Below are 57671 nucleotides of genomic sequence, written 5' to 3'. Positions count from 1 at the left end.
CTGCCTTCGGTGGATCTGGACTACCGCGCGACATGCCGGCATGCAGCGACGATGCTGATGCAGAAAGGGCACAGGCGCATTGCCCTGCTGCTGCCGGACTCAGCGCATGGCGGAGATGTGGACAGCGCCCAGGGTTTCCGCGAAGCTTTTGCCACAAGCGATGCCGTGCCTTGCGTGGTGCAGCACCATGAAACCGTGGAACAGGTGATCGAGAGTCTGAATGAGGCGCTGAAACGGAAACAGGCACCGACGGCTTTTCTCGTGGCGCGTTCGATTCACACGCTGACGGTGGTGACGCATCTACTGCGACTCGGCCACAAGCTGCCGCGTGATTTCGCCATTGTGTCACGGGATGATGATGCGTTTCTGGATCATGTGGTGCCGAAGGTGACGCGTTATTCGGCTGATGCGGCGAAGTTTGCGAAGAGGCTTGCCAAGCTGGTGCTGGAGCTGGCGCAGACGGGGCATACGAGCACGAAGCCGGTGCGTTTGATGCCGGATCTGCGACGTGGGGAGACGGTGTGAACGAAGGCGCTACGCGCCGAAGGCTTCGATGAAGCAGACTTCGAGGGCGAGGCCTTCGTTGACGTTGGTGTGGAGATGGCTTTCGAGCTGCCGTAGAACGCGGATGCGTTTGGCGACATCACCCGGCTCCCACTTGGCGGCGAGGGCGGCGGTGGCCTCTTGGAATTTCGGCAGGTCGAGATGCTCGGCTCCGGCCTGCTGGCGGGCGACATCGCCCATCCATGAGAGGAGGAGTTCCATGAGCGAGGTACGCTGCTGGAGGTAGTCGGCCTCGATCTGGGCTTCGACTTGTTCTTCACGCTGCTTCAGCCAGGCACCGTCGGTGGTCTTGGCGTAGTGGTCCTGTTCGCGTTCGAAGTCGGCTTCCTGCTCCTTCTTGATGGCGTCGTGCAGGGATTCGAGGATTTCTTCGAAGTCCTTTTTCAATGAGAGAGCGGTGGAGATGCTGCCGCTTTCCTTTTTGGACATCTGCTTGAGCACGTAGAGCAGCTTGCCTTCATGCTCCGTAAAGATGCGCGCGCCATCGGGAGGCATCAGCGCGACTTCAAGTACGCGGGACTGGATGGTGGGCAGGAGCTGCTGGGGCTGAGTAGAGAGCAGCAGCAGGAGCGTGTTTGGCGGTGGTTCTTCGAGTGTTTTGAGAAAAGCATTCTGCGCCTGGGCGTTCATGCGCTCGGCATCGACGATGACCGCGAGCTTCCAGCCGTTGGGCGCGGCGGTGCGGTGGATCATTTTTTCCAGGAAGCGGATGGTGCCGGGATCGTCGCCATCATCACCGATGGTGATGCGGCGTGATTTGCTCTGCGGACGGAGGACGATGGCCCCCTGCCCTTCCCAGGCTTCGAGCGTGCCCATTTTGGTGCCGACGATGAGATCGAGCATTTTGGCGGCGAAGACTTCATGCTGCGCCTCCTTGGGTCCGGTGATCAGGTAGGCGTGGCCCAAGCGGCCGTTGTCACGGGCGCGGGCGATGAGCTCAAGGGCATGGTCGCTCTTAAACGGCATGGGATAGGGCGGTGATGGTCTGCCAGATGTTTTCGTGCACGACTTCAGGCGTGGCTGAAGCGTCGATGATTTTCACGCGCGCCGGTTCTGCCTGGGCGACTTCGAGGTAACCCTGCCGGACTTTTTCAAAAAACGACTGCGGCTGGCTTTCCATGCGGTCCAGTTCGCGTCCGCTCTGATGAATGCGCTGCCAGGCGGTGGCGCTGTCCATGTCGAGGACGAGCGTGAGCTGCGGCAAGGTGCCGCCGATGGCGAAGTGATTGATGGCGCGCACGCTTTCCAGTGGAAGGCCACGGGCGATGCCCTGATAGACGGTGGTGGAATCGAGGAAGCGGTCGAGGATGACGAAGGTGCCAGCTTCCAGCAGAGGGCGGATTTTTTCGCGGACGAGCTGGGCACGACTGGCGGCGAAGAGGAGAAGCTCGGTCTCCGGGGTCATCGAGGCTCCCTCTTTGGCATGCTGAAGGAGATGGCGGATGCTTTCGCCAAGCTCGGTGCCGCCGGGTTCACGCAGCACGACGACGCTGCGCCCGGCTGCTTCGAGGCGGGTGCGTAGAAGAGCGATCTGCGTGGATTTGCCGCAGCCTTCTGAGCCTTCGAAAGAGAGAAGGAAGCCAGCGCTCATGACATCACTCCCACTCAATGCTGGCGGGCGGCTTGGTGCTGATGTCGTAGAGTACGCGGTTCACACCTTTGACGCTGTTGAGGATCTTGTTGGAGGCGTTGCGCAGCACGGAATAAGGCAGCTCGACCCAGTCGGCGGTCATGGCGTCTTCGCTGATGACGGCGCGGAGGGAAATGGCCTGCTCATAGCTGCGTTCGTCACCTTTGACTCCGACGGTTTTGACGGGAAGCAGGGCGGCATAGGCCTGCCAGGTACGCTCGTACCAGCCGCTGCGGCGGAGTTCGGCGATGAAGATGGAATCTGCATGCTGAGTGGTGGCCACGCGCTCCGGGGTGATTTCACCAGGGATACGAACGGCGAGGCCTGGGCCCGGGAACGGATGACGCCACAGGGCCTGATGCGGAATGCCAAGGCTGGCACCGAGGGCGCGGACTTCGTCTTTGAAGAGTTCGGCCAGAGGTTCGAGCACCTTGCCCTGCGCCTTGAGTTCCATGATGCGGTCAACGCGGTTGTGGTGCGTCTTGATCTTGCTGGCGATGGAACCACTGGTGGCGCTTTCGATGACGTCAGGATACAGCGTACCTTGGGCGAGGAGTTCGACGTTGTCGGCGACCTTCCAGAATTCTTCAACAAAGAGCGTACCGATGATGCGACGTTTCTGCTCAGGATCGGTCACGCCTTTGAGTGCGCCGAGGAAGATGGCGCTGGCGTCGATCTGCTCGATGGGGACGCCGACTTCTTCAAAGAGCTGCTTCACTTCCGCGCCTTCATTGAGACGCATCATGCCGGTGTCGATGAAGATGCAGCGGACTTTGACGCCTGCCTTGGCGAGGAGGACTGCGAGCACGGTGCTGTCCACACCGCCGGAGACGCCGCAGATCACTTCGCGGCTGCCGACTTCGGCTTTGATGCGCTCCAGCATCTGAGCTTTGAATTCCTGGATGTCGAACTTGGCGAGAACCGCGCCGCTGCGTGTGAGGAAGTTTTTGAGGATGGCGGTGCCTTCGTGTGAATGCGTGACCTCCGGGTGAAACTGAATGCCCCAGCAGCGGTCGGACCACTTTAGCGCCACGGGGACGGCGTCTTCATTGGTGGCGATGATCTGGGCCGTGCTGGCGAGGTTTGCACAGGTGTCGCTGTGGCTCATCCAGACCTGGGACTCGTGGGAGATGCCGTTGAAGAGGTCTGTGTGATCGGTGACGACGAGCTTGGCGGGGCCGTATTCACGGGTGACGCCGGGTTTGACGGTGCCGCCGTGCTTGATGTTGAGGAGCTGCATGCCGTAGCACACGCCGAGGACGGGAACGCCGAAGGACATGAGCTTGGCATAATCGACATCAGGCGCATCAGCGTCAGAGGTGCTGCGCGGACCGCCGGAAAGGATGATGGCACCGGGACTCTTGAGATTGGCGAGTTCAGCCGGGGGATAAAGGTGCGAGACAAAGCCCAGCTCGCGCACACGGCGAACGATGAGCTGAGAATACTGGGAGCCGTAATCGAGAACGGCGACTTCTTGGGCGGTCATGAGAAAGGGGGAACGAAAATGCGGAATGCGGAATGACGAATGCCTGAGAAATCAATGTGGCTCGTAGTTCACGGGCTCTTCGGTGATGACGACATCGTGAGGATGGCTTTCCTTGAGACCACCGGCTGTGATACGGACGAAACGGGCCTTGGCACGCAGTTCGTCGAGGGTATTGGCACCGACATAGCCCATGCCTGAGCGGAGACCGCCGATGAGCTGGAAGACGACATCTGCCAGCGGGCCTTTGTAGGGCACGCGGGCCTCAACGCCTTCGGGGACGAGCTTGCCGGAGGAGTTCTGGCCGTAGCGGTCGCCTGCGCCTTTGCGCATGGCTTTGAGACTGCCCATGCCGCGGTATTCCTTGAAGGTGCGGCCCTGCCACTTGACCATGTTGCCGGGGCTTTCTGCGGTGCCGGCCAGCAAGGAGCCGAGCATGACGAAGTCTGCACCTGCGGCGAGGGCTTTGACGATGTCTCCGGAGTAACGAATGCCGCCATCGGCAATGACTGTGACGCCAGCTGCACGGCAGACTTCAGCGACTTCCTGTACGGCGGTGAACTGGGGCATGCCCACGCCTGAGATGATGCGGGTGGTGCAGATGGAGCCGGGGCCGACGCCGACTTTGACAGCGGAAGCGCCGGCTTTGACGAGATCACGCGCGCCTTCGGCGGTGACGACGTTGCCAGCGACGATGGGCATGCTGGAGCCGAGGGCTTCCCGCAGGCGGGCGATGACCTGCATGACGCGGGTGGTGTGGCCCGTGGCGGCATCAATGAAAACGGCGTCTGCACCGGCAGCCTGCATAGCGAGGCCACGATCCACGCAATCCTCACCCACGCCGACGGCGGCGCCCACGCGGAGCTGGCCGTTGGCGTCTTTGGCGGCGTTGGTAAACATCTGGCGCTTCACGATGTCCTGCTTGGTGATCAGGCCGGCGAGCTTGCCGTTGGAGTCGACCAGCGGGAGCTTTTCGATGCGGTGTGTGTAGAGGATTTTCAGTGCATCCTCAAAGCTGGTCTGGGGGGTGCCGATAGAGAGCTTCTCACGCGGCGTCATGATGGCCGAGACAGGGGTGTTTTCGTCTTCGATGTACCACATGTCACGGCTGGTGACCATGCCGGCCAGTTTGCCCTGCGCGTCCACGACTGGGAAGCCGCTGACTCCTTTTTCGTGCATCAGACGCTGCACTTCGCCCAGACGTGTCTCAGGGGAGACGGTGTGCGGCTGCTGGATGACGGTGTTTTCCGAGCGCTTCACCCGCGCCACGTGCTCCGCCTGCTGATCGATGGGGCAGTTCCGGTGAATGACGCCGAGACCGCCCTCACGTGCGAGGGCTATGGCGAGTTCGGACTCCGTGACGGTATCCATGGCCGACGAGAGAATCGGCACATTGAGACCGATGGCGGCCAGTTTAGTGGAAACATTGACATCTCCAGGCAGAACCTGGCTCAGTCCGGGAAGGACAAGGACGTCATCGAAACTTAAAGCAAGAGAAGGCAGTTCACCCATACGCCATTCAAGCGACGATCAGGCGGCTGTCATGCGGAAAATTGGGCAGTTTGAAAGGGACCGGCACTTCCCTGCAGCAGGGACTAGAATCCGGGGCGATAGTTGCGCGCCTTGCCCGTGTAGGGATCGATCTGAATGGTATAAAAGTTTTTGGACAGATTTCCTGCGGTGACGTCCGCGCCGCTGTCATACGTGATGGTGAAAAAGCTAAGCGGCAGGGTGCCGTAATCGAGCTGCGAAAAACCGCCCTGCTGAGCGTTGACTCTTCGGCAGGAACCATCCGGCATGAAGCGAATGGCATTGTATTTGGCACCGGCCACGCCGGAATAGCCCGGACCACTTCCAGCATTTGGCTTGATGTCATCGAGGGACTGACCGTCCTCCCCGTTCAGGAGAGGGGACAAATCCAGACCCGCCGCGATGATGATACCGTCAGACAGTTTGTACAAGGTACCGACTGGCACCACTGACTCCGAGACCTGTGCATTCGCACCCACGCCTTGTGACAATGTCACAATTTTAAACATCTGATAAGACCGGAACAACTGCACGGTGGAGCCGGGGGAATCCTGGTCGGGGTGTTTAAAAAACCTCAGTTCAACGGGAACATTCTGTGCGTAAGCCAGCTGCTTGGCCTCAGTGATGGCCCCCATGATGGAATCCCCCGTGGTTGCCAGCCGAGTGGCCTGCATGGTGCGCATCAAAGCGGGAGTGGCTGAAGCCATGATCATCGCGATGATGGCGATCACGACAAGCATCTCGATCAAGCTGAAGGCCCGCCTGGCCTGCCGCTCAAAGTATGGGGAGTGAGTCATAGAAAAAATGGGCCGGGTTAAAGAGCAAAGAAGACTGCCATCAGAAGCTCCAGCGGGACTGCTTGAGAGCGATGGTGGTGCTGAAAATTCGATAATTGAGTTTCTTATCAAGCAGGAGCTGAACCAGCGTGCCTGTCTTGCCTTGGTCCCCATCCAGCTCTTCGACCAAGCTCGCGGCACTTTGGAGCTTGCCAGCAATGGCAGTCAGCAGCTCCGTCCTCATCTGGCTGTTTTCTTCGCGTGCAAGAAACTCTCCCGACCGTTCATCCAAGGCGATCATGCTGACCTTGAGCAGCGGTGGGAGCAGGTGCTGAGTTCCCTGCGGGCTGGCATTGATTGGCGAGGATCCAGGATTCACTTTCAAGGTTGAATCATAAATGAACTGAGGGGCGATGGCATAAGGAGACACAGTCGTGTTGCCGGTGACCTCAATCTGCGGAGAAATCACCAGAGCAATGATGTTCTCGGCAATTGGCCGCGTGAATGCACGCGTTTGGGCGGTCTCTTGCGTGCCTTGCACCTCAGTGTCCAGCACATCCGCATACCATTCCTTGGAGTGGGAGGTGATCGGCCGCAGATTGGTGTCATAAATCCGGTTCTTTTCCGCAGTGGGACTGTATTCCATCAAGCGAAGCCGGCTGCGCACCGGGACAGCATTGTTGAGCTGATCAAGAAACGCCGGGCGAAATGACGCATCCGTCCCCCATTCCACAAAATATCCCCGGCCACAAAGAAGATTGACCATGTTTTCGGTGTTCACGATCTGGTTATTGCCACCTTGGGCAGCAGTCGCCACCAGACTTGCGATTCCCAATGGAGCCTGGAAAAAAACAGCGTGTCCAGGATAGTTCTGTGCGTTGCCGGCAGCGGCGGGAATCACCGCGCTGGTGGGGCCACAGATAAACTGAAGCTCCGACTGCCTGAAGTAGTCTTTGGCGAGGGTGATCTTCTGACCTGCGGCATCCGTGCCTACTGTGTCAAATTCGTTGTCCCAGTAGTTGTTCAGCGTGGCCTGGGAGATTGAGCGAGAGAGCGTGTCGAATGCCTGGCGTGCTTCACGAAACTGCGAGACGCGGGAATTGGCACGCACCCAGGTGCGCTGCACGATGCCGATGACCTGGGAGACGACGAGCATCAAGATCACCAGAAAGGTCACTGAAACGAGCAGTTCAATGAGTGTAAAGGCACGCCCCGCAGCCGACCGGGGGCAGCGATGGGATGGCGGACGCGATGAGAAGGCGGAGAGCTTCATGGCAGGGAGAAATCAGCGAGTTTTGGCGATCAACTGATTGAAGGTGACATAAGGTGATGTGGTGTCGCTGCCGGGAGGCGCGAACACAAAAGCAGGCGAACTGGTCGCAGCGATTCTGATCACCATGCGCCTCATGTAAGGCTGAGTCATCTCGGTTTTGGGCAGCGCCACCACCTGCTGCGGATCAACCTCGACAACGTAGGCGAGATCCGTGGCATCCTGCGCGACCTCACGCCCCTGATCATTGTAGTACTTTCTCACTATCTTATTCGGCAGCAAATCAAAGGAGGCATTTTCCATGTCATGCGTGAGCTGCTCCAAAATGTTGCTGTCATTAATCATCAGCGATGTCTTGCGGGCCATGTCGAGCCCCTGGGGCAGGAGCCCCAGCAGCGTGATGATGGCGAGAGCCGCAATGGCCACAGCGAGCGTGACCTCGACCAGCGAGAAACCAGCCTGTGAGCGGGATTTAATGAGATGTTTCATATGCAAAGAGAGGTAGGCCCCAGGGGATCAACTGGCAGAACATCATGGGCTGAAACGCTTGCTTTCCAGCGTGCGGAACTTGTAGAAAGTGTCCAAGGGCTTTTCACCCAGGGGGTTGGAAGCAGCACCGTAATCAGGCAGAGGATTGGCCACGTCGGTAGGGTCAATGTAACGCTCAATCAGTGAGGACCCACGGTATTCGCCGAGAACGGCGTCTTTGGCAGGGTCCATGGTATCCGCAGCCGTGGAACGCGCCTTGGTGATGACCTGCGCCCGCATGTGAACACGGAAGGTGTTGCTGCGCGTGGTGACACGGGCGTAAATGTTGGAATAGGGGCGCTCACGCGTGTTGTCTCCTGTTCCTGGATGGTTCTGCCAGAACTGCTCCATCACAGACTGCAAGTTGGTGCCGCTGGTAGTTGCATTGATGTTGGAAATACTGCCGAGGGTCTCCCCACCGGAGGAGGGCCCCTTGCTGACATCAGGAATCAGGTGCATTTCGCAGATCTGGCTGGGGCTGCGGAAGAGGCCCCGATAGCGGTTGAGAGCATGATTGGAGCCAGTGGCCGAGTGTTGGAACTTCTGGTCAAACTGGTACAAGGTTTTAGTAACATCAATGGGGCGGTGCCAATACTTGGTGTTCTGGCCTTCATCCCAGAAGCGATCCCCCGAACTGCTCCACATGGAAGTGGTCGCGGCCGTCTGGAAGGTTTTCGCGTTATTGGTGTCCGTCAGCGGGATGGCGGTTATGAATTCGCCCTTCATCACTGCATGGAGGCCGGTGGCGCGGGTAATGTTGGTGAAGGGGACGATCTGGTAATTGAGATTGATGCGGCCAGCGATGGAAAGCGGCTCGCTGATGGCGTAGGGCTCCACCACCGGCATGAAGAAGAGATCCAGCAGGTAGTGGTCGCGCGGATTGTTGTCGCCGGGATGGGTACTCTTGCCGTAATTGGCATTAGAACTCGCGTAAGGCCGGAAGAGCAGCGTCTGCCAGGGCTTGCCCTCATTGTAGCTGACTCCGGTCACCGCGCTGGAACTGACGCTGCCGCCGGACCAAACCCCGGTCGGGAGAGAGCCGAACATCACTGGTGAGCTTACCATTCTGTTTGGCGTCATGTAAATGCCGGTGCGCCAGTCATCACTGTTATTCCAAGCCTCATAAAAGTAGCCCGAACGATATAACTTTTTAACATTATAACGGGTAGTCTCACCGGCATAGAAGTTTCCTTCATCAGGCTTGTTAACATACGGGCCATCACGGGCGTCGCCGATGCCATTGTCAAAGTCACCGTAGCTGTTCGCGGTGGCGGCCCAGCCATCATCAGGCGGAAGGTCTGGAACGCGTGCATCGGAATACGGAGCGCCGGCGACAAGCTGCTGATCCTTGGTCATGCCGAGATCGGGATACTTGAGCATATTGGCATCCCCCGGCAGCAGACAGCCGGATTCAGAGGTCGCCCAGTGTGAAGTAAAGCTGTGAATGTTGCGAGGCTGCAACAGCGGAGCTATTGCCTCCATCTTCTGCCAGAGCGGATGCCTCATCCACATGGTGCTAGGTACTTCATAACGGGCGGCGGCCAGACGATAGTCCCCAACGGCCGGTACGAATGTGCGGATCACATCTGAACCCGACCACAGATTGCCATTGGCGTCATAAACCTCCGGACGCGAATTCACCGTTGCTCCACCTTGAAAGTTAGCAGAGGATTCTGGCGGAATCAGGGGGAGGCCGTTGGCACCAGAGCTTGTGTCATAGATAGCAGTGCCATTGTTCATGGCGGAAAGGAACCTGCTATCGTTGTCCAGCCTTCCAGTCTGCAACTGGCCAGAAGGACCATCCAGATCAGTGTTATCGACGGGACCCGGAGCGAGGTACAAATTACGAGTTGAAGCCGGCAGACCGGCAGGTCCTTTGTAATTTGGGTTGACCGTTCCGCTCATGCGATTGAGGCACCCCATGCGGTTGAAGCACCACCAATGCGGGGCCTGTATGGAACGACGGTATCCTTCGCGGCCATAAATATCGATATAGAAATAGTGAGAGATTTCCGCCCTGCTTAGGGGCTCGGTGACCGGCTTATTGTTCATGAACCGCTCATTGGACGAATAAACGAGAGCAGGAACCGGCAGCGTGGCATCATCAACGGCCACACTGATGCTCTGCACTTCTTCTTTGCTGTTCCCCACACGCTTGTGCATGTCGTAAATTTTGATCACCAAACTGCGCTGACCAAATGTCAGCAGCATGGGCTCATTGCGTTTGACGGTGATGAACTGGCTGACCAAACCCCAGTTGTTCAACCCGTCGTGGAAATTGTTGCTAGAACCAGGATTGGCAATGTAGGCGCTCGGATCATTCCCACGTGCAGATTTTCCGCTGACGTAAGGATTGGTGTCATTACCCATTAAGCCGGTCCCCCAACCAGGAGCTGCTCTGCCCCCGGAAATAATGGTGGGCCCCGCATGGCCGCCCAGAGGGTAGGAACCCGATGAACTGCCGGATTCGTAGACATTTCCATTGGATTTGATCACAACGTCCTGTGCCGATGGAAACAAAGGCTCGCCGTTAAGCTTGATGGAACGCAAGAATTGTCCATCCAAGGTAATGGCCCACTCGGGGAACATTTTTGTCCAGCCGGACATGGGGCAGAAAAACTCCAGTGTGAGCATCGCCTGCACCCGTTTTTCGTTGGGGAACAATGGCGTGTTCGGCAACAGGGTCATGTTCCAATTGGCCGGTTGATAGCCCGGGTGGAATCTAGGATGTTTGGTTAAATCTGCAGGATTTGAGGGATCACAGCCATAATATCTGCCGCCACCATACCTATTTACAAGCAATGGTTCTTTACCATCGAGCGGTGGGAAATTGGAATACCAGCGCTTGTAATCCAGATAAGGGTTGCCATTGGTGGGTGCCGGCGGCGGGTAAATGCCATCTGGGTCATTTAGGCTAGATTGATAAGGGCTAGCCCCGGGGTTCGATTGGGGGGCTTGGACGGTCTCTTTTCTGGGAAGCCCCTTGGGTGCATTGCCCCCGCCACTCCTCACGCCGTTGCAGACCACTGCGTAGGGATCGTCGTCAGCCACGTAGCCGTCCGCCGTGCAAATGAACTGAAATCCGATTTCAGAAATGGTGAACATCCGCCCCATGCCTTGTACCGTCTGCCCACCGCTGCGCTGCCAACGCGCCGGAGAAACCTGGCCATGTCCGGGAAAGACCTTGCTGTTGCTCGAAAGGTAGGTGCTGCCAAGCTGGTTCTGCCCGCTGTTCAAACTGCCAGTCGCCGTGGGGGTGACCCGTTGCTCTGTGAAGGTCAGACGATCAGCGGCGATGGATGACCGAGTATTGTACAGTGACTGATTTTGGGCCGTCGAGAGAGGCGCGTTACTAGCCGAGTTGGCGACGCTGCTATTGTAAGGGGTGAAACCATCATTCCCGCGTGCCAGCACGCCATCATAGAGATTGGTGCAGCGGATGTAGTCAAAGAACATGACGGCGAGCTGTGCCACATTGTCCGTGCCGTACTTGTCACCAAAATTATTGCTTCCTCCGAGCGAGGAGGTCTGCGGGAACTGCAGGGTTGCCATCTCTGCATAGAGGTAGTCGAGCAGCTTGCTGTTGCGCCCCAGAGACGTCGAGGTCCCATTGTCCGGCGATGATCCTGTCACATCATAGGTGGGGTGGTGCGGATCGGCACGACGGAAGAAGTAGCTGTTGGCGATGGCGGAGCCGGCGGTGGTGCCGCGCTGAGTCGAACACAGGGCGATGATGTTGTCAAAGCTGGTGCGGCGATTTGGACCCAGTGATTCATCCGGGACAGGCCACATGGCAACACGTGGCAGGCCATGAATGCTAAACTCCGGAGAGCGGCTGCTGGAGGTGAGAAAAAAACGGGACCTCTCCAAAGTGCCTTGATCAAAAATGTAGCGTCCGTTGCTGCCCGGAAGCTGGATGCTGGCAGCCATGCGGCCGTTGGTGGGATTGTAGTTATAGGCGGAATCGGAAGTTCCATCGGCAAACAGCATTTCATCCACACTGGCAAACAAGCGTTCTTTTCGTGAGGCGGTGAGGTCAATGAGGCTGCCGATATCGTTCTCGCCATTGCTGTCCGAAAAGGCATCTTTCACAAACGGCCTGGTGCCCGAGGTGGACCCACCCATGGCAATCTTGGGGATCAAACGATAAATAGCATCCTTGATGTTTACAATGTCGGTCACTTTGGCGTTGGGGCTGTACACGTCCAAGTCGACACCGGGTGCGAGGACGGCGCTTAAAGCCACCGTGGCAGGATGCCCGGGATAGCGCTGGTACTCGCCCGAGGCTGGCGGAAAGTTAGCCCATTTTGAGTCACGTTGGTGAAAGAAATAAGGAGGTGCAAAAAAGGTGGGCTCGGACGCCGTGTTGATATTGACTTTGCAAGATTCGTCGTCGGTCCAAAAAGCAACGCGTCCAACGATAGGATTGCTGGCGCTGGGGATCGTCGCGCCATCTGCACTGATGAACTTGTTGCTGGCGTCAAGCGCACCGGTAGTGCCGTCCCGCAGGACATAAATCCACTCGACCGGCATGGGCAGGCGCAGTTTGTTGGGTTCATTGCCAACATCCGCAGGCAGCACCACTTCATTGTAGGTCACCGCTCCACCAGCCCCGGTGATGGAGGGCGTGGACTTGGAGTAGGTAAAGCCTTCCACGGCAGCCATCGTCTGCCCATTGTCGGGGTTGGTTCCGTTGTAAGCAGCGCGGGGATCAATGATCGGGAAATAGAGTGCCATGGTTCCCGTGGTAAGGCCGGGGCGGACGATCGGATCGTTCAAATCCACATAGCGCGCGGCGTTTTGTGTGGCGTTCCAGTCTTGTGGGATTTGATGGTCGCTGCTGAAAATGTCCGCCTCATTAGAACTGGTGATGACCATCTGCGAGCTGGAATAGAGCTTGTGGGCACGCACAAAATCACCATTGGCCTGATAGACACGCGCCATGCCAGGCTGGGTGGCATGGATGGTGCGGCTGAAGGAGCCCGTGGCGGAATTCTGGGCATTTTGCAGCTGCGCCTCGGTGAATACGACAGCGAGATCCGCAAGCTGCTTGGCACTACGAGAGGCCACATAGCTCTGGCTGGCTTTGTATTCGGTGCGAGTGACTGAAAATATAGCGACCACAAGCATGGACATCAAAGCCACGGTGGTGACCACCATGACTAAAGCCATGGCCTTCCTGCGTCTGTTCCAATTTGCGACTAGTGTTGCAGCATTCATGATTAGCTCCTGGTAAATTACTGATTTATGAGGCGATAATAATAAATCCGGGCCAAACTGACAAGGTATTTATCATGTAAACACAAAGGCGCTCACAGGTCGTTTGCCCGCAGGCCGAGCGCAGGTCGGCTCAAACAGCCTGTCTGCGGCGGCGGCGCCAGCCCAGGGCCAGAACTCCGAGAAGCAGCAGCAGCAAGCGGCCGGGCTCTGGCACAGCAACCACGATGATACCGGAGGTATATAAGTTGCTGATGTCCCAGAACCGACCGCCACTAAGTGTGGGGAGGTCAATGAAATCGGTCGAAGTATTGCCGGTGAGATTAGCGAACTTGCCGGTGGGGGTGAGACCACCCCAGTCGATGAGTTTCCAGCTATCCCCCACGTTGAAACTGGTCGAATCGAGGGCACTGCCTGCGCCGATGCCCACGTTCAACGTCGCCCCAGTGATTGTTATCTCGGAGGAACCGACATTGCTGAATACGAGCCGATCAGCTTCGGTCGTGGTGTTTGAGGCTTCGTTGAAGAAAAGTTTCAACTGCAGAGTGGAGCCGCTGGCCAAATTGGCGAAGCCTGAGTCCATGGCCACGGTGAACTGGCTGGCGGTGGTGTGACCCACGGCACCTACCATGAGCGTTGCACCGCTGTCAATAGTGAGGCCAAAGCCAGCGTCAGGAGCAATGCGCCCAGTGCCACCAAGCTGTGCACCAGCATTGACTGTTACATTCCCGAAACCAGTGCCGGAGCCTGTGGTGTTGTTGACCAGCAAGGTTCCTTCATAGACCGTGGTGTCGCCGTGATAGGTGTTGCTGCCTGTGAATGTGGCCACGCCTGCCCCTATTTTCCCAATGTAGAGGTAGTCTTCAGCAGCGGCACCTGTGCTTTCACTGATCACGCCGGAGAAAACCATGCCTGTCCCCACATCCGGCGCGGTTTGCGAGTCGAGCTGAAGCTCCATTAACTCCTGAACGCCGTTCAGCCGATTTTGCAGAGTCACCGCACCGGAGAATGTCACGGCATTGGAGGAGGAGATGGTGGTGAATGACGAAGGAGAAGGATTGCTATTGAGGTCGATGTTCTGCGTGATGTTGGTAAGCGCAGCATTATTAACCTGGAGGGTGACGCTCGGATCGCTCTGATCCTGCACCCACACCACAGCGGCGTTGGTTCCGGTGCCACTGCTGTTGCTGACATTGGTCACCGAGGGGGATGCCATGAAGAACGTCTGACCGACAGCGGTTCCGTTGTTGACGGTCACCTGGGTGCCATAAACCATGTTGGTGGAGCTGTTGAAGGCCTCGAGAGCACCATCGGTGGCAGTGCTGTTATTGGTCCCGCTCACGCGCGCCAGATTCATGGTCAGATCGTCGTTGATCTGCGTGATGACATAGATGCCGTTGCGCTCAGGATGATCGACTTCGTCCTTCACGAGGATCGTTGTTTTGCCCACGTCGGCGGCGCCAAAGGTGACGCCATCAATGACGCGGCTGACATTGACGAAGGCCCCAGTGCCTGCGTTCAGAATTCCTGCAGTATAAACTCCGCCAGCCGTGGCCACAAACGCACCACCAAGTCCGCTGAGGTTGGGAGCCGTGCGGGCCGTGCTGGTCTCCACACCCAGCAACGAGGCACCGTTCGTGGCGTAAGACACATGCATGGTCATTTTAGTGCCGAAGACACCACCCAGGCTGGAGGTGGAGTCACCCAATTCGAGGGTGGATGTCTGCCCCAAGGCAGTCACACTCGAAAGCACCAGCGTCCCTGCCCGCACCACGGTACCACCGGTGATGGTGTTCCCTGGGCCGCCTGTCTGCGAGCCATAGGTGTTGGCACCGGCAAGCTCGACCGTGCCCCCCAGAACTGTGATGCCGCCGAGACCCGTGATGGCACCATTGTAAGTGACCGTGGAATTGGCGCTGGAAACCAGAAGGACATTGTTTCCTGCGGTGCGATCCACCTCAATGGCGCCGTTGACCGTGGTGGCAGCCGCCGTGGTGTTTAGAATGGAGACGCCACCGCTGTTCACATTGCCAAACTTCAGGGAATTGGACAAGGTGGTGCCGTTGAAGACGAGCATCAGGGCTTCGTTGTTCGAGCGAGTGTCTGTGGTGGTGCCGATCTCGACCAGCCCGTTCACATCGCCCAAAGAACCATTTTGCTGGGCGATCAAGGTCCCTTCGGCCAGCGAGGTGCCGCCGGCGTAAGTGTTGACTGCCGACAGAGTCAGCACGCCGTGACCACCCTTGACCAGGCGTCCGTCACTGCCCGAAATCACACCACTGATGATGGCGTCAGGAATCAACGTCCCAGTGGATGGCGAAGAGTAGACAGCCCCGCGACCGCTGGTGACTTCCACCAAGTGCGATTTGCGGCCCAGATCAATGCCATTGGCAAAAATCACGGTCTTGTCAGCGTCCTGGGCACCCAGAAGGAGCGAGTCATTGTCCAGAACAAATCCGTTCAGGCCCCAGGTCAGAGTCGCGCCGCTGCCGCCGATGTTGACGGTGCGGTCGGAGGTGTAGGCTGCAAAGCCGCCACTGCTGGTCCAGTCCACATGCGTGCTGCCGGTGCCGAGGCTGCGGGTGAAGTCACCTGAGTTAAGACCGATGATGCCACCGTCCAGACGGAGATGGCTGTTCGCCGGAAGCGCCGAGGCCGAATCAAGGCGCAGAACGCCACCCTGCACGTAAGTGGTGCCTGTGTAGGTGTTGGTCCCGGAGAGTGCGGTGGTACCGTTGCCACTCAGGACCAGGTTGACCAGAAGACCGGCGGTGGAGTTGTTCGCAATCGACGAACTGATGGTCAACGCCCTCAGCGGATTCCAGTTGTAGATGATGAGATCGGCCGTGGTGCCGTCAGTGTTGGCCAGGCCGCTGGTGAGGACACCGCCCACAATCGAGTTCTGGTGGGTGCCAGAGTGAGTTGTCTGAAGGATGGCTCCATTGGCAAGGGTAAGGGTGTCTGTAATCGTGACGGTGCTGGAATTGAGCGCCAGAGGAATGGAGGCCAGATAGTCGGAATAGAGGTTCACAATTCCACTATCGGTAGCCGCCGCACTCAGAGTGATGGAGCTGTCGCCGGAATTAATGGACAGGACCGTTGTGCCGGCTGGAATTCCGGGACCGGTGATTGTCATTCCCACTCTCAGACGAGAATCGCTGATGTTGGAGACAACGGCGCTGCCAGCAGTCGTGCTGCCGGTGATGGTGTCAAAGGCATACAAGGTCACGGCGGTTCCCTGCAGGCTCGGTGCCTGGCTCAGAGTGATTTTATTGTTGGCCGCGTCGATGGCGGTGATGTAAGTGCCCGGCACAATCCCGTTGCCCCGAATCAACTGTCCGACCTGCAGGCGGTCCACTCCCGGCACATTGGTGACATCGGTGCTGCTCGTGCTCAGATTGCCTGCAGATGAAATGCTGTTGTTGTAGAACAGGATTGTGCTCACGGAAGCGCCTGACGCCGTGCTGCCGGAGAAAGATTCCTCAATCAGCGCACCATCATGCACGTTGTTGAAGACTGCCCAGTTGGCGGGATTTTGGATGAAAGAATGAGACCCCTTGATGTCGGAACCGGTCATGATGTTCGTCGCCGAATCAATGATGGCAAAATTGTTCACGCCCGGGTTGTTGGGATCATTGATGCTGAAGAGCGCGCGAGGCATGATGACACCCACGTCGACCAGAGCCTGCCCGCCAAGAGTGATGCGCGCCACAGAGGATCCGCCGTCTGCCACAAAGAGCACATTGCCACCCTTTTGATAAGTAACGGGTGTTGGATTATTGAGATCCTGCAGGTTGAGGAAGGTTGCTGACCCCGTGGTGCCCGTCACACGAATGACGGAAGCACCTTCGGCAATGGTCAACGCACCGATGAAGTTCTGCGTGGTGTTGCGACCGGTGATGCTCTGAACATTCAGTGTACCACCACCCATGGTCAGGGAGCCCACATCATTGCGAATATACTGGTCATTGAATCCGGGGGAGAGCTTCAGGGTTCCGTCATTCACCACCAATGCGTCGAGGCCGTAGCCACCGAACGAGGTGCCCAGCAGGGCCAGGGTGCCTGCACCAGTCTTGACCAGGCTGTAATCATCCTGGTTACCGGGGGTTGTGAAATTACCGCCCAAGGTCAGCACAGTGTAGGCATTGCCGACATCCCAAACTGCGGACTGATTGATGGTGAATCCACGGTCCGAACTGGCGCTGGTGCCATTGAATTGAAGCGTGCCGCCGTTGAAGACCAAATTGGCCAAAGTATTGCGGGAGGCGCCCAGGCTCGAAGCAGGGCCTGCAAACACGAGTGTGTTGGAACCGGTGGCAATCGCCGCCACGGAGATGTAGATCGTGGTGCCGTCGATGATTTTGGTCACGGTGGCCCCCAATGGAATGCCAGGTCCCGAGACCAGCTCTCCGACGCTCAAATTGGCGGTGGTCGGCACGGTGACCATTGCGCTGCCATTCGTCGTGGTGGCAAGCAGTGTCGCGCCAATGCTGGTGCTGGCCCCAAAGGTGAGGTTGTTCTGGCCGGTGGTCGTCACGGGATTGGAAATCTCGATCGTGTTTTGATCCAGAATCCGCACGATGGTCGAGTTCGCCGGGATGCCGTTGCCGGAAATGGTCTGGCCGACGGTCATGCCCAAGGTGCTGCCCACGGTAATTTGCGTGCCACTTTGAGTGTTGCCGGTGCGCGCGCCAGTATACAGATTCGCGGGCCCGAAGTTTAGCGACGAAGCGGTCGCAGTGGGGATATAGGCAACGCCCACCGATCCGGAAATGACGCCAATGGTGATCTGGGTGCTGTTGACAATGGAGAGGATGACCACCTGACCACCGGCGTTGGAAATGCCAGTGCCAGCCACCGTCTGACCGACGGCGAGACCTGCAGTGCCACCGGCAACAGTGACGGTGTTGTTGCTGGTGTTGGTGGCGGCTGCAATGGTGCCGGTCTGTGCGGTGATGCCGCTGTTGTTGAAGGTCAGGCTGGTGCCCGTGGTGCTGATGAGCGCGCCGTTTGACAAGGTGACCGTGGTGGGGTTGTTGATGGCGGCGATGGTGACGCCGGCAGGAAGGGCCCCACCTGTGACGACGGTGCCAATGGTCAGGCCAGTCGCATCCACCGTGAGTGTGCGGCCGGTGGAAGAAAGGTTGGTGATCAGCTGCGTGCCAGCAGTATAGCCTTCAACACCAAGAGACTGGATGGTGGTGACGCCAGCATTCAGGGTGGTGACGCCGGTGTAGAGATTCATGCCGGAGAGAATCAGATTGCCCAGGCCTGTCTTGTCCAGGCCGGTGACCTGTGAGAAGGTCAGGGTGCCTGTTCCAGCTCCCGCAACAGCGGCGTTGCTAAGGGTGATGGAGGAATTGGCAGTGATGGCGGTGATCGTGGTTCCGTCCACGATGCCAAGTCCGGAAACCTTCATCCCCACATAGAGACCGTTGGTTCCGTTGATGCCATTGAGTCCGGTGACTGTTGTGCTGCCAGCAGCAGTGGTGCCGGAACGGTCCTGGCTGAACTGCAGGGTTTCAGTCACGGAAGCCGACGTGTTTGAGCTGAGTGTGATAGTGTTGGTCTGGAACTCCCGCGTGGTGGTGGCGGAGATCGATTCATTCGGCGCCCCGTCGAGCGTGACGATTGTTCCATTGATGTTGGTCACGGTGCGTCCCAGCAGGGTGGCTCCCACGAAAAGATTGGATGGCACGGCGGATACGAACACGCTGTTGCCGGAAGTGCTGGTGATGCTGACCGTGGCCACCGAAGACAGCGCGGTGATGGTGGTTCCCGCAGCAATGCCAGATCCTGTCACAAGCATGCCCACGGCAAGGTCGGCGCCGTTGATGTTGCGCACGAGGTTGCTGCCGCTTGCAATCGTTGCCGTCCGATCTGCCCGGCTGGCGGTGTTGTCGATGATGGAGGCGGAGATTTCAAAGGCAGCGATGGTGTTGTTCTGGATGATCAACAGGTCATTGACCGTGGTGCCTACCCTGCCGGTGGAAAGAGTGCCGCTGCCAGTGATCAGGGCCTCGCCGCTGCCCATATTTGGGGAGATCAGAATGGCGCCGCCTTGCAAAGAGTTGGCTCCGTTGAGCGTGACCGTGCTCACTCCACCGCCGCTCACCGGAGTGTTAAAGCGCATTGTGTTGGCGACCCGATTGGTCTGGGCCGTGCTGGCGATGAAATCCATGTTTCCAGTGGTCGTGGTGAGGGTCCAATCGTTGTTCACCTCATTACGGGTGTAGTCGGTGTAGGCCCGGATCATGAGGTCGCCAGCGGTCGTGTTCAGCGTATTGACAAGCGATTCGTTGAAGGAGCTCTTCGTCGCCCAGCTCGAATCGCTGACCGTGGCCCAGGAGCCCAGAATCCCGACCGTGTTGTTGGTGTCGGTGCTGGCAATGTCATCTCCGCTGAAATTGATCTTCGCTCCTGCCTGGCGGCTGATGCCGTTCATGCGCAGGATGGAGCCGCCGCTCGGACGCGTGACGCGGTTGTCCCCAGCACCCAGCGTGACGCCAGCGACGATTTCCACATGGGAGCCGCCCAACAGTTCAAGGGTGCCGCCAAAACGGCTGCCACCAAGAACCAAAGCGCCAGTGTCTGCGAGCTTGCTGGAATTGTTGGTGGTATAATCCAAGCGCAGAGTGCCGGCCTGAACGGTGTGGTTGGGCACATTGAACGAAGAGTTCAAGGTATTGCGGGTGGTGGAATCTGCCTGACCGCTAAGGATCAGCATGCCACCGCCGATCTGGGTGACCGTGCCGCCTCCGCCAAAAGTCCCCTTGAGATTGAGAGTCGAACCCTGCTGCACCAGGATGGTGGAGTTGGCATTGACAAAAACCGAGCCAGCCCATGAGCTGCTGCCAACGGTAGTGGCCAGGGTGCCGCCAGCGAGATACATGGTCTGCACGGTGTTGTAGGCCACATCGCGCAAGTCGAGGGTGGCGTTCTGGTTGCCGATCAAGTTGCTGAGATTGGTGCCGCCAGCAATGATGATGCCTGCACCACCGGAAGCACCGAAAGCGCCGTCTACTGTAGCTGCCAGAATGCCGGCATTGACCATAGTCTCGCCTTTGTAGGTATTGGTGACGCCGAGGACCCAGGTGCCGTTGCCGATTTTGTTGAGCGAAGTCGGCCCACCCGTGCCATCTCCCAGCACCAGATTGAAGAGGTTGTCACCACGATTGGCTCCACCCAGAGTGAGGGTGCGGGAGCCGGAGCCGGTGAATGCCACTGCCGGAGACAGTCCATCGAAGCCAAAGGTCACTGTCGCGCCAATGACAGTGCCGTCGGCGATGATAGCCCCTGCGCTGTCGCCCAGACCGAGTGTGAAGGCACGGTCTGTGAAGGTGGAGACATTGTTGAAAAACCTCAGGGAACCACCGTTGAAGACCAGATTGGCGGCAGCATTGGAAGCACTGCCGATGCCGCTGTTTTGTCCGCCAATTCCAAGCTGCAGGACGCGGATGCCGCCGCCGTTGATGGTTGTGACGCCCGAGTAGTTGCTGTCCGCACTGTTCAAGGTCAAAATGCCATTACCGTTTTTGGTCAAAGAAACGCCTCCACGTCCTGATGTGCCGTCCGTGATCGAGCCATTGTAGGTGAAACTGTCAGAGGCATTGATCGTGAGGGTGGAGGGAGCAGTGCCGTTGTTATTGACAGTACCGAAGCCGGTGAGCTTGGCCATCGAGGTTGAATAACCGTTCAGATTGATCGTGCCATCATTGTAGACAACGTAACCGCTGCCTGTGCTGACCAGGCCGTTATTGCTCTCAAAACGAACCTGGCCACCGTTGATGGTCAGCGTTCCATTGAATTGATTGCTGCCACCCAGCCGAAGCAGCCCAGATGCCATCAAAATGTCACTCGTAAGAGTGTTGTTTCCAAGCAGGGCGATCGAAGAACCGATCATGCGAATGAAGCCGATGGTGTTGTCGCCAGTCAGCTTGACAGCGTTGAAGCCGTTGAATGCGAGGTTTTGATTGGTTCCATCTGCGGTCGCAAGCTGGGAAATCTCGACGGTGGTGCCGTCGACGATCCTAGTAATGACAGTGCCATTGGGAATGCCATTTCCGGCAACCATGGCCCCCACTTCGAGTCCGACAGTCGTCGTCACTGTCACCAAATTTCCACCGGTGACGTATGTTGAAGCGAGGGTGCCAATATCATTAGCCTGCGCGCCATTGGTTTCCAGGCCGCCCGAAAGATTGTTGTTCCCGGCGATGAGCAACACACCGAGGCTGCTGGCGTCGGGAGCAAAAATCAGGCTGCCGAAGTTTCCTATGATGCTGTTGGCAGCGCCCATGGACAGCGTGCTGTTGGTGGCCACACGGAAGTAACCATCTGCGGTTCCAAGGGTGATGCCACGATTGGGGTCATTGAACACCAGGTTGGTGCTGGCACGCAGCACACCGCCGTTGATCGTCAACTGGTCAGCCTGATAGGTGCCAGGATCCGCCCCCAGGTCACTTTCACGAGTGATCTGCAGCACGCCGTCATTGATGTAGGTCTTGCCAGTGTAGGTGTTGAACACTCCGAAGGTCAGCGTGGTGCTGATTGCGGCGTTGGGTTTCTGGGACAGGATGACCTGGTTGTTGTTGACGAGGCCCACCACGGTGGTGCCTGGGAGAATGCCAGCCCCGGTCACCGTGGATCCGACCGCAATATCCGTGTTAAAGTTGTTCGTGTTGAGCGTCACGGTGGTGGAGTTGGGATTCATCGTCGCGACGCTTGCGGTCACGGTCGGATTCAACACCAGGGTGCCGGCGCCGGATTTCACCACGGAGACTGCATTGCCGCCGTTGTTAACGATGGCGCTGAGAACATTAAGCTGGTTGACCGGCAACTGGAAGATCAGCTCATACGGATTGAGTGATCCGCTATAAGTGCCCGCTGTGATCCTGCCGCCAGTGATGGTATGAGTGGTGCCGGAGGAAAGAATGCCACCGCTGTTGATGGTGAGCGTGCTCTGCGTTGTCGAAGAGATCGGATTGATGTTGAGGGTGACGCCGGAGGAGCTCTGGATATTGAGCGAGTTGATGGTGCGGCTGCCAAAGGAGGTGGGGGTCTGGGAGACTGAGACCTTCACATTTTGCGTGGAGGCCCAACCATGGATGGAGGTGGTGGTGTTCGCCAGCGTGTAGGATGTGAGCCCCGTGATGGCGTTGACCGAGTTGCCGTTGACCGTCTGCGCAGCCACGGTGGCCCATTCATAGGCCTGCACCCCCGATGTCAGGGTGGAACGCACCGCCCAGCCGCCAATGATGCCATTCGTGAGAGTGGGTGCGGTGGTGAGTGCGATGACGCCGAGGTCCGTGTTGCTGCGAATCGAATTAAAGATGGCGGTGGATCCTTCAGCGCGCGTGCCCAAGCTGGCGAAGGTCAGGAGATTGGAGGCTGAGGTGGCCCGTTCAGAGACGATGCGGTTGGAACCGCCGGTGAAGGACAAGGTCCCCAGGGTTTCAGAGAAGTTTTCAGTGCCTGCAGAGCCGACGCCCTGGAGAGTGATCTGGCCACCGTTCATGACAATGGCGGCGGAGTCATTGATGCGGTTCACTGCGGTTGCGCTCGTGTTTCTAATTCTCAAGCCTTGGAAGGTTGTGCCGTCCGCCAGTGCGCCGCTGCCTGAGATCAGGATGCTGGTCACGCCGGTCAAGGAGCCCGAACCTTCAATGCGCATGTCGCCGCCGAGAAGATTGATCGCTCCTGTCACATTGCTGGCTGAAGCAACCGTCAAAACAGCACCTGAGGTGACGTTGTTGCCATTGCCGAGAACGGTCAGTCCGCCGGACTGAACATTGACCACGCTGTTCCAGTTCACGGCAGTCAGGTTCTGTTTGCCGGAAATGTAAAATCCGCCGCCGGAGATTGTGATATTAGCGCCAATATTGGTGGTGCCGCCTTCCAAGACTCGGAAGCCGCCGCCGATGGTGGAAGCGGAGTTGAAGGCCAGAGTGCCGGTGCCGCCATCGCGCACGACCGCACCGGAACCAGAGATCAACCGGGTGAAGGTCCAGCCTGCGCCATTGTTGATGCGGAAACCAAGAGTGCCGTTGTTGGTGATGGTTTGAGCACCAACGGTGCCGCCACTGATGCCATTGCCGAAGCTGGTGGCGCTTTCGAGAACCAGAGTGGCTCCCGAGTTGATGGTGGTGAGGCCGGAATAGGAGATGTTGCCCAGGGCCAGAATCTGGGTGCCGGTGCCGCCAACGACGAGGTTGAGCACGCCGGTTCCGGTGTTGTTGGCACGATCCCGGAGGAAGCCGTTGTAGTAGCTCACCCCGCTGGTGTTCAAGGTCAGGGTGCTGTTGGTCGCCTGGTTTTCACCTTCGAGGTTTTCGATGACACCGCTGGCGGTGAAATCGGAAAGTCCGCGGACCGTCTCGTCGAAGCCCATGAGCTTCCAGTAGGAGTTGTTGCCGTTGTTGCCGGTTGAGTCGCCACCAAAACCGGAATCGAATCTGATGAGGGAGGTGTCGGCGATCTGTTCGCTGGCGCCAAGCTGGACGGTGGGGGTTCCCGAGCCGCCCATGCTGACATTGCCGATCTTCAGGTCTCCGATGATGGTACCGTTGGTGATGGTCTTGGCCAGCACGAGATTGGGGTTGGTGGCATCGCTGGAGCCGCGGCTGAACACGGTGGTCAGGCCGGTGTAGGTGTTGGCGGTTCCGCCGCTCAGAGTGAGACGCCCAGGTCCCATGATGTCGAGGCCCAAAGTCGAACCCGCGACCTGTGAAATGGAGCCGCTGATGTCGAGACGGGCGGTATTGCCACCCGCGTTGACATTGATGCGGAGGTTGCTTGCCATCACAATCGGAGCGGAGATCAAGTCGATGCCGACGGTGGTGCTGTTGGACTGCACCTTGCTGAGCAGGGCCTTGCCATAGTCACCATTGTTGAAGATCAGGCTTCCGCCGCTGCCTTGGGCAATTTCGAAGCGAGCGGTGTTGTTCTGGTCACCCATGACGAGCACGCCCAAAGTTTTATTGCCATCGAGGGTAAGGATGGTGTTCGCGGCGATATTGGTCGTCAGACTGACGATGGCACCGATCGAGTTTGGCACGGCGGCAGGCAGCCAGGCGGCCGCGGCGTTCCATGAAGTGCTCGCGCCCAGATTGAAGTTGCTCATCAGGACCGGGATGGTGCCTGGCTTGGTGATCGCGAGGATGATGCCGTAGGTGGTGAAAAGGCTCACATCATAGACGAGTCCGCCGCCGAGAGTCGGCAGGATGAGATCGCCACCGCCGGAACCGCCCGTGCGGTAATTCTCGCCAACGTTGAAGCTGGAGAGCGCATTCAGGCCCACCCAGTTGCCGAGATTGAAGATGTCGCCGCTCTGCGCCTTGCCAGCGGTGGTGGCCAGGGTGAGGTAGTTGTTGAGGTCCGAAACGACGAGCGTGGTGTTGTTCAGGGTCAGCATGCCGTTGACCGTGATGAAGTCCGTCCTGCCGGGGGTGATTGCGGTCGCATCCCATGTGGCGCGATTCAGATCACGATATCCGCCCAGGGTGTCATAGGTGCCCGTGAGCAGTGAGCTGGTCAGACCGGAACCACCGTTCAAGGTCGCATTGCCAATCTGGAATGTGGCAGTGGAGCCGGTGTTCAGGGTGAGATTGCCGTTGAAGGTGAGGGAGCCGACGCTCGAGCCAAAGGCGTCGCCGGGTGCCAGGAAGGAACCGCTGTTGAACACGTGGTTGGTGCCATCATTGAAGTTGTTGGCCAATGTGCCTGCGGTGCCATTGACGGTGCCAGATCCAGCCAGGGTGGCTCCGCTGTTGACGGTGGTGGCGCCGGTGCCGGTGCGTCCGCCAGAAGCGTTGCCGACCTGCAAAATACCGCCGTTCACGGTCGTGGTGCCGGTGTAGTTGCTGGTGGTGGAAGTGAGCACCCAGCTGCCCGCGCCGGTCTTGACCACGCTGGTCGCTCCAGCATTGTCATTGAGAGAAACCGCCAAGGTGTTGGCGCCGGTGTTGGTGCCGCCGAGGGTGAGGACGCGTGCACCAGCGCCGACGAAGCCCATGGTGACAGAGTTATTAAAGGTCAATGTGCCAGTGCCCGAGGCCTCAATCGTTGCCCCTGCGGTGCCGACACTGAAAAGCCGGTTGATCGAAACGGTGTTGCCGGTGTAGCGCAGCGTGCCGCCATTGATGATCAGATTGGAGGCCTGGTTGGTGGAGGCTCCGATGCTGCTGTTGGTGCCTCCGTTTGCCAGGACGCCGACTTGCAGCACCCCGCCACTGATGGTGGTGGCACCTGAGTAACTGTTGGATCCGCCCAGGCGCCAGGTGTTGGAACCGGTCTTGGCGAGTGCTGTGGTTCCGGTGCCATTCCCAATAGCAGCAATGATGCTGTTGATGATGGCTGCGTCACTGGTGCCGGTCAGCGTCAGTGTGCGTGTGGTGCCTGAGGTGAAGGCCAGTGCGCCGTTGTTGGTGAAGGCCAGTGCTCCAGTGCCAGATGCGTCCAGGATGCCGCCATTGGTGCCGCCGACGGTGAAGAGGCGGTCGGTGCTGGAGCCGGTGCCTTCGTACCGCAGGGTGCCTCCGTCGATGACTAGATTGGCCGCAGCATTGGTGGATGAGCCTATGGCACTGGCAATGCCACCGTTCTGGAGATCGAGAATCCTAAGAATACCGCCACTGATGGTAGTGACGCCGGTGTAACCATTGCCTGCAGCGGCGCTGAAGGCGATGTTGCGGCTCGTTTCGGCAGGCTTGCTGATGGTGACCGTGGTCCCGTTATTGGCCGTGACCGTGTACAAGCCGCTGGGATTTGGGTTTCCGTCTGCATCGACCTTGTCATTCACGGCAAGCGAGCTTCCGGGCAGGTCGAGGGTGAACGTCTCGCCGGGGGCCATTGCGTCGGAGGCTTTGTCGATGGTAAAGCTCAAACCGTCTGAAGCGATTGAAACGACACGAGATCCGGCCTGGATCCCTTCGCCACTGATGAGCTGATTGGTCACCAGACCGGTGGCATCCCCCTGAATGGTCGTGGTGCCGTTGATGATGCCACTGACGTTGGTGCGGCCATTGTTGGGCTGGAGCAGCCAGGTGCCGGCATCGGTCTTTGTGAGGGAAGTGGCACCGGTGCCGTTGCCGATGGCGACGACCATGGTGTTGTTGCCGGTGTTGGTTCCGCCCAGGGTCAGAAGGCGTGCGGTGGTCTGGTTGTTGAAACCCATGGCCCCAGCACTGTTGAAAATCAGCGCGCCCGAACCGGACGATTCGATTTTGCCGCCCGAAGAGCCCACGGAGAAAAGCCTGTTGATCGAGGCCCCCGCACCCGTGTATCTCAGCGTGCCGCCATTCAGCACCAAGTTGGCTGCATCTGCGGTGGAGGCGCCGATGCCGCTGTTCACCCTGCCATTGGCCAGAGTGGCCACGGAGAGAACGCCACCCGTGATGATGGTCGCCCCGAGGTAGCTGCTGTTCAAGGCATTGGAGGCCATGAGCAAGGTGCCCGTTCCTGCCTTGGTCAGGCTGTTGCCGATCTGGTTGTCATCCACCACGCCGTTGACCGTGAAGGTGAGACCAGCGCCGACGCTCCAAGTCTGGCTGGAGCCCAGGATCAGGTTGCTGTTGATGATATTGTTGGCTGAATTGACTGTGATCGCCGTGGAGCTCAGCAGCATCAAAGTGTTGTTCGAAATGGTGACCGCGCTGCTGCCACTCAGGTAGGTGAGACTGCCCGTGACCTGATTGCTGCCCAGGGTGATGCTCAGATTGCCTGCGCCAGTGGCTGAGAACTTGACATTGTCAAAAATGCCAGGTGCCGACGGCCTCGGAGAAGCACCGCCCGCATCGGAAGTCCAGTTGGCGTCAGACCAGATGTTGCTGAGACTGCCTTTCCAATAATAATCCACAGCAGCGGTGGCTGCCGTCACCTGAACTGCAATGGCAACGGCATTGGCCACCGTGGTTGTCACGGCATTGCTGCCATCCCGCATGACAAGAGTTAATCCGTAACCCTGAGAGCCGATCAAGACCCCCGGAGTGGCGAGAGTGAACGCGGCAGCCAGATTTGCATTGGTGGTGAGATTGAGGCCGCCGGCTTTGAAGGTGATCAAATCATGCAGACCTGCGGTCAGCGACAAGGCCCCCGATTCTGGCAGGATGAAGACGGTGGCGCCGCTGACTCCCACACTGAGGGTGTTATTAGCGGCTGTTGTGACGTCAGACAGCACAATGGTGTCCGCGCTGTTGGCTGAACTGCCGAGGTCAAAGGACATGCGCACGGTGCCAGCATTTGCGGTGCTGTTCCCAATGATCAGACCCGCGCCGGAAACCCAGGCGGCATTGCGATTGATGGTGAGAGTGCCAGTTGAGTCATTGTTCGCCATCGTGAAGGAGGAACCGGCCGCCAGATTCAAAACAGCGCCGTTGGTCGCCCCGGTGCCAGCGTTCCCAATCTGGTAATTGCCGCTGGCTGCGGTGGTGACCGCCAGAGTGGCGCCACTGGCCACATTGACGTTGATGGTCGAGCTGGTCGTGGCCGCATTGGCCAGGGAACCGGCGGAAAGCACCAGTGTGCCTGCGTTGACATTCGTCGCCCCGGTGTAGGTGTTGGCGGCCGTCAGCGCCCAGGTGTTGCTGCCGTTCTTCGTGAGGCTGGTGACGCCGGTGCCGTTGTTGGCAATCACCTTGCCGAAGGTGTTGGTGATGGCGGCGATGGAGGTGCCGGTGAGGATCAGATTTCGGGTCAGATTTGTGGTGCCATAAGCAATCGTGCCGCCAGCAGCCGCGAAGGTGAGCGAGCCGGAGCCAGAGGCATCGATTGTGGCGGTCGCGCCAGCCACAGTGCTGCCAATGGTGAAGCCACGATCCGTCGAAGTGTTGGCGACGCCGATGTATTTCAGGGTGCCGCCTTCAATGACAATGTTTAACGCAGCGTTGGAGGCGGCGCCGATGCCACTTGCGACGCCGCCGTTGCCCAGAGTGCTGACGCTGAGGGTGCCGCCGTTGATGGTGACGGCGTTTGTGGTGGCGGTGTTGGCTCCGGTGAAGTTGCTCACGCCGGTGAGGGTCAATTCACCGCTGCCCACTTTGATGAGGCGCAGATTGGCAAGCGTGGCTGCGGTGAGAACTCCTGAGAAGGTGGTGTTGGTGCTGTCTCCCACGGTGAGGGTGCTCAGCACGCCTGTGCCGGTGTTGGCAGCGGAAGAAGTGATGAAGCCGCCTCCAGAAAGGGATGCAATGGTCTGGTTGCGGCCGGCGAGATCCAAGCCGGCGCCGGTGGCGATCGTGACTGCGGTGCCGCTCGGCAGGACATTGCCGGCACCTGCGCCGGTGGTGTTGTCACTGGTCATGCCCAGGCGGAGAATGCCCGCGTTGACCGTGGTGGCCCCCGTGTAGTTGTTGGTGTTGTTGGTCAGCAACAAGATGCCGTTGCCTGTTTTGGTCAGTCCGCCGCCGGAACTGGTGATCTGGCCACTGATCACCCCAACCACAAAAGCGCTGTCAACATTGATGGTGCGTGTGGCGGCCCCGAGATTGACCGCACCGGTGAGGGTGAAGTTTTGATTCGTGGTGTGACCGCCGAAGTTGAAATCGCCCGTCACCGTCACCGCATTGCCGGTGTAGGTGGAGAAATTGATGTTGTTGGCCGTGTTGGTGGCGGCGACGTTGTTCGAAGACAGAGTGATGCGGTTGTTAGCAATGTCGATGCTGGTGATGTAGGTGCCCGCCAGGACGCCGGAGCCCCCATAGACCCCCTGCCCGACCGCCAAAGTGGCAGCAACGCCAGCAGCAGCGAAAGTGACGACGTTGGAGTTGAGCGTGGTGCCAGTGGTGATGGTGGTGACATTGCCCGCCTGGATGGTCGTGCCACCGGCGATGGTCAGCGTGCCTGTGCCCACTGCACCGCTGGTGAGTGCGCCGGGATTGCCCACCGAATTGGTGCCGAAAATCAGGGTGCCTTCGTTCAGATTGAAGCCGTTGGTGAAGGTGCTGGAACCGCTGAGGACCAGCGAGCTGCTGCCGATCTTGGAGACCACGCCGCCTGAGCTGGTGATCGGCGCAGAGATGACAAGACCGATGGGGGAGAGACCCGAGACATTGATGACGGGAGCCGCGCTGGAGAACTGGATGGCGGAATTGGCGGCGGTGGTCGCGGCCTGAATCATGGGGGTGGTGGCAAAGTCATCGTTGACCACGGTGATGGCATTCGCAGAGGTCAGCACGAGGGTGCTCAGCGCGGTGGGCGCGTTGAATGCGAATCTCGGCTGGGTGGTCCCACCGGTGTTGTTGAAGGTGAGGCTGGCCAGCGTGGTGGTGGTGGCGGAGGTGTAGCTGAACAGGTTGAGCACGGACCCACCGTTGAGGGTCACGTTGCTGCCCGCAGCGATCTGCCCGATGGTGGCGTTGAACTTGTTGGCATTGCTCATCGTCACAGTGGAGTTGTTGACGGTGAGATCACCGGGGATGACGATGGTGCCTGCTGCGCCGTTCAAATTGAGCGTGCCGCCGTTGACGAAGGTGCCGCCAGTGTAATCATTGGATACCCCTGTGCCTGGATTAAGCGTCAGGGCGCCGCCGCCGCCTTTGACCAGGCTGATGGCGCCGGTCACCTTGACGTTGAAGGCGGTGGTGCCCTGATTGATGTAAACGAAGAAATCGGGGCCGGTGCCCGTGAGCGCCGAGGCCGCATTGCCAGCATTGATGTTGGAGCCTCCTGAGTTGGTGAGCAGGCCGACATTCAACGTGAGGGTGACGGCGGCGGTGCTGCTGCCCAGAGTGATGGTGCCGCCGCCGCTTCTGAGGGAGTTGACGGTTTTGGAAAGCGTCAACGTGCGGTTGGAGCTGTCATTGATGTTGTGCGTGGCCTGTGTGGTGGAGGCGCTGATGTCAAAACCGTCGTAGGTGGGGAACGCATTGCCGCCGGCGTACACATTGCCGCCCACCGTGGTGCTCAGCGCCCCGATGCCCACGCCATCCTTGTAGGTGGCGAAGCTGTCGCCATTGACCACAGCCCAGCCGCCGATCAGCTTGTTCACCAACTGGCTGGCGGAAACGCCGACGCCATTGATCAAGGAGATCTGCACGGAGGCGTTGTTGTTGTTGCCCGTGCCGCCCATGCCCACGCCGTTGCCGGCGATAAAATTGACCATGCTCCGGTCACTGTCGGTGCGGGTGAGTGATCCGATGCTCAAGCTGACCGCGCTGCCTGCATTGGCCGCAGGAGTGATGGTGATGGTGCTGCCGCCGCGTTGAATGACCAGATCGTTCAGCACCACATTGGTGTCGAGTGAACCACCGCCGGTGATGGTGAGCGCCCCACCCTGCAGGGACAGCGTTGTTCCGGCGTTGATGCGAACAGGGTTGAGATTGTCCAGGGAGCTGAGACCGCTGTCGTCCCAGTTCAGCGTGGCGAAATTCACCCCGATGGAGGAGGTTCCGGAGAGCGTGCCGCTGTCACGCAGCGTGAGGGTGTTGGCCCGGACCATGGTGGCTCCCGTGTAGGAGTTGACATTGGTCAGGGTCATGGCGGAATGAGTGGTGAAGGCCAGATTTCCCGTGAGGCTGCCATTAAAGGTGGTGGTGTTGCCGGTGGTTGTCAGCGTGGCGAGCGTGCTGGAGGAGTTGGTCACGACGCCCGTGCCGCCCACACTGTTGTTGCTGTTCAGGAAGGCGACCGCCTGATTGTAGCCATTGAGCTCCAGGGTGCCACCATTGACGGTCAAGGCCTGGAAGCTTGCGATGGTGGTGGTGGGAGCGCCCAGCGGGGTGATCGTTTGCGGAGCCCAGATGGTGTTGTTGCCGCCGTTGAGAATCAGCGTGCCCGCATTGACGGTGGTGGTGCCGCTGTAGTAGCCGCGTCTATTAAGGCTGACCGTGCCGTCACCTGATTTCGTCAGACCGCCCGAGGTGTTGAAAAGGCTGCCGTTCACATTGAGCACGGTGTCTGCACCGACGGTGTGGAAGTAGAACGCAGCGTTGTTGTTGGAGGCAAAGAACGGGGCGTTGATGCCTGCATTGCCGCTGAAGGCAAGAACACCGCCGGTGTTGACGAGTTCATAAAGCAGGCCGGCACTGGTGTTGAACATGCCAAGAGCGGCCACGTTGCCGTTGGAGACACCACCGCCTGCCAGCAGGGTCAGGCTGTTGCTGTTCTGGCTGAAGGTGATGAGCGCATTGGAGCTGAGCTGGAAGTTGGTGGTGAGGCTGTTGGACAGCGTTTTGCTCATTTCAGCGTCGGTCAGGGGGCGCAGGTAGCCCGTGACGGTATCCCTGGTCACGAATGATGGCACGCCATTGTAAGTGACAACCGTGCTGGAACTGATGGCCTGGTCGGCATTGTCTGAGAGCGTGATGGTCAGACCATTGATGCTGACCACCTTCTGCCCCAGCAGCGAAGCGCCCACCGTCAGGTAGGAAGGAACACTCGCCACAGTGACCACTTTTGAATCGGTGGCACTGGCGGTCACCGTGACCTGGCCCGCGTCCTGACCAGCGATGATGTCTGAACGGATGGACTTGGTGGTGGTCCCATTGGCTCCCGTGCCCTGGCTGCCAATGACGTTGAAGTTCGTCACGAAAATATTGGCAAAGCCTGCGGCAGTTGCGGTGCCGACAGCGCTGAAATTTCCGTGCAACTGGAGAGTGCCGCCGGTCTGCACGCCATTGAGCGTGGTCACGGTGAAGGTCGTGGAAGTCGCCGCATTGGCAGAGAGGGTGATGTTGCCGCTGCCGCTGCTGATGGTGAGCTGGCTGACGGTTTCAAGGGTGTTCGCGCCGGCGTTGCCAATGATGTTGAAGCTGCCACCGCCGATGTTGAGAACGGTCGTCGGCGTAGCGGTGAGCGGTGTGGCGAGGCGGTTGTTGAGGTTCCCGGCGCTGTTGTCAAGCGTCAGGGTACCGCCAGTGAGCACGGTCTGGCTTGGCAGGATGGCGGTGCCCGCACCTGAGTAGGTCACTCCGCCCTGGCCCACCGTGAGAATGCCAGTGGAGCCGCTGATGGCGTTTTGGACGCCGGTGATGGTCATCGTGCCGGTGCCGATCTTGGTCAAAGAGATGGCGTTAGGCGTGCCGTCATTGAAACGGTTGAGCTGTCCGGAATAGGTGGTGTCGCTGTTGTTGAAACCAACCGTGAGCAAGGCGTTGTTGGCGACGCTGTTGAACACCGAGCCACTGCCAGCCAGCGCGCCCCAGATGGTGGTCTGGCCGTTGAGATTGAGCGAGGTCCCCGCATTCAGCGTGAGGGTGGAGAAACGTGAACCGCTGTTGATAGCGCCGGATTGAATGTTGCCGGCAACGACATTGAGAGCGCCGACGAAGGTGGACTGATTGATCTGCAGCACACCATTGCCCAGCTTGTTGAAGCCGCCCAGAGATCCCACCACACCGCCAAGAATGAGGCCGGGGGTTGTTGGAGCGAAATTGGTGAAGGTGCCGAAGTCGAAGGTGTTGACGGTGATGTTGTTGAGCGTGCTGCCGAGGTCGATGCGCCCCACGACCAGAGGGGAAGCCGCTGGATTGAACGGATTCGAGGTGATGCCACCCGCACCAATGGTGAGAAGGCCTTCACCCGAACTGACGGTGGGAGCCAGATTGCCGCCACCCGAGCCATTGAAGGTCAGCCCCTGCAAGGTCTGGGCCCCTGCCAGCACGAGAATGCCGCTGCCGTTGATGGTGACTGCGTTGCTGGAATCAATGATGCCGCCGAGTTGCTGAACGAGGATGCCGCTTCCTGATACGGCGCCGCCACTGATGGTGATGCCGCCAGTGCCGAGTGTGCCGGAACTGCCCACCAGCAGCACGCCGCCATTGACGACTGTTCCGCCGGTGTAGGTGTTGTTGCCGTTGAGGGTGAGGTTGGCGGCACCATCACTGCCGGACATGATCAGGCGGAGGGGCCCGGTGCCGTTGTCCTTGATGGCCGCATTCATGGTGAAGGTGCGGTTGGTGCCACCGTAAGGCAGCACATGGACGTAGAGGTCGCTCGCGGTGTTGGCCAGGCCGCCGGTGATGAAGCCGTTGTTGATGGCGATGTTCACGTTGTCATTGGCCAGAGCCAGCAGGAGGCCTCCCCCCTGAAGGGTGAGTGTCTTGCCGCCAAGATTCACCGTGGTGGCGGCCACGGAGGGATTGAGCATGCTGAAGGTGTTGACCGTGGTGTCCACCAGCAGCGGTCCCACGCTGGCGGTGGCGCGAATGTTGTCGGTGGCGATGGGGGTGCCAGTCAGGGTATTGACGGAGTAACCCACAAAACCGGTCTGGCTGAGGCGGCCCACGCCCAGATCAGGGATGTAGCTGGCGAATTCACGGTCCACGACGGCCCAAGGTCCGATGAGACCATTGGTAAGGCCGCCGCTGTTGATGTTGGCGCCGCCGCTGTTGGTGCTGGTGGCGACGCCGTTCAGGGTGGTGATGAGGATGCGGCCGTTGTTGCCGATGGCTCCGATGCCGTTGTCAGGGAAGCGTATCGTGGCCGTCGATCCCGCCGTGCGTGAGAGCGAGAGGAGATTGAGCGTGGCTGAGTTGATGCCTGTGCCGCCATTGGCAGCCTGAACCATGTTGAGCCCCTCGGAGAGGATCACATTGCCAACCGATTGTGACGTATCGGTCTGGGTGCGTCCAACATAGACCAACGACCCGCCTTTGAGCGTGATGTCCGCGCTGAGGTTCACGCGGTTGGCCTGGGCAAAGTTGACATTGTCGTCCAGGCGGAAAGTGGCGTAGTTGACGGCGATGGAGGAGGTGTTGGAGAGTGTGCCGCCATCTGCGAACAGATTGAGGCCGCCTGCAAAAACCGTGGCACCACTGTAGGTGTTCGCATTGAGGAAGTTGTACTGCTGGTTGCTGCTCTTTAGGAAGCTCATGGCACCCGCGCCGACTTCCTGCTTGATCACGCCGCCAAAATTGAAGAAGCTGTTATCCAGGCCCAAGATCAGTGCCGCAGCTCCCGCCGCCGAGTTCGTGAAGGTTCCGGTATTGCCCTGCAAGCCGGCGCCATCACCACGTGTTCCCAAGGCAAACTGCGAAGTGCCATTCAGGTCCAGCGTGGCTCCAGGGGCGACGATGAGGAACTGATTGGGGGTGAGCGTGTTGTTGCCGCCGTTGAGTTTCACTGTGCCGGCGTTGATGGCAAAGTTGCCCGTCAGGAGATAGCCGCTGAGGTTGGCCACGCCGGCAAGATTGGTGGGAGCATTCAGAATCAGGGTGCCGGGCAGGTCTTTGACAAAGCCGCCCGTGCCAGTGATGACGCTGTTGATGGTCAGGCTGGTTCCAGCAGCGATGGCGGCGTAGCCCTGAATGCCCAGATTCAATCTCGGGACACTGATGGTGTTGTTGCCACCGACGTTGAGGATGGAACCCGCTGTCAGCGTCAGTGTCGCCCCCTGAGTGGCGACGGAGTTGGTCACATCAATGCCAGAACCGTTGATCTTGATGGCATTGACGGTCCGGCTGGTGGTGCCCAGAAAGGTCACAGCTCCCGTGATTTGCATGGTCGCGGTCGCTGCTGCGGTGTCGAGGTTGTTGCCGGCGGTGTAGGCCGTATATCCCGCCGTGCCGAAGGCTCCGACGCCCGTGCCTGCAACATAGCCGGCGAAATCCGTGCCATTGACAAGGGTGCGCATGATCAGGCCGTTGACCAAGGCAGAAGTATTATTGCTCTGCAACGGCCCTGCGGTGAAGATGATTTTATTACCTGCGGTGCCGAGATTGGTGCCGACGAAGTTCGTGCTCGAATCAGGATTGGTAACCCAGTTGGAGAAGGTGAGCGTGTTGGTGCCGGCACCTTGATTCATGATGATCGTGTTGGTCGCACTACGATTGGTAGTCAGCAGGCCGAGGGTCTGCGCAGACGTGCCAGAGCCGCCGTCGAACCTGATCGTCCCGCCGTTCAGTGTGAGCGCACGCGCACCTGCGAAGTGGGCGGTGGCGGCGCCCTGGGTGTCATCCACCCACAGCAGTCCCGAAGGCCCCTGAATGGTGATGGTCCCCGTGCCACCCATGGTGACTCCTGAGCCGGTGATTTTGAAGGTTCCTTCGTTGATGACCAGACCATTGACGAAGGAGGCGCTGTTAGCGCTAAGGGTTGTGGTACCCGAGCCCATCTTGGTGATGGCATTGAGTGCGCCAAATCCAGCGCCGCTCACGTTGATGGCGCCGGCACCGGCAAGGAGCAGGTTCTGCGCACCGGTGACCGAGCCGGTCAGTGAGAGCGTCGCACCTGCATCTGCGCCGATGGTTGAGGCCCCTGCAAGCGTGACTGTACCCGTGACAACACTGGTGGTGCCGTTGGCGAGCGCCTGAAGGGCACCGCCGTTGTTGATGCCCGAACCGTTCAGAGACAGGGCCTCGTTGCCGATGTTGACCCCGTTCAACTGCAGTGCGGCACCGTTGCCTGTCACCACAGTGTTGCCCGTGACCGTGCCGAGAGCAGCGGCATTGGAAACTTTCACGGCTCCCGAGCCGATGGTCAGCACGCCGTTCCAAGTGCTGTTGGTGTTGTTGAGTTCCAGCGTGCCGTTGTCATTTTTCCGCAGCGCATTGGAAACGGAGGTCAGGCCGAAGGCGGTGTTCAGGGTCAGGGTGTTACCGGCCGTCACTTCGATGGCGTTGCTGGCCTGATTCAAGGTGATAGTGCGGCTGGTGGCGAAGGTCCCGGTCGCACGCAACCCGACGGCGGTGGCGGCGTTCACATTGAGAATCACCCCGTTGGCCACGTTGCCCAGTGCTGCATTCGAATTGACCGAAACAACGCCCCCCTGAATGTCCACATTGCCGGTGAAGCTGTTGGAGGCATTGCTGAGGACCAGTGTGCCCGCACCAAGCTTGGTGATGGCACCGCCTGAGACGACGCCTGAGAGAGTCAGCCCCTGAGTCCAGCTGGAGTCCGACGCGGCGCTCACATTGATGACCTGATTGGAGCCAAGTGTGACGTCGCTGGTGATCTGCAAGCCGTAACCGTTGTTGTTGGTCACATTCAAAGCGCCGATGGTGAAGGTCGTGCCAGTGGAGCCGGCAATTTGAATCAGCTTGTTGGATGGCGAGGTGAAGAGCGGGGCGTAGACGGTCCCCAGACGGCCGACGGTCAGGTTCAAGGCCTGGGTGGAGTTGACTGTGATGCCGCTGTCGATCACCTGCCGGGAGCCGGTGCCGTCTCCATCATTGAGCAGGGAAAGATTACCGCCGTTCATGTTCAAGGTGATGGTGTTGCCTGCGGTCACGGCGCCCAGGGAAAGGGTGCCGAGGCCGGTCTTGTTGATCACGATGTTCCCGACGGATCCCACGCGGGTGATCTGGCCGAGGGCGGCGGTCATTCCGGGATTGATGACGTTGATATTCACCGAGCCGGGAAGAGTCACCAGACCGCTCAGTGTGAGGTTGGAACCGGTGGACACGGTGCTGTCGAACCTGAACTGTCCTGAGAAAGCCGCATCAAAGGTGACTGCATTGCCAATGGTGAGGTTGGTGCTGGACAGGAGCGTGAGATTGTTGCTGCCAGACATGGTCAGGGTGCCTGTGCCCATCGGGCCGGCGCTCACTCCGCCCGTGGTACCGGCATTGAAGACGCTGCCGGAACTGAAGAGAAGGCCGCCGTTCTGGAGGCTGATGCCGCCGGAGAAGGTGCTGGGGCCAGTCAGCTGCAGGACGCCGTCTCCGGTCTTGATGATGCTGCCGGTTCCCGCCACGATGCCGTTGATGCTCAGGGAGGGCTGCAGTGGCGCCAGATTCTGACCGTTGGCATTCACCGCGCTGATGTTGAAGGTGTGCGCCCCGCTGGTGAGGACCATGGAACCAAAGCCTGCGAAGGTCAGCAAGCTGTCTCCGGTCACCGTGCCGATGGCTGCATTCGTGGAAATCGTGATCGATGTCGGGCTGTTGATGGCGGTGATGATGGTGCCTGCGGTAATGCCGCTGCCTGTCACCGCGGAGCCAACCGTGAGACCTGCCGTGCTGCCCAAGGTGATCACATTGCTGCCGTTCGTAAGGATGGCGTCCATGATCCCCGTGGTGATGGTGGAGGTGCTGCCAAGATTGGAGGAGGTGGCGGTGATGCCACCGCTGAGGGTGAGCGTGCCGATGCCGACGAGCAGGGACGGGGTGGTGCCGCCGGTGTTGTTGAAATTCAGGGCTCCAAGGGTCTGATTGAAGCCGTTGAGTTCAAGCGAGGATCCGCCATTCATGTTCAGAGTGGCCGTGCTGTTGATCTGGTTGGAGGCCCCAAAGACCACGGTGGACGTGCGTTCCTGGAAGGTGCCACCATTGGTGGTGCCACCGCCGGTGATGGTCACATCGCCCGTGCCAAAGGCACGCCCCGTAGTGGATTTTGCCACGACGAAGCCTGCGTTGACGAAGGTTCCGCCGGTGTAGGTGTTGTTGCCCGTGAGCACGACCTGATTGGAGCGGAAGCCGCTGAGGCCACCCGTGCCCGTGGTGCCGCGACCTTCGGTGCCGTCGATGACCAGGGTCACCGCCCCGGCTCCGCCGTTGTTGTTGATGATGTTGGCACCGACGATGACGTTGTGGCCATACACGTTGCCGTTGCCATTCACATAGCCCAGCGCATGGAGGTAAAGATCTGCCGCGCCACTGCCCGCAGTGAGGTTGCCGTTGGAGATGACGATCGGCATGTTCAGGGAACTGATGAAGTTGACAGCAGTCGGGGCTGCAATGTTGGCATTGGCGTTGCCGGCGAGGGTGACTGTCAGGCCGCTGATGTCCGTCACGGTGCTGCCCAGAATCACAGAGCCAATGGTCAGGGTGTTGGGAATGGTGGCCAGCAGGACGGTGTTGCTCGTTGTGGAGCTGGTCACCACGTTGACCGTGGTGTTGATCAAATCGAAGCCCTGGGAGGCGATCAAACCACCGCTGGCAAGGTTCAGGGTGAAGCCGCCGAGATCGAGAGTGCTGTTGCCAGACACCACCATGGCGAGGCTGTTGATGGTGCGGTTGCCCGTGAGGGTGACCGTCTGCGGCATAGTCAGGGTGGGATTGGCGGTGCCCAGATTTTGGTCGATGGTGAATTTGTTGCCATCAATGATGGAGGCCACCACGGCACCCACGGGGATGCCGCTGCCCAGGACGGCATCGCCGACTTTCAAACCGGCGGTGCTGGCGACGGTGAGCTGGTTGGAGCCAACGGTTCCGGTGGAAGTGACTGCTGCATAGGCCATGCGGATGTTGTCCGTGGCGATGCCTGAGTTGATGTCGCGGGTGGAATAGCCTGCGTAGCCTGCTGAATTCAAGGCTCCCACACCAGTGCCAGGGTTGTAGCTGGCGAATTCGCGCTCCACCACGGCCCAGCCGCCGATCAAATTGTTGGTGAGGCCAGCGCCCACAATCGCGGTGCTGACGCCGTTGATGTTGTCGAAGAACACGCGGGCGGTGCCGTTGCCGTAATTGCCGGTCACGTTGAAGAACCGAAGCGTGCCGTGGGATCCGGCCTGCTGGGTGAGGCTGGTGAACGTGGCCGTGGAGCTGTTAATGCCGGTGCCGGGAGCCGCAACGTCGATCACGCTGGCGCCCTGGGCCAAGGTCAGGGAGCCAAAGGCCTCCGTGCCTTCAGTGCCAAAGCGCGCGCGATACTGGATCATGCCGCCGGACATGGTGATCGGGGCCGCGTTGTTGATCCGATCGTCAACCAGCGCGTCGAGAATGCTGGTGCCGTTGTTGTTGCTCAGCAGGAGGGTGGACTGGCTGATGGTGAGGGAGGAGGTGTTGCTCAGGGTGGCGGTGCCGAGGAGCTGGAGGCGGCCGCCATTGAGGATCGTGGCGCCCGTGTAGGTGTTGGCGGAGTAGATGTTCCAGTCGGTGTAGCTGTTTGCGCTGGTGGAACGCACCAGGGCCACATTGCCCGTGATCGATCCTGAGAAGCTTCCACCCGTATTGACCAGGCCCAGAGTGGCCTGATTGGCAGAGGAGTTGATGATCGTACCGCCGATGTCTGGCACCAAGTTGGCGTTTTGAGCAGTCGTGGTGTTGGTGCGCAGAAGGTTGAGCACCTGCACATTGCCGTTGAGGTCCAGCGAACCGCCCTGAAGGACAAAATCATTGTTGTAAAAGATCGTGTTGGTCCCGCCTGCCAGCTTCAGGATGCCCTCATTGATGGCCGTGCCGCCCGTGTAAAACTGCTGAGTATTGAGCGTCAGGGTCGAAGCGCCGGCTTTCACCAGACCGGCCGAGACGTTGAACATGGCTGCATTGATCGACAGATCGCTCAAGGTGTAGTAGACGAACTGGGCGTTGCTGGTGGTGCCCAGACGTCCGATGGTGCTGCCGCCGATGCTGGCGCTGGTGGCGCCTGCAAGCACCAGCACGCCGCCGCTGTCCAAGGTGAGGGTCTGCCCGGCATTGAGGGTGACAGCGCCGCCCGTCTGAAGGGTCAGCGAGTTCACGGTCAGGCTGTTGAGCAAGGTGGTGGTGCTAAGGCCTGCCGAGATCGTCTGGTTGGTGGACAGGAGCACGTTCAGCGGAGTGGCGACACCGGCCAGATTGTTGGTCAGCGTCGAAGTCATTTCGGTTGAAGTATTCAAGGCACGCAGCACTCCGGTGATAGAGTCAGCGGTGGCAAATGAAGTGCCTGAGCCGGAGGAGCTCGGGTCAACGATCACCCAGGGAATGATGCCCTTGTTGAGGGTGTTGGCACCGCCGGTTTGGCCAGTGAAGGCAAAGCCGCCGCTGGAGGACTGCATGGTCCCTGTGCTGAGACCGCGCACCAGCAAGGTGCCGGTGATGCCGCTGTTGTTGTTGGTGGGGCGGGCGACCGATCCCGTGATGAAATTGGACTGCAGGCCTGTGAGGGTGATGACGGTCTGTCCGGCATTCACCGTGAACGCCCCAACGGTCTCCGTGGTGGCGGCAGAAGCGTTTCCTTGGAGATTGATGTTACCGCCATACAGAGTCAGCGCGCGGCCGCTGAGGCGGTTGTCAACATTGGTACCAGTGCTGTCGAGGTTGAGCGTTCCCTGAGGCGTCACGATGACCGTGCCAACACCGCTGCTGCCCCCAGGTACTCCCAAGGTACCTGCCCCATTAAGTACCAGAGTGCCCTGGTTCACATAGACGCTCTGGCCTGGAAAGGCATTGGCGGCGGTGATCGTCCAAGTGCCAGTGCCGGCCTTCATCAGAGAGAAGGTGTTGATGACTACGGTACCAGAGGAGTTAAGAGATTGTAAGACGCCATCAAAAGTCATGGCGGTGTCGATGAACCCATTCCCCGCGCCCACCAGACCGAACCAAGAGCCGCGTCCCGAGGTTCCGGTGGAGCCCACCCGACCTGTCATGACGCCCGTGATATGAAGCGTCGTTCCTGCGTCCACTCCGATGGTGGCGGCACGCATGTTGCCGTCTGCATTGGAAGGACCCGAAAACGTGATGGCACCGCTGTAAGTGTTGTTGCCGCTGAGGGAGTAGGCCTGGCTGGTGGCGCTGGCGATGTTGGCATTCGCATTTGAAGCCAGAGTGATCGTGCTGCCATTGACGGACAGGATGGTGGACCCCATGAAGGAGGCTCCGGCAACGAGCATGGCGGGTGGAGCCCCCACCAACGTGACCGTGGTGCTGGAAGTCGAGCTGCTCAGGACCTGAACATTGCCGCTAAAGGCGGAGTTGCGGAGAGCGCCGGCGCCGTTGATGCCGTTGGAGGTGTTGTTGTTGCCGGGATTGAACACCAAGGCCTCTGCAACGGTGATCCCCCCCGTGATCTCCAGTGCCGCAGCCACATTGGCCACCAGAGTGTAGGCGGAGCCAGAATTGGAGCCGAGAGAGTAGCTGCCGGTGGAGCCGAGAGCGGATGAGTTCGTGACCCGGACCACTCCCTGACCGATGGTGAGAATGCCGTTCCAGGAGGAGGTGAGTCCTGTCAGCCCCTGCGTCATCGGCGCTGTCAGCACCAGCGTGCCTGCGTCGTTCTTCTGCAGATTGTTGCTGTTGTTGGAAAAGCTGAAGGTTTTGTCAATCGAAAAGGTGTTGCCAGCCGTGACGTCAATGGCGTTGCTGCCCTGGTTCATGATGAAGGTGCGATCGGCGGAGTGGAAGGTGCCGTCCGCGCGCAGGCCCGCCGTGGCGGAGTTGGTGTTGACGAAAATTTCATTCGCGGCATTTCCCAACGCCTCATTGCTCGTGAAGGCCAGCACGCCGGCCGAGACACTGATCACCGATTTGCCAGAGACTGAGCTTGAACCATTGAGTGCGCTTGTGAGCGCCTGGCTCAGGTTCACCTGGGTCAGCACCAGGGTGGTGTCCGCCACGGTCACCGGATTGGACAGGGTCACCTGATGTCTGACGAGGGTGGGGTTGGGAGAGGTGATGTTCTGGCTGAGGCGCAAGGTGGTGCCGTCAATGATTTCAGCCACAAAGGTGCCGGCAGGAATGCCTGAGCCTGACACGGCCATGCCCACGCGGAAGCTGCTAGTGCCGCCCTGGACATTGCTCACAATGTTGGGGTTGGAGATCGTGCTTCCCAAGGTCGTGTTGGTGACATTGTCATTGATGCTGAGAACCTTGGTTCCAGGGGGGATGCCGTTGCCGCTCACCAACATGTTGACGGCGAAGGTGCTGGCGATGCTCGGTGTCAGGGTGAGCGTGGCCTGGCCGCTGGCCACGCTGGCGGCAAAACTCTGTGAAGTAATGGAGTTGATACGCGTGCCACCATTGGAGGTGCTGACGCCGGTGCCGGTCAGCAGCTGGCCGGTGACCAAATTCGCCGCGCTCTCGACGGTCATGACGGTGCTGGCGTTGGCCCCATAGGCATTGAAGCTGACCGTACCGCCGAAGTTGTTGGCGGAATTGCTGAGAAGCAGCGTGCCGCCACCGGCTTTGAGAATGCTGTTGCCCGCGCCGGTCACCTGACCGGCGAGTTCAAGGCCCTGGACCAGATTGTTCGAAGTGGTGGCGTTGTTGACCGTGAACGTCGGTGCGCCCGTCAGGGTGGTGACACCCGTCACCTGCAAACCATAGCCATTGTTGTTGGCAAGCGTCACCGCGTTGTTGCCTACGTTCAGTGACGAAATCTGCGCCCGCTTGTTGGCCGGAGGCGTGTAAAAAGGCGAAATGGCGGTGGAGACGGGCCCGGTGGTCAGCGTGACGGTGCCTGTGACGGTGATGTTATGGTTGAAGGCCAGATTCTGAAGGCCGCCGGTGCCGTCGCCATCATCCAGCAGCTGCAGGGTGCCGCCCGCCATGGTGAAGGTCTTGTTGTTGAGGGCGCTCACGCCCAGCACACGCAGGTTCGCACCCGGTTCAAACACCAGCTGTCCGGCGAAACCTGAGTTGTTGCCAGACAGGCTCACCGTGCCGCTCTGGGAGGCAAAGCCGGTCTGCTGCACCACACCCGTAGCCAATGCATTGATGGCACTGATCGTCGTGCCCGCGTTCTTGACGGTGGAACGGATGACAAGAGACGTAGTGGCATCTCCAGTGATGCCGCCTGAGACGATGAGATTCGCACCCACGTCCGCGACGGGCTGCCCGCCAGCAATCGCATCCAGTACCAGGGTCTTGCCGCTGGCAATGGTCACCGCGCCGCCCAAAGTCACTGATACCGCATTCGCCACGTCCTGAATGACTGCGTCTGAAGTTACGTCGACAGCATTGCCAAACGTGGTCACGGCACCGGCTCCACCTTTGGAATCCAGCACCAAATTGCCGCCCGCGAGCACGACCTTCGCCGAGCCAATGGGATCAAAGGAGCCTGCGACGGTACTGCCGGTCAGCACCAGCGTGGGCGTCTGGGAGAAAGTCAGCGCTGTGGCAGCGGACACCGCAGAAGCATCGCCTGAGACCTTGAACTGGGTGCCGTTGACGATGGAGGTGATGACCGTGCCCTTGGGAATGCCCGTGCCGCTGACCGTCATGCCCACGGCCAGACCCGCAGTGCTTGTGGTCGTCAGTGTGCTGGCCTTGCCGTTGAGGGTGCCGTCAGTCGCATAACTCGAGGCGACGTAGGTGGCATTTTGGGTCACGGACGTGCCGATCATCTGAATGCTGCTGGTGGCGCCCAGGGTGTTGGCGCTCTGGGTTTGATTGAAGTAGAGCCAGCCAGCGCCGGTCTTTTGGATGGTCATGGCCCGACCTTCATCTGAAACCACGCCGTCAAAGGCCACGTTTATATTCGAAGCAATCGTGACCGTGCCGGCGGTTCCTGAGCCCAAGGTGCCAAACACGGTGGGGGCCCCTGAGGTCCCTCCGAAACGCAGCGTCTTGCCAAAACCGCCCCCGTTGCCCACCACGGCGGTCTGCCCCAGGAGGTCATAAGCTGCTACAGTAAGGGTGACGCCGGTGTCCAGCAGCAGCCGCCCCATCGCAGCCGATGTGACGGAGGTGTTGGAGAGGGAAATCTCGGCGTTCCCCGTGAGGCGGACATCATTGCCAAACTGCAGGGCGGTGCTGGAACCGTTCACCGTGTTGACATCCGCCAGATGAAGGAGGGTGTTGGGAATGACTTTGCGAATCTGCCCGCTGCCTTCGCTGGTGTCAGGGCCTGCGTAGCCCAGATTGATGTTGCCGCCGCCGGAGCCATTCACGTAGTCGATGCGGATGTCGTGCGCGCCGGAAGCCAGAAAAATCGGCGCACTGGAAAGGTCCGTGTTGCCTTTGCCACCGTCGTTGTTCAAAACCAGCACCCCGTCGATGTAGATCTTGGCACCGTCATCAGCGGCGGCAAAGAAGGTGTAGGCTCCGGCTGTGGAGATGTCCACCTTGCCCACCCACTGAGCGCCACCGGCCGCCGGGATGGTGTTCAGATTGTTCAGCGTGAGGTCGGTGCGCACGCTGTCTGCGACCCCGGTGAAATTGACGAGGCCGCTGTCACCCGTGCCGGTGGTGGTGAACTGACGGCCGGAGAGGCCGTTTGAGGTGGAGTTGAAGCCGCGAATGTCCAGCTTGGAACCTGTCTGCAGGGTGACTTGGTTGGTGCCCAGCGGGTTCTTCCCGGTGTTGAGGTCGGTGGAGTTCGCATCCACCCGGAGCATGGCTTTGTTGCCAACGGTGATGCCGCCGGTCAGGGAAGTGGCGAAGTTGTTGTTGCGAGTGCCCAGATGCAAAATACCAAACTTAGAGCCGGCAGAGCTCGCCGTGTCGGTAAACTGGATGGACAGACCATTGCTGCCGGCCAGCGGAGCCGTGAGAGAAACTTCAGTGTCGGAGACGCTGGAATCACCTTGGATGGTGATGGAAGGTGAGGCGCCGGTGAACGTCAGCGTGTTCGCCGCAGAGGAAGAGGTGATGTTGGTTCCAGCCGCTTCAAAGCGCAGTCCACCGACAGAGATGGGAGCGGTGATGGTCACGTTGGTGGAACCCAGGAAAGCAGCGATGTCTCCGGCCCCATTGTTCCAGGCAATCTGAGTTCCCGCCGTGCCCGTAGGCACGGTAGCCAGCCAGTTGGGGGTGGTCGTGTTCCAGTTTCCGGAAGTAAACTCACCGGAGATCTTGCCATCCGTCGTCCAGTAAATGGTCGCAGATTGCAAAGGCGTGGCGACTTGCATGACGAACACCAGCACGGTCATGAACCAGCCGAGGAGGATGCGATTATGTCGAAGTGTTTTCATCAGAGATAAAAGTTTGGGCAGGGGCGGCGCGGGAGAATTTTAAAAAAGGCGGAAGAAAAGGACACAAGACAGCGAAACGGCGGCGTTTAGACACTGAACCTGCGCATCCATGGGAAACCCTAAAAAGTCACAACCGTTCGACCCAACGAGCATTTCGTTGTGCGTCTGGTCGATGGGATGATTTCTCATGGGTATAAGCAAATGGTTGGTGCGTGGATGCACGTCGGGGTAAGACAGCATTCCAAGCCTAGCGTTCAGAATAGCGAAAATGGATCTGTCCCGTCAATGCAAATACATCGACTTTACGATTTTTCGCCTTTGAGAAGCCTCATGGCACCGCCACTGCAGGTCCATCTAGGATTTCCACGCGCAAAGCCGCCAGTTCCCCAGCATCCCGCGTAATCAGCACGCTAATTCGGTGAATTCCGGCGCTCAATTCGAGCTCCTGCTGGGGCAGCAATTCCTTTAGCTCTGCCCCGTCCACCGCTACAACGACGCCCTTCACGGCGCTGAAGCCGAGTTTGACCTTGCCAGCACCGTCCAATTTCAGGCCAAATTGGACGATTTTCGGGAACCAAGGATACATTTTCTGCGCCGCGGGCAGATCGGCCAGCGGAAGGTCGCCATTCACCTGGCTGAGCGCCATCTGCCATGGGAAGGGGTGTTTGTCGTCGTTCAGAGCAAAGCTGCCCACGTGGCGGACGTGGTCCACGTCCTTCTGCTCCATCTTGCCCATGGCCTTCCAGGTGCGGACGTAGCGGTTCGGCTGGGTCTTGTAGGCCCCTTCCCGGCCGAGTTCGGAGAGGAAACGCACGAGATCGATGAATTCGTCCTCGCGCAGGCTGGCTGTGAGGCCGGGGGGCATCATGCTCACGGGGCTCATCTGGCGGCTGGCGATGCCGGATTTGGCCACTTTGACGATCTGATTGGCGGGGTCACGAATCGTCAACTCCTCGGCGCCATCGTTCATGAGGCCGCCGGAGATGACTCCGCCGTCCTTTTTGCTGATGATGACCATGTGGTAGCCTTCTTTGATCTTCTTGCTGGGCTCCAGCAGGCTTTCAATAAGGTAGTCCACCGGGGCGCTGGCGCCGATGCTGACGAGGTTTGGCCCCAGCACGCCGCCGGATTCGCCAATGGCGTGGCAGGTGGTGCAGAGCATCTGCTGGCGGCGGTAGACGGCCTCGCCACGGGCGGGGTCGCCCTGGGTCTTCACCTTGGCCACCATGGCGCTCATTTCCTCAGGGGTGAGGGGGCGGTCCATCTGCTTCACGCCACCAGCTTTTTTGAGGGCCTCGGCCAGGGGGCCCTGGATGCCACGGGAGGTGACCATGCGAATGCCTTCGACGGCGACGGAGTCAAGAATCGTCTTGCCTTCCAACTCCTTGGCCAGCACGCCGGGGAGCTGCTTGTTCTTCAGGAAAACGGTGAGGATGGGCTTGGCGGCATCCACTTCGGCCTTGGCCAGGAACTCGACGGCGCGCTTGGCCGCGAGCTGCGGTCCGACGCTGGTCAGGCCGTCAATCATGAGGGCACGCAGGCCGTTGTCCTGGGATTCGGTGAAGAGCTTGTCGAAGAGATCACGGGACTTCACACCGCCGAGGGCGGTGAGGCCACGCGTGGCACCATCGCGGATGGGAGGGATCGTTTTGGCGTCGGTCAGCAGGGCCACCAGCGTGTCGCGGGCGGGTTCCACCTTCCAGAGTCCGGCGAGAATGGCGGTGCGGTGTACCACATGGGGCTCAGGGCGGGTAAACCAGGCCATCACGATGTCCTTCGCGCCTTCAGGGATGACTTTGCGGTCCGTGGCGGCCTTCACCAGGGCGTCCTGCAGGCCGATGTAGTAGGGGGCCATGGAGGCGTCGTTGACCATGTCGACCATGGTCCCGGCCTGCGCGGCGTCGGCGGCGCTGCCGGCCATGTCGAGCACGGCGGCGGCGTCTTCAGCGCTGAGCTTGCCGCTTTTCAGCGCAGCAAAGAGGGGGGGCAGGGCATCGCTGCGGCCGGTGCTCTTCATGGCGTAGACGAGGTGCTTGGGCCGCTCGTCGAGCTTGAGCTTGCCCTCGACGACTGCGGGCATCCAGATGTCTGCCTGCTCACGGCAGGTCTGCTCCAGGAGGAAATCGAGGGAGTCGTCCATCGGGCGGTCCAGCACCTTGAGGGCGAGGCTGACGGCTCCGGGCTTGCGCATGTCTGCCAGCACGGCCAGAGCCCAGAGGCGCACCTGGGCGTTTTCGTCCGCCACGGCCTGCTCCAGCACCTTCATCACTTCAGGGAACACCTTCCAGCGGTGGCTCAGGATGCGCAGCGCGGCGGCACGGATGCGGTAGTCCCCATTTTCCCAAAGCCTGCGCCAGAGCGTGGGCGAGAAGGAGTTCACGCCTTCGCGCGCCCAGGCGGCTTCGAGCAGGGCGTGGGAGTCGGCTTCCTTGGTGCTGTCCAGCTTGGCAGCCCACTCGTCCAGGGCCAGGGTGACTTTGGCGGCGCCTTGGTCGCGGAGCTCGCGTTTGGCAAAACGGCGCACGTGGTTGCGGTCGGACTTGAGCATTTCCAGCAGGTCTGCCGTGGGGGCACCGGCGATCTGGACCTTGGGGCTGAGCGGTTTGCCCTTGGCGGTGATGCGCCAGATGCGGCCGTGCTGGTGGTCGCGGCGGGCGTCGCGGAAGTCCACTTCGCCGTGCTGGATGATGGGATTGTACCAGTCGGCGATGTAGATGGCACCGTCAGGGCCCATCTTGACGTCGATCGGGCGGAAGGCGCGGTGGGTGGAGGCGAGGAGGTCGGGGAGCTGCTTGGCGATGTAGCTGCTGCCGCTGGGGGTGAGCTGGAAGCGGTTCACGCGGTTGCCGCGGAAGTCATTGAGCACAAAGGTGCCCTGCCAGTCGGCCGGGAAGTGGGGGTCTTCGATGATTTCCAGTCCGCACTGCTTGGGCTGGCCGGGGCTGAGGCCGTGGAGGATGCGCTTGGCCCCCGGGGAGGTGGCGAACACGGAGCCGGGGAAGATGAAATTGATCCCCTCCCCGCCTGCGCCGTCGCACGCGAAGCTCTGGCCCCAGCGGTCAAACTCCAGGCCCCAGGGATTGATGAGGCCTTTGCTGATGATTTCCGCCCGGCGCGTCTCCGGACGGAACTCCCAGATGCCGCCGCCCATGAGACGGCGAATGCCGTGGGGGGTCTCCATGTGGGTGTGGATGTAGATGGACTGATTGAAGTAGAGCATGCCCTCCGGGCCCCAGCGGAAGGTGTGGAGGAGGTGGTGGGTGTCCTCGGTGCCGAAGCCGCTGAGCAGGATGGTGCGCTCGTCTTCCTTGAGGTCGTTGTTGGTGTCCTTCAAAAAGAGCACCTCGGTGGAATTGGCCACATAGAGGCCGCCGTCTCCCGGGGCGAGGGCGGTGGGGATGTGCAGGCCTTCGGCGAAGGTGGTGGATTTGTCGGCCTTGCCGTCGCCATCGGTGTCTTCGAGCACGACGACCTGGTCCTTGGCCTCTTCGCCGGGCTTGATGTGCGGGTAGGTGGTGCTGGTGACGACCCACAGGCGGCCCTGCGCGTCCCAGTTCATCTGCACGGGCTTCTGGATCATGGGCTCCGCCGCGAAGAGATTCACCTCAAAGCCCTCAGGGACCACGAAGGCCTTCAGCTCCGCCTCGGGATGCGCGTCCGGCAGATCGGCGAGCGATGTCGGCTGCGAGGCATGGGCGGCGAGGCCGATCGAACCAACGAGAATCAGGGCAAGGCGAGTCATCATAAAAGGGAAGCGCAAGATACGACTCTGCGGCGGACGTTTGGCAAGCATTCTCTCGGGGGAAATGCAGGGGGGTGGTGCGCGAGCCCCCTGTACGCTTCTCGTGAAGCAATGGGGCCTGACGCATCCCCAGTTGAAATCAGCGCCTCCGCCCCTTAAAATCCAACGATGAGTACCGTCCTTGAAATCGAACAAGCCATCGAGACGCTGCCCCGCGAGCAGTGGCTGGAGTTGCGTGCGTGGTTCATGGAGCGCGATGCCACCATCTCCGCCTCTGCGAGTGTTTTTGCCCTTTTTGATGCCGAGGAAGGGGCGGAGCAACAGTGGCAAGACTGACTGCCATGCGTGGCGAAATTTGGCTCATTGACCTGGGCATGGTGCAGAAGGTGCGGCCCGTGCTCATCCTCAGTGAGCGCTACAAAGATGCAGAGCGGGCCTTGGTCAGCTATGTGGCGCGCACGACCAGCGCACGCGGCACCGAATACGAGGTGCCGCATCAGCATGCCAAGTTTGCTCCGGGCGTGTTTGACGTACAGTCGATCGGCACGGTGCCGGATGTGCAGTTGATCCGCCGTCTGACTGTTTGTGATGAGGCCACACTGGCAAAGGTCGAAGCAGCGCTGAAACGCTGGCTCGGCTTGCGGTAGATTAAAGTTCTAAGCATGCCGGGCTTGGAATTGGCCCCTGCCATGATTAGCGTGGGGCATGCTGCCTCTTCCACCCCTCACCCGCACGGCATGACCCGGCCCAAGTTCATTCCGCTTCAGGTCAAAGGCGCGTACTGCTTGGAGGCTTTTTGCCGGCACCACGGCATCAATCATCCGGCGGTGGAGCAATTGATCGCGCATCTGCTCAGCATCACGAAGGCAGATAACCTGTCCGCTTGGGAGCAGGCGGGGCAGCGGCTGCTGCTGAATGGCCGTGGCGATCCTTGGCCCTTCGACTTGGACGAGGCTGTCCCCGCACGGCTGCGTGCCGACTTTCGCAAACTGGTGCATGCCACCGTGGAGATCGGCCTCGTGGATTTTCATGGAGCCAGCACTTACCGCCCGCTGGAGTGTTACGAGGCCTGCAAGCGCCTGCTCAAGAAGCACCGGGTGCCCCACCGCCGCAAATCACCGAGCTGCAGCCCCGTCCCTTCCCCTTTCACCTGTGGCGGCCTGTGCTGAAGCTGCTGCTGCTGAAGCTCACGCCGATCTTGATCATCGGGTACTACGGGCAGCGGTATCTGACCGATGGCAGGCTGCCGCTTCAGGGACTGGTGGAGTTCGTGGTTGGCATGTGGCTGGCGATTGGACTGATTCTTTCGCTGACTTTCTCCATGGACTGGCTGCTGATGCGGAGATTCACCTGGGTGCTGGAGCCGGAGGGCGTGCACATCCAGGAGCATGGGTCCACGGTGCAGGTGGTGCCCTGGAACGAGATCTCCGGGCTGAAGCTCAAGCCCCTCGGACTGGTGATATTGGCAGGGAAAAAAGTCCTGCGCTTCTCCTACCTGCCCCCGGCCGAGGCGGAGCGGCTGCTGAAAGAGATGGAAGCGCGGATGAGGGACTCTGGGAACGGGGGATGACGGACGGCATCCCCGGTTGAAACCGGACCCGATGACTCCGCAGATCTGGCCTGAGGGATCAAGATGATCCCCTCCTACTGCACCCCCTCCCTCACCATCACGGTTCATCGCCGGGGAGTGCGTACGGTGATGTTTTTTCAAACGCCCCATGTGAGCCGTGGTGGAAGCTGGGAGCAGAAAAGCCACCGGGTGGTACAACCGCCACTGGGCATGAGCCGGGATGCTTCAATTGCCATTTTGCCTATCCAGGCGAGGCGGTGACCTTGGCATCTCTCCCCGAGATTCAGGTGTCGAGTGAGACGGGAAGCACCCGTCATTGAGCAGACAGCTTAGAATCATTAACGGCCATTCTTTGCATCAACAAACTACTATGGGGTGATCACCCCATAGTAATTCACACCCCAAAAATATATTCTTTTTATTGTATCTATAAATTCCAAACAAATAACATGACCTCATTTCCCAGTCTTAAATTTTTACCCACCCTCCTAAGGCGCATCTCATGGTGCCTGATCACCACGGCCGCTGTGGCCGGATTCCACCTCTCGGCGGCTGAGTCCCCCATCGTGCTGGGGCAGGCGGCGGACTTCGCGGTGCTGGCGGGGGCGGGCATCACCAACACGGGGCCCACCACCATCATCGGAGATGTGGGCAGCCTGCCCACGGCCACGATGACGGGCTTTGGCTCGGTGACCCTGACAGGGATCAATCACGGCGGAGATGCCATCACCCTGAGCGGCAAGGGCGATCTGCTCACGGCTTTCAATGACGCCGCCGGCCGCCTGCCGACGATCATCTATGCGCCGATCGCGGATCTGGGCGGACTGACGCTGGCCCCCGGGGTGCATACGGACTCCAGTTCCTTTGGCATCACTGGCACGCTGACGCTGGATGCGATGGGAAATCCCAATGCGGTGTGGGTTTTTCAGGCGGGCTCCACGCTCATCACCGCCGCCGGCAGCAGCATCAATCTGATCAACGGCGCGCAGGCGGCGAATGTCTTCTGGCAGGTGGGCAGCTCAGCCACACTGGGGGTGAACTCGGCCTTTATCGGCACCATCCTGGCAAACACCTCCATCACACTCAATACCGGGGCCACGCTGGACGGGCGGGCTCTGGCCCTGAATGGGGCGGTGACCATGGACAGCAACAACATCGCCATGACGCCCCTGCTGGTGAACGGCCCCACGCATTGGCTGGGCGCCGCGAGCGGTCTGTGGACGACGGCGGGCAACTGGGCCGTGGATGTGGCAGGCACGCCTTCGCTGCTCGTCCCCTCCGCTTTGGACAACATCACCTTTTCCGCCAACGGCGCGGCCAATCAGAGCACCAACCTGGGCGCTGATTTCACCATCAACACGCTGACCATTAAAGACCCGGCGGCGGTCACCATCGCCGGAGCCAACACGTTGACTCTGGCCGGCAACCCGGGCCTCACCATCAATGCCGGCGCAGGGCTGGTGACGATCTCCAGCGGTCTGGCACTCACCGGCGCGGCACCGCTAGTGACCGTGAACAACGCAGCCGGGGCGATTTTCAGCGGCGTGGTCACCAGTGCAGGCAGTTTGATCAAGGCAGGCACCGGCAGCCTGGGCATCAGCGGCGCGACCACGGTCACCGGCCCTGCCAGCATCGCTGCGGGCACGCTTAATATCCTCACGGGCGGCAGCTTCACCGCCCTGAGCACCACGGTGGCGGCAGGCAGCACGGTCTCCGTGGCCGGAGCCCTCAACTCCCCGGCGGTGAACATCCAGGCTGGCGGCAATCTGGATGGCACGGGCATCATCACCGGAAACGTGATGAACCTGGGCACGGTGAATCCGGGGGCCGCCGTGGGCGCCCTCACCATCAACGGCACCTACACCCAGGGCGGCAGCGGTCTGCTGGCCACCGAGCTGGTGACCCCGGCCAACCATGACCAATTGCTCATCAGCGGCGCGGCCAACCTCGGCGGCACGCTGGTGATCACCACAGCCGGCGGACTGCGCCCGAACCTGGGCGACAGCTTTGACATCATCCAAGCAGGCAATGTGGCAGGCCAGTTCACCACAGTGGTCAATCCCTTCGCGGGCCCGGGCACCCTGGTGAATCTCGTCGTCGTGTACACCCCCACGGCCGTCTTTGTAAATGCGGTGCAGAACAGCTTTGGAAATGCGCTGAGCCTCATCCCGCTCACCCCGAATCAAACGGCCGTGGCGGCTGCGCTGGACTCCGCCTTGAACGATGTGCGTCAGGCTCCGGTGCTGGCCTATCTCAACGGTCTCAACATCAATGCCGTGCCGCAGCAGCTGGAAAAAATCGCCCCGGAGGAGCTGACGGCGATCTACAGCATCGCCTTTGCCCAGCTGGACACGGAGATCCTCAGTGTGCAGCAGCGCCTCTCCTCCATCCGCAGTGCGGGCTGGAGCGAAACCGCCGCTGAGCAGGCGCCGACCACGAGCGGCAAAGACGTCCACCCCGTCGCTGGATTCTCCCCCGCCATGTCGCCAGACAACAACTACCGCTATGGGTTCTTTGCCAATGCGACCGGCCAGTACGCCAGCCTGGGAAACACCGCCAATGCGAACGGCTTTGATGTGCAGTCCGTGGGCAGCACCATCGGCGCGGATGTGCGCCTGAATGAGAACTGGGTCCTGGGTGTCACGCTCGGCTATGCGCGCTCCAACAGCGATCTCACGGACGGCGGCAGGCTCACCGCCGATGGCATGCGCGCAGCGGTGTATGCGATGTACATGAGCGGCGCCTTTTACACCGAACTCATGGTGGGCGGCAGCTTCAACAGCTATGACACCCGGCGCAGCGCCCTCGGCGGCACGGCCACGGGGAGCACCAACAGCACCAGCTTTGACGCCTACCTCGGCACCGGCTACGACATCCAGGTGAATCAATGGACCTTCACCCCCATGGCATCGCTGCGCTACACGCACGTAAACATCGACAGCTTTGAGGAATCCGGCTCGCTGCAGCCGCTGCGCTTTGGCTCCCAGAGCCAGGAGTCGCTGCGCTCACGCATCGGCCTGCGTGCCGCGTACACCGCCCTCGTGGGTGCGGCCCGGGTCACGCCCTCACTCAGCATGCAGTGGCAGCATGAGTACCTGGACTCCCAGCTCGGCATCACCTCCCAGTTTGCCAATGGCTCCGGCAATCCCTTCACAGCCTACGGCCCCCGGATCGGGCGGGACAGCGCCCTCGTCACCGCAGGCATGAATGTCGCGTGGGACCGCTACGCCGTCTACCTCGCCTACCAGGCCGAGCTCTTCCGCACCAACTACCAAAGCCACACCGTGTTCGCAGGCTTTCGCGTGAGCTGGTGAGCTCACGCAGGGTGGGTGTTCGATCAGGGCACAAAAACCGGGCGGCATGCCAGAAAGTGGTATGGGTGTGGCGGCCGATTGGGCGGCGCAGCCGCAGGCCTCCATCCCTGAAGGCAGCCGCAGCCAAGCGGCTGCCAAGGCTTCCTACCGTCTGCTTTCCAATGAACGGCTTGAAGCCGCAGACATTGATCAGAGTCACCGTGCGGCCACCTGGGGGCGCATGGCCAGCCATGAGGTCGTGCTGGCCGTGGCTGACACGACGAGCTTCAATCACACGACTTATGCTGGCACGGACGGCATCGGTCCCATCGGCCTGGGCAATGGCAGCGCGCAGGGCTTCTTGCTGCACAGCGTCACCGACCTCATCATCCAGCTGGGCTACCAGGTCCTGATATTGGACAACCTGAGCTCACTGGCCTCCGGCGTGGATGAAAACAAAGGCATGGACTACGAGCCCCTCTCCCACTGGCTGCTGGAGCTGCGCCGGCGGAAGATCACCGTCATCGTCGTCCACCACGCCGGGCGCAATGGCATGATGCGCGGCCACTCCAAGCGCGAAGACGCCTGCTCCTGGATCATCGAGCTGCGCGACGCCCGCCTGGAAAGCGACCCCGGCGCGAAATTCGTCAGCCACTTCGCCAAACCCTCCCGCAACACCGGCGATCCCCTCCCCGACATGCTCTGGCACTTCACCACCGACAAGACCACCGGCATCACGGACATCCAGTGTGAGCTGGCGCAGGTCTCGGAATACGAGCAGTTCATCCAGCATGTGCTGGAAGGGGTGACGAGCCAGAAGGACCTCGCGGAGATGATGGATAAGAACAAGGGCACCGTCAGCAAATGGGCGCGCAAAGCCCTGCGGGATGGCCGTCTCAGCGGCGGCGCAAACAAGCTGCTGCCGCCGAAAGCCTCGCCGTCCAAGGGGCGCGGCAAAATACGCGTCCACGCCAGCGATGACGATTTCGACGATGACGACGGCTACGACCAGGACGACGACAGCCAAAATCCACATCAGCCCGCTCCACACGGCACCTCTGGTTGCCGGTTGCCCACCCTATGTTTTCGAAATGGCAACCGGCAACCCAGCCCCTCAGCCCCCTCGTTTTTTGGAGCATTTGATGGCAGAATGTGGCATCCTGTGGAAACTCGACGCACGTTTGTGAAGACCCGAAGCCCAACCCATGGCAACCGAAAAGGGGTGTACGGTTGCCATGTGGCAACCGGGCAATAGCAGTTCCGACAGCGCCCGCCGGGCATCAAATCCCCTGCGCTTTCACCACCGGCTCTTCAGGAAATTCGACGCCCGGCGCGATTTTACCCACGAAGGCCACGGCATCCGCATAGCGGTCGAAGTCTTTGATGTGCTCGACCAGCCCCTCGGCATTCACACCATAGAGGGCGAGGATGGAGGGCTCGTATTCAGAATCGAAAGGATCATCGCCATAGACCATCGGCTCAAAGTTGTCGTCGCCGCTCAGGCAGCGAATGGTTTGAATGCGCCAGTGGGTGAAGGGGGAAGCTGGAACAGGATTGATTGCCTTCACGTCCAGCGGCAGGCGCGGTTGCGCGTCTATATAATTTAATGGCAGCAGGAGTTTCATGGCCACATCCGGGCAGTCCTCGGCGTCGAAGCCGCTCAGATCCTCCACACTCATGCGCTGCAGGCATGCGGCTCCAAACTTGTCCTCCAGCAGATAGGGCCAGACGTCCTCCGTCTCATCAAAGACCACATGCTTGCAGGCCCACTCCTCAAACAAGGCGGCAATGCGCATCGCCTCGCGGTAGAACTGATCCATGCCCTGAAAGAGCTCGCTTAGACTGAGGTCTTGCAGCTTGGCGGACTGATCGCAGGCATCCCGCAGTGAAGTGGCGCAGGCAAAGACGGCGGCAGGATCGAGAGAGTCGTTTTTAAAAATCATGACTTCCCAGCAACGCACAGGGGTTTTAGTTTCCTGGAATGGCTGCGCGAAAAAACTGGACCCGTCATGAGCTGCTCATTCTCTTGAATGTGTACCACAAGCTGCGGTTTGGGCAGATGCATGAGCGGCAGCCGACGGTGATCACGCTGGCAAAGAAGCTGGAGCGCACGGCGGGGAGTGTGGCAATGAAGCTAGGCAATCTGGCATCGCTGGATCCGGCGCTGAAGCTGCGCGGCATCAAGGGGCTCAGTGGAGCTAGCAAACTCGATGAAATAATGTGGCAGGAGTTCCACGGCCATCTAGATGAAACAGTTCCAGCTAGTGAAGCGGCGCTGCGCGAGCTGATGAAAGCGGGGCCAGATGACACAGTCGAAGTCCCTACCAAGCAAGGCATTCATGTTATCAAAGCACCACCCTCCGGGCCAACAACAGCCGTTAAGCCACAAAAAATTCGGCTTGGTCACGACTACTTTCAAAATGCTGTCGTGAACAACTTTGCTGGCCGATGCGGCGTGACGCAGCTGGGCATCCGAGGTCTGCTCGTTGCTTCACATATTTTACCCTGGAGCACTCATGAGAGCGAACGGCTCAATGTGCGCAACGGCCTCTGCCTCTCCCGGCTGCACGATGCGGCGTTTGACCGCCATTTGATCTCGTTTGATGACAACCTGCGCCTGCTGCTCTCCAAGCGCCTGCGCAGCGAGCTGCCGCAGCGTGCGGTGCAGGAAAACTTCGCTGCGTATGAGGGCCAGACTTTGGAACTGCCGACAGACTCCGTGCTACCCGATCTCGCCTTCATGGCAGAGCATCGGGTGAAGTTTATGAAGATGTAGCTGAGTGATCCTCACACCATGCGCGAAGCCGTGCTTCGTTTTCCACCTTCACGGTGATCTCCCAATGATCGTCTGGCAGCGGCAGCACGCTGAACCACTGGCTTGAACTGACCATCCGGCGGCAGGCTACCATGGCTCGCGATTCGCCGCATAGGGTGATGCTTGCTGTGCGAAGGCCGGATGAGATATACATGGGCGGATGAGTCCTCATGCCGGCCACCTTGGACGATGAGTCTAGGGACTATGAGTCAAGTCGGGCCATGGTTTCAGCCCTTCGCAGCCCCCTTTTTCTTCCCCTCCCAAGGCCTCCGGTTGCCGGTTGCCATTTCGAAAATATAGGGTGGGCAACCGGCAACCATGAGGGTGCGGAGGGGTCAAAAACACGGTGCCGGAAATGGCAACGGGCCGCAGCGGAGTGCAGGTGGCGGCGGTGCGTGGAAAGAGGTGGAAGCCGAGAGGGGGGATGAAGTTGCCGTGGTTTTTGAGGGCGGCGCAGGCACTGGGCAGCGAGAAGTCACCTCAGTTCATGCACGGCATCTCTCGCCCCATGCAGCACGCGCACGATCTCCAGTCGCTCTCTATGATGATAGACGATGAGGTAGTTTTTCCGCACCGTGTGAAACCATAGATCGTGCAGTGTCAGGTCACGACGGCGATGGCCCAGGGAGGGCAGTTCCGCCAGTCGCTGCACTTCGGCGCGGATGTCCGCCTCCAAAACATCGGCAGCCTCGGGATTGTCCTGCGCAATGAAGGCCCAGATGTCCTGCAGATCGCCCTGCGCGGCGTGACTGTAAAGCACCCCGCTCATGCCCCTGCACGCCAGCGGGCTTTGAACTCCGCCATCTGCGCCTGCGACTGCTCTTCGGTCAAAACACGGCCCTGCTCCAGATCGCTGAGACCAGCGTCGATCTTTGCAGAGGCTGCCGCCTTCCAATGCTCCTCCTGCCGCAGCAGCCCCAGGGACTCTGCCACCACCTCGTCCGCATCACGATATAGACCCGAGGCGATCTTCTGGCTCACGAACGACTCCAAAGCATGTGGCAGGGTCACAGTCATGCGCCATTATCTCCATCAGCCGCCCGGCTGCAACCGTCATGATGGGTCTGGATGTAGCGGCGCGTGAAAGTTGCCTTGTTGCTGTGCAACAAGGGAGGGCTTCGCATCGCCCATGCTTCACGGTGGTCCCACATGGCAGGTGTTTGCGGCGCGCTTCCCTGTTCCGCAGGAACAGGGCTACTTTGGCATCCCCAGCGCCCTCTTCACCCGGGCCAGGGTGTGGGCCTGGCGCTTGCGGGACAGGGCGCATTCCCAGAGGCGGAGGACGGTCCAGCCGGATTTGCGGAGCTCGCGGGTGACGAGGCGATCCCGCCGGCGGTTGCGGGCGATCTTTTCGTCCCAGAATTTCCGGTTCTGCCGGGGGCGGGTGGCGTGGCGGGGGCAGCCGTGCCAGAAGCAGCCGTCCACAAAGACGACGACGCGCTCCTTTCTGAAAACGAAGTCGGGTCGCACGCGGGGCCTGCGGATCTTCTTCTCTGCGGCGCGGGGATGCGGCATGCACACAGACACATGCCGCCGCCAGCCGGTAATCTTTTCGGCGCGCAGCAGATCCCGCAGGCGCAGCTCCGTGGCGGCATTGCCGGTGGAGCGGATGCGGCTCATCACCTCGCTGCGCTTGGCTGGGGTGAAGACGTCGGGCATGGGGCGGAAGCGGTGGGCGGGAAGAGAGGGATGAGGAACTGAAAACTGAGAACGGTAAAAATGCAAATGGCCGGAGGGCGGCAGGTGGGCGCAGGGGGGGGGGGCTTGAAC

22 protein-coding genes (1 of these 22 running past the window's edge) are annotated in these 57671 nt (G+C 60.0%); 8 read left to right on the top strand and 14 right to left on the bottom strand.

Annotated elements, in window-relative coordinates; all coding sequences use genetic code 11:
* Positions 1–525, top strand: partial view of a substrate-binding domain-containing protein gene (locus WAW39_RS25630; protein WP_422322002.1) — the 3' portion only. It extends 540 nt beyond the left edge of the window; only the last 525 of its 1065 coding nucleotides appear in the window; its start codon lies beyond the left edge, outside the window; its stop codon occupies positions 523–525.
* A 9-nt stretch (positions 526–534) separates the two neighbouring features.
* Here the strand turns inward: WAW39_RS25630 and WAW39_RS25625 are convergent, their stop codons facing one another.
* From WAW39_RS25625 to WAW39_RS25580, 10 genes are all read right to left on the bottom strand, one after another.
* Entirely contained in the window at positions 535–1530 is a 996-nt protein-coding gene (locus WAW39_RS25625) for a hypothetical protein (RefSeq protein ID WP_422322001.1), read from the bottom strand.
* Positions 1520–2155 (bottom strand): dTMP kinase, encoded by a 636-nt coding sequence (tmk, locus tag WAW39_RS25620; RefSeq protein WP_422322000.1) that lies wholly within the window; start codon positions 2153–2155, stop codon positions 1520–1522. The genes WAW39_RS25625 and tmk overlap by 11 nt, the downstream gene beginning before the upstream one ends.
* A 4-nt stretch (positions 2156–2159) precedes the next feature.
* Positions 2160–3680, bottom strand: a complete 1521-nt coding sequence (gene guaA, locus WAW39_RS25615) for a glutamine-hydrolyzing GMP synthase (RefSeq protein WP_422321999.1) — start codon at positions 3678–3680, stop codon at positions 2160–2162.
* 51 nt (positions 3681–3731) lie between these two features.
* Positions 3732–5189 (bottom strand): IMP dehydrogenase, encoded by a 1458-nt coding sequence (gene guaB, locus WAW39_RS25610; RefSeq protein WP_422321998.1) that lies wholly within the window; start codon positions 5187–5189, stop codon positions 3732–3734.
* Between the two features lie 83 nt (positions 5190–5272).
* Positions 5273–6004, bottom strand: coding sequence for a Verru_Chthon cassette protein D (gene vccD / locus WAW39_RS25605; RefSeq protein WP_422321997.1), 732 nt, complete (start codon positions 6002–6004; stop codon positions 5273–5275).
* Between the two features lie 40 nt (positions 6005–6044).
* A complete protein-coding gene (vccC, locus tag WAW39_RS25600) occupies positions 6045–7256 on the bottom strand; it encodes a Verru_Chthon cassette protein C (protein ID WP_422321996.1) in 1212 nt (403 codons plus the stop codon).
* Positions 7257–7268: 12 nt separating this feature from the next.
* Positions 7269–7742 carry a Verru_Chthon cassette protein B gene (gene vccB, locus WAW39_RS25595; RefSeq protein ID WP_422321995.1) on the bottom strand — a complete coding sequence of 158 codons (474 nt, stop codon included), beginning with the start codon at positions 7740–7742 and terminating at the stop codon, positions 7269–7271.
* A gap of 42 nt (positions 7743–7784) precedes the next feature.
* Complete coding sequence (vccA, locus tag WAW39_RS25590) at positions 7785–12911, bottom strand: Verru_Chthon cassette protein A (RefSeq protein ID WP_422322019.1); 5127 nt, start codon at positions 12909–12911, stop codon at positions 7785–7787.
* 220 nt (positions 12912–13131) lie between these two features.
* A complete protein-coding gene (locus WAW39_RS25585; RefSeq protein ID WP_422321994.1) occupies positions 13132–44481 on the bottom strand; it encodes an autotransporter-associated beta strand repeat-containing protein in 31350 nt (10449 codons plus the stop codon).
* A gap of 328 nt (positions 44482–44809) precedes the next feature.
* On the bottom strand, positions 44810–48226 hold the full coding sequence (locus WAW39_RS25580) for a PVC-type heme-binding CxxCH protein (protein WP_422321993.1): 3417 nt from the start codon (positions 48224–48226) through the stop codon (positions 44810–44812).
* 165 nt (positions 48227–48391) lie between these two features.
* On the opposite strand from WAW39_RS25580, the gene WAW39_RS25575 reads away from it, so the two are divergent.
* The 6 genes from WAW39_RS25575 (at position 48392) to WAW39_RS25550 (ending at position 54341) form a co-directional block, all read left to right on the top strand.
* Positions 48392–48559 carry a hypothetical protein gene (locus WAW39_RS25575; RefSeq protein WP_422321992.1) on the top strand — a complete coding sequence of 56 codons (168 nt, stop codon included), beginning with the start codon at positions 48392–48394 and terminating at the stop codon, positions 48557–48559.
* 5 nt (positions 48560–48564) lie between these two features.
* A complete protein-coding gene (locus WAW39_RS25570; protein WP_422321991.1) occupies positions 48565–48870 on the top strand; it encodes a type II toxin-antitoxin system PemK/MazF family toxin in 306 nt (101 codons plus the stop codon).
* Between the two features lie 90 nt (positions 48871–48960).
* Positions 48961–49392 (top strand): hypothetical protein, encoded by a 432-nt coding sequence (locus tag WAW39_RS25565; protein ID WP_422321990.1) that lies wholly within the window; start codon positions 48961–48963, stop codon positions 49390–49392.
* Entirely contained in the window at positions 49386–49793 is a 408-nt protein-coding gene (locus tag WAW39_RS25560) for a hypothetical protein (RefSeq protein WP_422321989.1), read from the top strand. The genes WAW39_RS25565 and WAW39_RS25560 overlap by 7 nt, the downstream gene beginning before the upstream one ends.
* A gap of 449 nt (positions 49794–50242) precedes the next feature.
* Complete coding sequence (locus WAW39_RS25555; protein ID WP_422321988.1) at positions 50243–53107, top strand: autotransporter domain-containing protein; 2865 nt, start codon at positions 50243–50245, stop codon at positions 53105–53107.
* Positions 53108–53153: 46 nt separating this feature from the next.
* Positions 53154–54341, top strand: a complete 1188-nt coding sequence (locus WAW39_RS25550; RefSeq protein ID WP_422321987.1) for an AAA family ATPase — start codon at positions 53154–53156, stop codon at positions 54339–54341.
* A gap of 25 nt (positions 54342–54366) precedes the next feature.
* Here WAW39_RS25550 and WAW39_RS25545 read toward each other — a convergent pair whose 3' ends face one another.
* Positions 54367–55029 carry a hypothetical protein gene (locus WAW39_RS25545; RefSeq protein ID WP_422321986.1) on the bottom strand — a complete coding sequence of 221 codons (663 nt, stop codon included), beginning with the start codon at positions 55027–55029 and terminating at the stop codon, positions 54367–54369.
* Positions 55030–55067: 38 nt separating this feature from the next.
* Between WAW39_RS25545 and WAW39_RS25540 the strand changes: the two genes are divergently transcribed.
* Positions 55068–55862, top strand: coding sequence for an HNH endonuclease (locus tag WAW39_RS25540; RefSeq protein WP_422321985.1), 795 nt, complete (start codon positions 55068–55070; stop codon positions 55860–55862).
* Positions 55863–56376: 514 nt separating this feature from the next.
* Here WAW39_RS25540 and WAW39_RS25535 read toward each other — a convergent pair.
* From WAW39_RS25535 to WAW39_RS25525, 3 genes are all read right to left on the bottom strand, one after another.
* A complete protein-coding gene (locus WAW39_RS25535) occupies positions 56377–56670 on the bottom strand; it encodes a type II toxin-antitoxin system RelE/ParE family toxin (RefSeq protein ID WP_422321984.1) in 294 nt (97 codons plus the stop codon).
* A complete protein-coding gene (locus WAW39_RS25530; RefSeq protein ID WP_422321983.1) occupies positions 56667–56918 on the bottom strand; it encodes a type II toxin-antitoxin system ParD family antitoxin in 252 nt (83 codons plus the stop codon). Before WAW39_RS25530 ends, WAW39_RS25535 begins: the two co-directional genes overlap by 4 nt.
* Before the next feature lie 177 nt (positions 56919–57095).
* A complete protein-coding gene (locus WAW39_RS25525) occupies positions 57096–57560 on the bottom strand; it encodes a very short patch repair endonuclease (protein WP_422321982.1) in 465 nt (154 codons plus the stop codon).
* Between the last annotated feature and the right edge of the window lie 111 nt (positions 57561–57671).

It is taken from the genome of Prosthecobacter sp., assembly GCF_049294395.1.
GTDB lineage: Bacteria > Verrucomicrobiota > Verrucomicrobiia > Verrucomicrobiales > Verrucomicrobiaceae > Prosthecobacter.
Note: the sequence above shows the minus strand (reverse complement) of the source record. Positions and strands in the feature narration are given on the sequence as shown.

What these genes read in the sequence shown, in the direction of transcription:
- guaB (WP_422321998.1), bottom strand. Translation starts at nt 5,189, where the DNA reads ATGGGTGAACTGCCTTCTCTTGCTTTAAGTTTCGATGACGTCCTTGTC.
- WAW39_RS25555 (WP_422321988.1), top strand. Translation starts at nt 50,243, where the DNA reads ATGACCTCATTTCCCAGTCTTAAATTTTTACCCACCCTCCTAAGGCGC.
- WAW39_RS25565 (WP_422321990.1), top strand. Translation starts at nt 48,961, where the DNA reads ATGACCCGGCCCAAGTTCATTCCGCTTCAGGTCAAAGGCGCGTACTGC.
- vccB (WP_422321995.1), bottom strand. Translation starts at nt 7,742, where the DNA reads ATGAAACATCTCATTAAATCCCGCTCACAGGCTGGTTTCTCGCTGGTC.
- WAW39_RS25535 (WP_422321984.1), bottom strand. Translation starts at nt 56,670, where the DNA reads ATGAGCGGGGTGCTTTACAGTCACGCCGCGCAGGGCGATCTGCAGGAC.
- WAW39_RS25545 (WP_422321986.1), bottom strand. Translation starts at nt 55,029, where the DNA reads ATGATTTTTAAAAACGACTCTCTCGATCCTGCCGCCGTCTTTGCCTGC.
- WAW39_RS25580 (WP_422321993.1), bottom strand. Translation starts at nt 48,226, where the DNA reads ATGATGACTCGCCTTGCCCTGATTCTCGTTGGTTCGATCGGCCTCGCC.
- WAW39_RS25575 (WP_422321992.1), top strand. Translation starts at nt 48,392, where the DNA reads ATGAGTACCGTCCTTGAAATCGAACAAGCCATCGAGACGCTGCCCCGC.
- guaA (WP_422321999.1), bottom strand. Translation starts at nt 3,680, where the DNA reads ATGACCGCCCAAGAAGTCGCCGTTCTCGATTACGGCTCCCAGTATTCT.
- vccA (WP_422322019.1), bottom strand. Translation starts at nt 12,911, where the DNA reads ATGCTTGTGGTCGCTATATTTTCAGTCACTCGCACCGAATACAAAGCC.
- vccC (WP_422321996.1), bottom strand. Translation starts at nt 7,256, where the DNA reads ATGAAGCTCTCCGCCTTCTCATCGCGTCCGCCATCCCATCGCTGCCCC.
- tmk (WP_422322000.1), bottom strand. Translation starts at nt 2,155, where the DNA reads ATGAGCGCTGGCTTCCTTCTCTCTTTCGAAGGCTCAGAAGGCTGCGGC.
- vccD (WP_422321997.1), bottom strand. Translation starts at nt 6,004, where the DNA reads ATGACTCACTCCCCATACTTTGAGCGGCAGGCCAGGCGGGCCTTCAGC.
- WAW39_RS25550 (WP_422321987.1), top strand. Translation starts at nt 53,154, where the DNA reads ATGCCAGAAAGTGGTATGGGTGTGGCGGCCGATTGGGCGGCGCAGCCG.
- WAW39_RS25625 (WP_422322001.1), bottom strand. Translation starts at nt 1,530, where the DNA reads ATGCCGTTTAAGAGCGACCATGCCCTTGAGCTCATCGCCCGCGCCCGT.
- WAW39_RS25570 (WP_422321991.1), top strand. Translation starts at nt 48,565, where the DNA reads ATGCGTGGCGAAATTTGGCTCATTGACCTGGGCATGGTGCAGAAGGTG.
- WAW39_RS25525 (WP_422321982.1), bottom strand. Translation starts at nt 57,560, where the DNA reads ATGCCCGACGTCTTCACCCCAGCCAAGCGCAGCGAGGTGATGAGCCGC.
- WAW39_RS25530 (WP_422321983.1), bottom strand. Translation starts at nt 56,918, where the DNA reads ATGACTGTGACCCTGCCACATGCTTTGGAGTCGTTCGTGAGCCAGAAG.
- WAW39_RS25585 (WP_422321994.1), bottom strand. Translation starts at nt 44,481, where the DNA reads ATGAAAACACTTCGACATAATCGCATCCTCCTCGGCTGGTTCATGACC.
- WAW39_RS25540 (WP_422321985.1), top strand. Translation starts at nt 55,068, where the DNA reads ATGGCTGCGCGAAAAAACTGGACCCGTCATGAGCTGCTCATTCTCTTG.